At 64.2% G+C, this 57,086-nt stretch carries 51 protein-coding genes, 1 tRNA gene and 2 pseudogenes (1 of these 54 running past the window's edge); 41 read left to right on the plus strand and 13 right to left on the minus strand.

Annotated elements, in window-relative coordinates; genetic code table 11:
• Positions 1–220: 220 nt before the first annotated feature.
• The 15 genes from HZZ16_RS16385 (at position 221) to HZZ16_RS16455 (ending at position 16,706) form a co-directional block, all read left to right on the plus strand.
• Positions 221–1,039, plus strand: coding sequence for an ABC transporter ATP-binding protein (locus HZZ16_RS16385; protein ID WP_197949509.1), 819 nt, complete (start codon positions 221–223; stop codon positions 1,037–1,039).
• A complete protein-coding gene (locus HZZ16_RS16390) occupies positions 1,039–1,827 on the plus strand; it encodes an ABC transporter permease (RefSeq protein WP_197949511.1) in 789 nt (262 codons plus the stop codon). The genes HZZ16_RS16385 and HZZ16_RS16390 overlap by 1 nt, the downstream gene beginning before the upstream one ends.
• Positions 1,828–1,978: 151 nt before the next feature.
• Positions 1,979–3,004, plus strand: a complete 1,026-nt coding sequence (locus HZZ16_RS16395) for an ABC transporter substrate-binding protein (RefSeq protein ID WP_197949513.1) — start codon at positions 1,979–1,981, stop codon at positions 3,002–3,004.
• A gap of 30 nt (positions 3,005–3,034) precedes the next feature.
• Positions 3,035–3,739, plus strand: a complete 705-nt coding sequence (locus tag HZZ16_RS16400; protein WP_197949515.1) for an NUDIX hydrolase — start codon at positions 3,035–3,037, stop codon at positions 3,737–3,739.
• Positions 3,740–3,831: 92 nt separating this feature from the next.
• Positions 3,832–5,154: an ABC transporter substrate-binding protein gene (locus HZZ16_RS16405; RefSeq protein WP_197949517.1), complete on the plus strand. Its 1,323-nt coding sequence runs from the start codon at positions 3,832–3,834 to the stop codon at positions 5,152–5,154.
• Positions 5,155–5,166: 12 nt separating this feature from the next.
• On the plus strand, positions 5,167–5,934 hold the full coding sequence (locus tag HZZ16_RS16410; protein ID WP_197949519.1) for an ABC transporter ATP-binding protein: 768 nt from the start codon (positions 5,167–5,169) through the stop codon (positions 5,932–5,934).
• Between the two features lie 3 nt (positions 5,935–5,937).
• Positions 5,938–6,642 carry an ABC transporter ATP-binding protein gene (locus tag HZZ16_RS16415; protein ID WP_197949521.1) on the plus strand — a complete coding sequence of 235 codons (705 nt, stop codon included), beginning with the start codon at positions 5,938–5,940 and terminating at the stop codon, positions 6,640–6,642.
• Positions 6,643–6,647: 5 nt separating this feature from the next.
• Positions 6,648–7,529 carry a branched-chain amino acid ABC transporter permease gene (locus tag HZZ16_RS16420; protein WP_197949523.1) on the plus strand — a complete coding sequence of 294 codons (882 nt, stop codon included), beginning with the start codon at positions 6,648–6,650 and terminating at the stop codon, positions 7,527–7,529.
• Positions 7,526–8,545: a branched-chain amino acid ABC transporter permease gene (locus HZZ16_RS16425; protein WP_197949525.1), complete on the plus strand. Its 1,020-nt coding sequence runs from the start codon at positions 7,526–7,528 to the stop codon at positions 8,543–8,545. Before HZZ16_RS16420 ends, HZZ16_RS16425 begins: the two co-directional genes overlap by 4 nt.
• The gene (locus HZZ16_RS16430) at positions 8,505–9,434 is read left to right on the plus strand and encodes a polyphosphate kinase 2 family protein (RefSeq protein WP_197949527.1); all 930 of its coding nucleotides are present in this window, start codon (positions 8,505–8,507) and stop codon (positions 9,432–9,434) included. Before HZZ16_RS16425 ends, HZZ16_RS16430 begins: the two co-directional genes overlap by 41 nt.
• Complete coding sequence (locus tag HZZ16_RS16435; RefSeq protein WP_197949529.1) at positions 9,431–10,468, plus strand: patatin-like phospholipase family protein; 1,038 nt, start codon at positions 9,431–9,433, stop codon at positions 10,466–10,468. Before HZZ16_RS16430 ends, HZZ16_RS16435 begins: the two co-directional genes overlap by 4 nt.
• Positions 10,469–11,302: 834 nt before the next feature.
• The gene (locus tag HZZ16_RS16440) at positions 11,303–13,633 is read left to right on the plus strand and encodes a mechanosensitive ion channel domain-containing protein (protein WP_197949532.1); all 2,331 of its coding nucleotides are present in this window, start codon (positions 11,303–11,305) and stop codon (positions 13,631–13,633) included.
• 356 nt (positions 13,634–13,989) lie between these two features.
• The gene (locus tag HZZ16_RS16445) at positions 13,990–15,642 is read left to right on the plus strand and encodes an NAD-dependent malic enzyme (protein ID WP_197949535.1); all 1,653 of its coding nucleotides are present in this window, start codon (positions 13,990–13,992) and stop codon (positions 15,640–15,642) included.
• 286 nt (positions 15,643–15,928) lie between these two features.
• On the plus strand, positions 15,929–16,447 hold the full coding sequence (locus HZZ16_RS16450; protein ID WP_197949538.1) for a septal ring lytic transglycosylase RlpA family protein: 519 nt from the start codon (positions 15,929–15,931) through the stop codon (positions 16,445–16,447).
• A 103-nt stretch (positions 16,448–16,550) separates the two neighbouring features.
• Positions 16,551–16,706: a hypothetical protein gene (locus HZZ16_RS16455; RefSeq protein ID WP_197949540.1), complete on the plus strand. Its 156-nt coding sequence runs from the start codon at positions 16,551–16,553 to the stop codon at positions 16,704–16,706.
• 69 nt (positions 16,707–16,775) lie between these two features.
• Here the strand turns inward: HZZ16_RS16455 and HZZ16_RS16460 are convergent, their stop codons facing one another.
• The 3 genes from HZZ16_RS16460 to HZZ16_RS16470 form a co-directional block, all read right to left on the minus strand.
• Positions 16,776–17,081: a hypothetical protein gene (locus HZZ16_RS16460; protein ID WP_197949542.1), complete on the minus strand. Its 306-nt coding sequence runs from the start codon at positions 17,079–17,081 to the stop codon at positions 16,776–16,778.
• 84 nt (positions 17,082–17,165) lie between these two features.
• Positions 17,166–17,438 carry a hypothetical protein gene (locus HZZ16_RS16465; RefSeq protein ID WP_197949545.1) on the minus strand — a complete coding sequence of 91 codons (273 nt, stop codon included), beginning with the start codon at positions 17,436–17,438 and terminating at the stop codon, positions 17,166–17,168.
• A 142-nt stretch (positions 17,439–17,580) separates the two neighbouring features.
• The gene (locus HZZ16_RS16470; protein WP_246510168.1) at positions 17,581–18,546 is read right to left on the minus strand and encodes a LysR substrate-binding domain-containing protein; all 966 of its coding nucleotides are present in this window, start codon (positions 18,544–18,546) and stop codon (positions 17,581–17,583) included.
• A 60-nt stretch (positions 18,547–18,606) separates the two neighbouring features.
• Between HZZ16_RS16470 and HZZ16_RS16475 the strand changes: the two genes are divergently transcribed.
• Complete coding sequence (locus tag HZZ16_RS16475) at positions 18,607–19,995, plus strand: MFS transporter (RefSeq protein WP_197949547.1); 1,389 nt, start codon at positions 18,607–18,609, stop codon at positions 19,993–19,995.
• Positions 19,996–20,079: 84 nt separating this feature from the next.
• Here HZZ16_RS16475 and HZZ16_RS16480 read toward each other — a convergent pair whose 3' ends face one another.
• A complete protein-coding gene (locus tag HZZ16_RS16480; RefSeq protein WP_197949549.1) occupies positions 20,080–22,764 on the minus strand; it encodes a flavin-containing monooxygenase in 2,685 nt (894 codons plus the stop codon).
• Between the two features lie 265 nt (positions 22,765–23,029).
• Between HZZ16_RS16480 and HZZ16_RS16485 the strand changes: the two genes are divergently transcribed.
• Together HZZ16_RS16485 and HZZ16_RS16490 are read left to right on the plus strand one after the other, a co-directional pair.
• Entirely contained in the window at positions 23,030–23,206 is a 177-nt protein-coding gene (locus HZZ16_RS16485) for a hypothetical protein (protein ID WP_246510170.1), read from the plus strand.
• A 77-nt stretch (positions 23,207–23,283) separates the two neighbouring features.
• Positions 23,284–24,768: a carboxylesterase/lipase family protein gene (locus HZZ16_RS16490; protein ID WP_197949551.1), complete on the plus strand. Its 1,485-nt coding sequence runs from the start codon at positions 23,284–23,286 to the stop codon at positions 24,766–24,768.
• A gap of 6 nt (positions 24,769–24,774) precedes the next feature.
• Here the strand turns inward: HZZ16_RS16490 and HZZ16_RS16495 are convergent, their stop codons facing one another.
• Positions 24,775–24,954 (minus strand): hypothetical protein, encoded by a 180-nt coding sequence (locus HZZ16_RS16495; protein WP_124159907.1) that lies wholly within the window; start codon positions 24,952–24,954, stop codon positions 24,775–24,777.
• Positions 24,955–25,107: 153 nt separating this feature from the next.
• On the opposite strand from HZZ16_RS16495, the gene HZZ16_RS16500 reads away from it, so the two are divergent.
• Entirely contained in the window at positions 25,108–25,902 is a 795-nt protein-coding gene (locus HZZ16_RS16500) for a DODA-type extradiol aromatic ring-opening family dioxygenase (RefSeq protein ID WP_197949553.1), read from the plus strand.
• A 246-nt stretch (positions 25,903–26,148) separates the two neighbouring features.
• Here the strand turns inward: HZZ16_RS16500 and HZZ16_RS16505 are convergent, their stop codons facing one another.
• The 3 genes from HZZ16_RS16505 to glgC are packed head-to-tail and all read right to left on the minus strand — an operon-like array spanning position 26,149 to position 29,156.
• Entirely contained in the window at positions 26,149–26,409 is a 261-nt protein-coding gene (locus tag HZZ16_RS16505) for an SWEET family sugar transporter (RefSeq protein WP_197949555.1), read from the minus strand.
• Between the two features lie 33 nt (positions 26,410–26,442).
• On the minus strand, positions 26,443–27,897 hold the full coding sequence (glgA, locus tag HZZ16_RS16510; RefSeq protein WP_197949557.1) for a glycogen synthase GlgA: 1,455 nt from the start codon (positions 27,895–27,897) through the stop codon (positions 26,443–26,445).
• Positions 27,894–29,156, minus strand: a complete 1,263-nt coding sequence (gene glgC / locus HZZ16_RS16515; protein ID WP_197949559.1) for a glucose-1-phosphate adenylyltransferase — start codon at positions 29,154–29,156, stop codon at positions 27,894–27,896. Before glgC ends, glgA begins: the two co-directional genes overlap by 4 nt.
• Positions 29,157–29,495: 339 nt before the next feature.
• Here glgC and HZZ16_RS16520 point away from each other — a divergent pair, with 339 nt between their 5' ends.
• Entirely contained in the window at positions 29,496–29,933 is a 438-nt protein-coding gene (locus HZZ16_RS16520; protein ID WP_197949561.1) for a hypothetical protein, read from the plus strand.
• A gap of 124 nt (positions 29,934–30,057) precedes the next feature.
• On the opposite strand, the gene HZZ16_RS16525 is transcribed toward HZZ16_RS16520, so the two are convergent.
• Positions 30,058–31,038 (minus strand): ABC transporter substrate-binding protein, encoded by a 981-nt coding sequence (locus tag HZZ16_RS16525; protein ID WP_197949563.1) that lies wholly within the window; start codon positions 31,036–31,038, stop codon positions 30,058–30,060.
• Between the two features lie 477 nt (positions 31,039–31,515).
• Here HZZ16_RS16525 and HZZ16_RS16530 point away from each other — a divergent pair, with 477 nt between their 5' ends.
• The 8 genes from HZZ16_RS16530 (at position 31,516) to HZZ16_RS16565 (ending at position 39,532) form a co-directional block, all read left to right on the plus strand.
• A complete protein-coding gene (locus HZZ16_RS16530) occupies positions 31,516–32,616 on the plus strand; it encodes an ABC transporter substrate-binding protein (RefSeq protein ID WP_197949565.1) in 1,101 nt (366 codons plus the stop codon).
• Positions 32,594–33,616, plus strand: coding sequence for an ABC transporter permease (locus HZZ16_RS16535; protein ID WP_197949567.1), 1,023 nt, complete (start codon positions 32,594–32,596; stop codon positions 33,614–33,616). Before HZZ16_RS16530 ends, HZZ16_RS16535 begins: the two co-directional genes overlap by 23 nt.
• On the plus strand, positions 33,610–34,407 hold the full coding sequence (locus tag HZZ16_RS16540) for an ABC transporter ATP-binding protein (protein WP_197949569.1): 798 nt from the start codon (positions 33,610–33,612) through the stop codon (positions 34,405–34,407). Before HZZ16_RS16535 ends, HZZ16_RS16540 begins: the two co-directional genes overlap by 7 nt.
• Entirely contained in the window at positions 34,401–35,573 is a 1,173-nt protein-coding gene (locus HZZ16_RS16545) for an acyl-CoA dehydrogenase family protein (RefSeq protein ID WP_197949571.1), read from the plus strand. The genes HZZ16_RS16540 and HZZ16_RS16545 overlap by 7 nt, the downstream gene beginning before the upstream one ends.
• A 20-nt stretch (positions 35,574–35,593) precedes the next feature.
• Positions 35,594–36,694, plus strand: coding sequence for an LLM class flavin-dependent oxidoreductase (locus HZZ16_RS16550; protein WP_197949574.1), 1,101 nt, complete (start codon positions 35,594–35,596; stop codon positions 36,692–36,694).
• A gap of 361 nt (positions 36,695–37,055) precedes the next feature.
• Positions 37,056–37,901 (plus strand): CmcJ/NvfI family oxidoreductase, encoded by an 846-nt coding sequence (locus HZZ16_RS16555; RefSeq protein WP_197949577.1) that lies wholly within the window; start codon positions 37,056–37,058, stop codon positions 37,899–37,901.
• A gap of 103 nt (positions 37,902–38,004) precedes the next feature.
• Positions 38,005–38,319 (plus strand): septal ring lytic transglycosylase RlpA family protein, encoded by a 315-nt coding sequence (locus HZZ16_RS16560; protein WP_311974150.1) that lies wholly within the window; start codon positions 38,005–38,007, stop codon positions 38,317–38,319.
• Between the two features lie 43 nt (positions 38,320–38,362).
• Positions 38,363–39,532, plus strand: coding sequence for a Gfo/Idh/MocA family protein (locus HZZ16_RS16565; RefSeq protein ID WP_197949579.1), 1,170 nt, complete (start codon positions 38,363–38,365; stop codon positions 39,530–39,532).
• Positions 39,533–39,781: 249 nt separating this feature from the next.
• Here the strand turns inward: HZZ16_RS16565 and HZZ16_RS16570 are convergent, their stop codons facing one another.
• From HZZ16_RS16570 to HZZ16_RS16580, 4 genes are all read right to left on the minus strand, one after another.
• Positions 39,782–41,092, minus strand: coding sequence for an ABC transporter substrate-binding protein (locus tag HZZ16_RS16570; protein WP_197949581.1), 1,311 nt, complete (start codon positions 41,090–41,092; stop codon positions 39,782–39,784).
• Between the two features lie 178 nt (positions 41,093–41,270).
• Positions 41,271–41,600 carry a calcium-binding protein gene (locus HZZ16_RS37200; protein ID WP_311974178.1) on the minus strand — a complete coding sequence of 110 codons (330 nt, stop codon included), beginning with the start codon at positions 41,598–41,600 and terminating at the stop codon, positions 41,271–41,273.
• The gene (locus tag HZZ16_RS16575) at positions 41,492–42,343 is read right to left on the minus strand and encodes a hypothetical protein (protein ID WP_246510172.1); all 852 of its coding nucleotides are present in this window, start codon (positions 42,341–42,343) and stop codon (positions 41,492–41,494) included. The genes HZZ16_RS37200 and HZZ16_RS16575 overlap by 109 nt, the downstream gene beginning before the upstream one ends.
• Positions 42,344–42,673: 330 nt before the next feature.
• Positions 42,674–43,906: an SMP-30/gluconolactonase/LRE family protein gene (locus HZZ16_RS16580; protein ID WP_197949583.1), complete on the minus strand. Its 1,233-nt coding sequence runs from the start codon at positions 43,904–43,906 to the stop codon at positions 42,674–42,676.
• A 214-nt stretch (positions 43,907–44,120) separates the two neighbouring features.
• On the opposite strand from HZZ16_RS16580, the gene HZZ16_RS16585 reads away from it, so the two are divergent.
• The 13 genes and pseudogenes from HZZ16_RS16585 to HZZ16_RS16645 form a co-directional block, all read left to right on the plus strand.
• Positions 44,121–44,390 carry a hypothetical protein gene (locus tag HZZ16_RS16585; protein ID WP_210342493.1) on the plus strand — a complete coding sequence of 90 codons (270 nt, stop codon included), beginning with the start codon at positions 44,121–44,123 and terminating at the stop codon, positions 44,388–44,390.
• 441 nt (positions 44,391–44,831) lie between these two features.
• The gene (locus HZZ16_RS16590) at positions 44,832–46,394 is read left to right on the plus strand and encodes a 2-isopropylmalate synthase (protein ID WP_197949587.1); all 1,563 of its coding nucleotides are present in this window, start codon (positions 44,832–44,834) and stop codon (positions 46,392–46,394) included.
• Positions 46,395–46,594: 200 nt separating this feature from the next.
• On the plus strand, positions 46,595–47,599 hold the full coding sequence (locus HZZ16_RS16595; protein WP_197949589.1) for a TRAP transporter substrate-binding protein: 1,005 nt from the start codon (positions 46,595–46,597) through the stop codon (positions 47,597–47,599).
• Positions 47,600–47,795: 196 nt separating this feature from the next.
• A complete protein-coding gene (locus HZZ16_RS16600) occupies positions 47,796–48,395 on the plus strand; it encodes a Spy/CpxP family protein refolding chaperone (RefSeq protein ID WP_197949869.1) in 600 nt (199 codons plus the stop codon).
• A gap of 166 nt (positions 48,396–48,561) precedes the next feature.
• A tRNA-Lys gene (locus tag HZZ16_RS16605) sits at positions 48,562–48,637 on the plus strand.
• A gap of 278 nt (positions 48,638–48,915) precedes the next feature.
• On the plus strand, positions 48,916–49,854 hold the full coding sequence (locus HZZ16_RS16610; RefSeq protein WP_197949591.1) for a helix-turn-helix domain-containing protein: 939 nt from the start codon (positions 48,916–48,918) through the stop codon (positions 49,852–49,854).
• Positions 49,855–49,965: 111 nt separating this feature from the next.
• On the plus strand, positions 49,966–51,210 hold the full coding sequence (locus HZZ16_RS16615; RefSeq protein WP_210342494.1) for an acyl-CoA dehydrogenase family protein: 1,245 nt from the start codon (positions 49,966–49,968) through the stop codon (positions 51,208–51,210).
• An 11-nt stretch (positions 51,211–51,221) separates the two neighbouring features.
• Positions 51,222–51,941, plus strand: a complete 720-nt coding sequence (locus tag HZZ16_RS16620) for an SDR family NAD(P)-dependent oxidoreductase (protein ID WP_197949593.1) — start codon at positions 51,222–51,224, stop codon at positions 51,939–51,941.
• Positions 51,942–51,953: 12 nt separating this feature from the next.
• Positions 51,954–52,193, plus strand: a pseudogene (locus HZZ16_RS16625) (aminotransferase class III-fold pyridoxal phosphate-dependent enzyme); the annotation flags it as partial.
• A 1,135-nt stretch (positions 52,194–53,328) separates the two neighbouring features.
• A pseudogene (locus HZZ16_RS38615) lies at positions 53,329–53,400 on the plus strand (zinc-ribbon domain-containing protein); the annotation flags it as partial.
• 57 nt (positions 53,401–53,457) lie between these two features.
• On the plus strand, positions 53,458–54,774 hold the full coding sequence (locus tag HZZ16_RS16635) for a coiled-coil domain-containing protein (protein ID WP_197949595.1): 1,317 nt from the start codon (positions 53,458–53,460) through the stop codon (positions 54,772–54,774).
• Between the two features lie 197 nt (positions 54,775–54,971).
• Positions 54,972–56,564: a phage tail sheath family protein gene (locus HZZ16_RS16640; protein WP_197949598.1), complete on the plus strand. Its 1,593-nt coding sequence runs from the start codon at positions 54,972–54,974 to the stop codon at positions 56,562–56,564.
• An 18-nt stretch (positions 56,565–56,582) separates the two neighbouring features.
• A protein-coding gene (locus HZZ16_RS16645; protein WP_197949600.1) for a phage tail protein crosses the window boundary here: on the plus strand, positions 56,583–57,086 show its 5' portion. 24 nt of this gene lie beyond the right edge of the window; 504 of the gene's 528 nt are visible here — the first part of the coding sequence; its start codon is at positions 56,583–56,585; the stop codon falls past the right edge of the window.

The following is a 57,086-nucleotide window of genomic DNA, read 5'->3' on the forward strand; positions in this document are numbered from 1 at the left end:
ATGTGAGACGGGGTGGGGTGATCTATCCACGCGGGTCAGCATCTGCGGAAAGACCGTCACCCCACCCCGTCTCACATTTCGCTACGCTCATGTGAGCCGACCCTCCCCCTCCAGGGGAGGGTGAGAGCACGGCAAGTCCCCATGCCTAGCACGCCCGGCGCCTCGATTGAACTTGGCCGTGCGAGCGGCTAAGGCATCGGCCTGAGTTCGGAGGAAGCACATGACGACGCCCACGGCAGTGGCGCTGGAAGATACCAAGGTTGCGTTCCGGCTGGGGGACGGCCGCGTCTATACGGCGGTGGAGAAGGCCCATCTCGCGGTGGCACAGGGCGAGTTTGTCGCCATTGTCGGGCCCACAGGGTGCGGAAAATCGACGCTGCTCAACGTCGCGGCGGGTCTGCTGAAGCCCGCCGCCGGCAGCGTCAGGATTTTCGCCCAGCCATTGGCGGGGCTGAATCGGGATGCCGGCTATTTGTTCCAGGCTGACGCGCTGTTCCCCTGGAAGACCGCGCTGGACAATGTCGCGATCGGGCTCGAGATCAAGGGTACGCCGCGCACGGAAGCCTTGTCGCAGGCGCAGAAATGGCTGACCTCCGTCGGCCTCGGCGCCTTCGCGAACCGCTATCCGCACATGCTTTCCGGCGGCCAGCGCAAGCGCGTGGCGCTGGCGCAGGTGCTGATCCGCGATCCGAAGATCCTCTTGATGGACGAGCCGTTCGGGCCGCTCGATGCGCAGACGCGCCAAGTCATGGGCAATCTGCTGCTCGATTTGTGGAATGCCGACCGCAAGGCCGTGCTGTTCGTCACCCACGATCTCGAAGAGGCCATCGCGCTCGCCGACCGCGTGGTGATCATGTCGGCGGGGCCGTCCTCGCGCATCATCGGCGACTGGCGCGTCGGCCTGGCCCGCCCGCGCGACATCTTCGAGGTGCGCCTCGACAAGGAATTCCATGCGCTCCATCGCGAGATCTGGAGCGTGCTCAAGGACGAGGTGATGAAGGGCTACGCGCAGTCCACCCAGGCGGCGGAGGCGGTCTGATGTCGCGCCCCACGCTGTTTGCGCTGCAAGTCCTGGTCGCGGTCGTCGGCATCGTGCTGTGGCAGGTGCTGTCGACCGTCCCCGTGTTCGGCAAGATCCTGCTGCCGCCGTTCTTCTTCTCGAACCCGTTGGACGTGTTCAGCCAGATCGTGAAATGGTTCGCCTCCGGCGTGATCTGGAAGCACCTCGGCATCACGCTGGCGGAATCGATCCTCGCCTTCGTGATCGGATCGCTAGGCGGGGTCCTGGTCGGCTTCTGGTTCGCGCGCCAGCCGCTGGTCGCCGCCGTGTTCGACCCCTATGTGAAGATGGTCAACGCACTGCCGCGCGTCGTGCTGGCACCGATCTTCGCGCTGTGGCTCGGGCTCGGCATCTGGTCCAAGGTCGCGCTCGGCGTCACCTTGGTGTTCTTTATCGTGTTCTTCAACGTCTATCAGGGTGTCAAGGAGGTCAGCCGGACCGTGCTCGACAACGGCCGCATGCTCGGCATGAGCGAGCGGCAGTTGATGCAGCATGTCTATTGGCCGTCGGCGCTGTCGTGGATGTTCTCGTCGCTTCACACCTCCGTCGGCTTTGCCGTGGTCGGCGCGGTGGTCGGCGAATATCTGGGATCTGCGGCCGGGCTCGGCTACCTGATCCAGCAGGCGGAGGGCGTGTTCGACGTTGCCGGCGTGTTCGCCGGAATGTTCGTGCTGTCGGCCTTCGTCATCCTGATCGATTTCGGCGTCACGCTGGTGGAGCGGCGCCTCCTGGTGTGGCGGCCGGCCGCGTCGGACGGGCGGGGGTAGGAAGCAGGTCTATTTGATCGCGTCGATGCGATCCCGGACGTGTGTTGGGCACGCTATTGCGCCGAAGGGCTGATGGCCAGCCCGCTCAGGCGGTGCTTCTCAAGCCAGCCCCGCTGCTCTATGGTGCCGCCGGCCGAACGGAGGAAAACCAATGAAGAACACGATTGCTAGGCTCGCGGGCGCGCTGCTCGCGCTGACGCTCACCACCTCGCTTGCCGCGGCGCAAAGCAAAGTCACCATCGCGGTCGGCGGCGGCTCTTGCCTGTGCTATCTGCCGACGGTGCTGGCCAAGCAGCTTGGCGAATACGAGAAGGCCGGCGTCAGTGTCGAGCTCGTCGACCTCAAGGGCGGTTCGGACGCGCTCAAAGCCGTGCTCGGCGGCAGCGCCGACGTGGTCTCCGGCTATTTCGACCATTGCGTCAATCTAGCCGCCAAGAAGCAGGAGCTGCAATCCTTCGTGGTCTATGACCGCTATCCCGGCCTCGTTCTGGTGGTCGCGCCATCGCGGACCAACGACATCAAGTCGGTCAAGGATCTCGCCGGCAAGAAGGTTGGCGTCAGTGCGCCCGGCTCCTCCACTGACTTCTTCCTGAAGTACATGCTCAAGAAGAATGGCCTCGATCCCACCAGCGCCGCCGTGATCGGGGTGGGCCTCGGCGCTACTGCGGTGGCCGCGATGGAGCAGGGCCAGATCGATGCGGCGGTGATGCTCGACCCGTCCGTGACCGTGCTGCAGGGCAGCCACAAGGATCTGCGCATCCTGTCGGACACCCGCACCCAGAAGGACACGCTGGAGACGTTCGGCGGCGAATATCCGGGCGGCGCGCTGTATTCGACCGTGGCCTGGATTAACGGCCACGGGAAGGAGGCGCAGGCGCTCACCAATGCGATCCTCGCCACGCTCGCCTGGATCCATTCGCATACGCCGGAGGAAATCATGGCGAAGATGCCGGAGGAGACCGTCGGCAAGAACAAGGACCTCTATCTCGCCGCACTGAAGAACACGATCCCGATGTATTCCGAGACCGGCAAGATGGATCCGAAGGGCGCCGATGCCGTGCTTAACGTGTTCAGTGTCGGCTCGCCCGAGGTGGCGAACGCCAAGATCGACGTCAGCAAGACCTTCACCAACAAATTCGTCGAGCAGGCCAAGAAGACCACCGGGAGCGCTAAATAGCCGGCGCGAAGGCGTGGTAACCGACCCGTCATGACGTCACCGGTCATTCATCGCGTCGCGACGCTCGATCTTGCGGTGCAGCCGATCGTCTGGCCGTTCGCAGAGGAGCGCCGCGCCGAGATCGCGGCGCATTTCGCCGAGAAGCAGCGCGAGCGGCCGAAGATCTGGAATGGCCGCGTCCTGCTCGGGCGCGACGCCGCGTTCAGCGACGGCCACCTGACCGCGACCTATTTCGAGACCGATTTCGCAAGCTTCCTCGCCTGGCGCGACTGGGGCTTTCCCGACAAGGCCGTGTTCAACGGCTTTGGCATGGGCGCGTTGCGCGCCTCCGACGGCGCCTTCATCATGGGCGAGATGGCGTCCCACACCGCCAATGCTGGCCGCATTTATTTCCCCTCGGGAACGCCTGATCTCGACGACGTCAGGGACGGCGCGCTCGACATTCCCGGCAGCGTCGTCCGCGAGCTCGGCGAGGAGACCGGCCTGACCGCAGCCGAGTATCGGGTCGAGCCGGGTTGGCATTGCGTGGTCACCGGCCCCACGATCGCGATGTTGCAGGTCATCAACCTGGACATGCCGGGCGATGTGGCTCGCGCCAGGATCGAGGCCAACCTTGCGCGCGAGACCGAGCCGGAGCTGTCGGCCATTCATCTCGTGCGTGGGACCAGCGATCTCAGGCCGTCCATGCCGCGATTTGTCACGGCCTTCGTCGAGCAGCAGTTCGCAGCGCGCTGATGCGCGAGGCTTGACATCGCCCCGCGCAGCCCATGTGATGGGCAGACGAAATTGCACCAAGAATGCAATGCACAATCGTCAGGGAGGTTTTGATGCGCCTGCGCATGGCTGCCCGCTTGGTACGTGGGCTGTTGGTCGCAATGTCAGCGACGGGCTTGGCGGTGTCTGCTGAGGCCCAAGAGAAAGCTCAAGAGAAGAAGCTCAAGATCGGCGTCATCTACGATCTGACCGGCCCGCTCGCCGGCGGCGGTTCGGAGCTGCAATATACCGGCGCAAGGATCATGCTGGATCAGTACAGCGCGAAAGACGTCGAAGGCTACAAGATCGAGGCGATCTATGCCGATGCTCAGAGCAAGCCGGATGTCGCCATCAATGAAGCGATCCGTCTGATTGAGCAGGAAAAGGTCGACATGCTGCTCGGCTTCTTCTCCTCGGCGCAATGCGTGCCGGTGGCAGCGCGGGTCGAGCAGCTGAAGAAGTTCATGTGGATCACGACCTGCATTTCGTCGGCGGTGCTGGAGAACAAGAACTACAAATACGTGTTTCGCCCGCAGGCCTCCGGCGATCAGTTCGGCATGATGACGATGGACTTCATCGCGCAGAACGCGAAGGAAAAGTTGGGCAAGGACCCGAAGGACCTGCGGGTCGCCATCATCCACGAGGACGGCGCCTACGGCGTCGACGTTGCCAAAGGCAACGAGGCCGGTGCCAAGAAAGCCGGTTTCAACATCGTGCTCAGAGAGGGCTATTCGGCGACGGCCCCGGATTTGTCTGCGCTGGTCACCAAGCTGAAGCGGGCCAAGCCGGATGTGGTGTTCCATACCGGCTATAATCCCGACATCACCCTGTTGCTCCGGCAGGCCCGCGAACAGGGCCTGAAGTTCGGCGCACTGGTAGGACATGGCGCCGGCTACGGCGTCTATGAGAAGCTGAAGGAAGGCCTGGGCGCCGACGTAAACTACGTCTTCAACACCGATCCGATCTCGATCTGGCTCGCCAACCAGAAGAACATGGATCCGAAGCTGCCGCCGATCATCAAGGCGATCGGCGAGGAGTTCGACAAGCGCAAGCCGGGCCTCGCCATTCGTTCGGCCCATGTCGGCATGGCTGCGTCCAACACCTATTTGTTCCTGACTGACGTGCTGCCGCGAGCGATCAAGAAATATGGCGGCGTAGATCCCGACTCCCTGCGCAAGGCAGCACTGGACACCGACATACCCGAAGGCGGCACCATGCTCGGCTTCGGCGTCAAATTCCACGGCGAGGGCTCGCCAATGGCCGGCCAGAACGAGCGCTCGTTCCCCGTCGTGATCCAATACGTCGACGACAAGTCCTATGTGGTGTGGCCCAACAGCCAGGCGCAGCGCGAGGCCGTGCTGCCGCTGCCCAAGGGCACCACCTACAGCAACCAGTAGCGGGGTTCTGCGGTGTTGGAAGTTAGCGGATTGGTGAAGCGGTTTGGCGGCTTCACCGCCGTGAACAACGTGTCGTTCCGGGTCGATCAGGGCGAGATCCTCGGCCTGATCGGCCCCAACGGCTCGGGCAAGAGCACGATCTTCAACATGCTCTCCGGCACGCTGGCGCCGACCTCCGGATCGATCCTGTTCGCCGGGCACGAGATCGCGGGTCTTGCGCCGCACCGGATCATCAACAGCGGCATCGGCCGGACCTTCCAGATCCCGCGGCCGTTCCGCCGCCTCAGCATTTTCGAGAACGTCGCGCTTGCCGGCTTCTACGGCCAGGGCCGCCACAGCCGCACCAAGGCGGAGGAGGCGGCCGAGCGGTCGCTGGCGATGGTCGGCCTGCCGACCGACCGCCATGCCAGCGTCGATGGGCTGGGCGCAGCAGGGCTGAAGAAGCTCGAGCTGGCGAAGGCACTCGCCACCGCGCCAAAGCTGTTGCTCGCCGACGAGAGCCTCGGCGGCCTCGACGAGGCCGAGATGGATCAGGCCGCGGACATGCTGCGCAACATCCGCGACGAGCTCGGCATCACCATCATCTGGGTCGAGCACATCATGGGCGTCCTGATGCGCGTCGTCGACCGCGTCATGGTGCTCGATCACGGCGAGAAGATCTCGGAAGGCCTGCCGAGCGCGGTCGCGGGCGATCCGCGCGTCATCGAGGTCTATCTCGGCACCGATGCCGAGACCACGCAAGCCGCGGCCGCTGAAGCGCGCCGCCGCGCAGGAGGTTAGGCGATGCTGGAGCTTCGCGGCGTCAATGCCGGCTATGGCACTTTCCAGGCGCTGTTCGACGTCAATCTCGACGTGAAGGCCGGCGAAGCCGTCGGCGTGATCGGCCCCAACGGCGCCGGCAAGACCACCTTGATGCGCGTCATCTCCGGCCTGATCCGCCCCTCGCGCGGATTGATCAAGATGGAGGGCGTCGACCTCGTCGCGACCCCGGCGCACAAGATCGTCAGCCTCGGCATTGCGCATGTGCCGGAGAACCGGCGGCTGTTTCCGCAACTCACGGTCGACGACAATCTCAAGATGGGCGCCTTCATGAAGGAGGCGCGGGACCACTACGCCGAGCGGCTGGAGGTGGTGTTCGACCTGTTTCCGCGCCTGAAGGAGCGCCGTCACCAGATGGCCGGAACCATGTCCGGCGGCGAGCAGCAGATGTGCGCCATCGGCCGTGCGATGATGTCCAATCCGAAACTGTTGCTGCTCGACGAACCCTCGGCGGGGCTCGCGCCGGTCGTGGTGCAGCAGGTGTTCGAGCTGGTGAAGCGGATCCGCGCCAGCGGGCTGACCGTGCTGATCGTCGAGCAGAACGTGCAGCAGGTGCTCAAGGTGGTCGACCGCGCCTATCTGATCGAGGCGGGCACGATCCGCAGCTCAGGCACCTCGGCCGAGATGCTGGCGAGCGACACGGTCAAGGAAGCTTATCTCGGGGTGTGATGGGTATGCAGGCGTTCCTGGATGTATTCGACATCTACCTGCTGGAGGCCGTCATCAACGGCATCCTGCTCGGCGGCGTGCTGGCGCTGCTTGCGCTCGGGCTCAACCTGATCTTCGGCGTCATCGACGTGACCTGGATCTGCTACGCCGAGCTCGTCATGATCGGCATGTATGGCATGTATTTCATGGTGCAGTATTACGGCTTCAGCTATTTCGTTGCGGCCCCGCTCACCATCCTGCTCGTCGCCGTGCTCGGCGCGGCGCTGCACTACCTCGTCATCGCCCCGCTGCTGACCGCACCTCCAATCAACCAGCTGCTCGCGACCGGCGGGGTGCTGTTCGTGCTGCAAAGCTTTGCCACCGTCGCCTTCGGCATCGACTTCCGCAATCTCGGCATCCGCCTGCCGGTGCTCGCCCTCGGCGACATGAATTTCAGCTACGCACGACTGCTCTCGTTCGTCGCCGCGCTGGTCGGCATGGTCGCGGTCTATCTGTTCATGACGCGCACCTTCACCGGCACTGCGATCCGCGCCATCTCTCAGGACCGGCAGATCATGGCGCTGATGGGGGTCGACACCAAGCGGATCTATCTCATTACCTCCGCGCTCGGCGGCGCGCTCGCCGGCCTCGCTGCCTGCCTCCTCGTGCTGCAATATGACGTGCATCCCTTCGTCGGCCTGTCCTTCGGGCCGATCACGTTCCTGATTTGCGTGCTCGGCGGCCTCGGCAATTTCATCGGCGGTTTCATCGCCTCCTTCGTGTTCGCCGAGATCATCTCGCTCGGTGGCCTGTTCTCCGACCTCGAATGGGGCTATGTGCTCGCCTTCGCGTTCTTCATCGTCATGATGTTCATCCGGCCCGCGGGCCTGCTTACGAGGCGCCGATGATGGGGCAGGGGCGGCTTGCTGCATGGGGGGTGGGGCTGGCGGCGCTGGTCGCGCTGCCCTTCGTCTATCGCGATCCCTATCATCTGCACATCCTGGTGCTGATCCTGATCTGGTCGTTCGCCTATACGTCCTGGTCGATGATGGGGCGGTTCGGCCTCGTCTCGCTCGGCCATGGCGGTTTCATGGGGATCGGCGCTTACGTCACCGCGCTGTTGTGGAATCACGCAGGACTGTCGCCCTGGATCGGCATTCCCATCAGCATGGCGGCGGCCGGTGCGCTGGCGATGATCGTCGGCTATCCCTGCTTCCGCTTTCGCATCACCGGGCATTATTTCGTGCTGGTGACGCTGGCGCTGTCAGGCATCGTGCTCCAGGTCATTACCGCGACGCGCGACTATACCGGCGGCTCGCTCGGCTACACGCCGAACCGCGCATCCGGCAACAAGCTGCTGGCGCTGCAATTCGACGACAAGACCACCTGGTACCTGATCGCGCTGGCGGTCTGGCTGTTCGGCATCGTGGTCTGGCACTGGGTCGACCGCAGCATGGCCCGCTATGCGCTGGAGGCGATCTCGGAGGACGAGGACGCTGCGGCCGCGGCCGGCGTCGACGTCACCGCCGAGAAACTGAAGATCACGCTGCTCAGCGCGTTGATGACGGCTTTGGCGGGCGCGATTTACTGCCAGTACCAGATGTTCATCACGCCCGACACGGTCAGCGGCATCGCGGTCTCGCTGCAGATGGTGTTCGCCGCGATCGTCGGCGGGCTGTTCGTTTCGCTCGGTCCGACCGTCGGCGCCATCATCACCATCCTGCTGGCGGAGAGCTTGCGCATCGGTTTCGGCACCAAGGCGGTCGGCTGGGACAATCTCGTCTACGGCGTGCTGCTCGTGCTTTTCATCATATTCCTTCCCAAGGGCATCCTTGGTAGCTTGCTCGACCGATTGAAGTTGCAACGCAAGGTGCCCCGCGCTCATGAGCAAAAAGCCGTCCAAGTCGCTCGCCCCGGAACTTGACCGTTACATCACGCCGTTCCGCTACGATGGCTCGGGCAAGTTTCACCTCAAGGACCACAAGACCGACGAGAAGGACGATCTCGACAAGGAGAAGGCGCAGGCGATCCTCGACACCAACAAGAAGCGGCTGATCGCGTTTCAGGAGAAGCTCTACGCGCAGGACCGCTGGTCGCTCCTGATCGTGTTCCAAGCTATGGACGCCGCCGGCAAGGACTCCGCGATCAAGGCGATCTTCGAGGGCATCAATCCGCAGGGCTGCGAGGTCACGGCCTTCAAGGCGCCGAGCAGCAAGGAGCTCGACCACGACTTCCTCTGGCGTCATGCGGTCGCGCTGCCCGAGCGCGGCCATATCGGCATCTTCAACCGCTCGCATTACGAGGAATGCCTGGTGACGCGCGTACACCCGGAGATTCTCGCCAAGGAGAAGCTGCCGCCAAGACTCGTCACCAAGAACATCTGGAAGGAGCGGTTCGAGGACATCTCCGCCTTCGAGCGCTATCTCTGCCGCAACGGCACCGTGGTGCTGAAGTTCTTCCTCAACGTGTCCAAGGAAGAGCAGCGCGAGCGCTTCCTCGCGCGGCTGGACGATCCGGCCAAACAGTGGAAGTTCTCCATGGACGACATCAGGGAGCGTGCGCTGTGGCCGCGCTACCAAGCGGTCTACCAGGAAATCGTCCGGCACACGGCAACCGCGCACGCGCCCTGGTACGTCGTGCCCGCCGACCACAAATGGTTCGCCCGCGTCGTGATCGGCTCGGTGATCAATGCCGAGCTGGAAAAGCTCGACCTGCGCTTTCCCCGTGCCGACAAGGCCTCGCTGGAGGAATTCAAGCAGGTGCGCAAGGCGCTGGAGAAAGAAGTGACGGGAGGCAGGAAGCAAGCAAAGTGACAGCCGGCGGGACCACGAACTGCAAGAACGTCAACTTCGCGCTCCAGGGCGGCGGAGCGCACGGCGCCTTCGTCTGGGGCGTGCTCGACCAGGTGCTCGAGGACGGCAGACTCGCGATCGAGGCGATCAGTGCGACCAGTGCCGGCGCGATGAATGCGGTTGCGATGGCCTCCGGCATGGCGCATGGAGGCGCGGAGGCCGCGCGGGAGAGCCTGCACGCATTCTGGTACGAAGTGTCGCGCATGGACATGGCGTACGATCTGATGTCGCCGCTCAACCAGTGGATCCAGGCGCTGAAGCTGCCGCCGGAATATCATCCGGTCCACGCATTCATCCACACGCTGACGCACACGCTGCCGCCGAACCTGCTCAATCCGTTTCAGTTCAATCCGCTCCGCGCGCTGTTGCAGCGCGTGGTCGACTTCGACCGGCTCAATTCCTCGCCCGATGCGCCGCAGCTATTTCTCAATGCCACCAACGTCCGCACCGGCAAGATCAAGGTGTTCCAGAGCCCGCTGCTCACGGCGGACACCGTGCTCGCGTCAGCCTGCCTGCCGCCCTATTTCCAGGCCGTCGAGATCGATGGCGAGCATTACTGGGACGGCGGCTATCTCGGCAATCCCGCGATCTATCCCTTGATCTACCGCAAGGGCAGTCACGACGTCGTCATCGTGCAGGTGACGGCGATCCGGCGCAACGAGCTGCCGGCGAGTGCCGCCGATGTCCTGCACCGCATCAACGAGATCAGCTTCAATTCGTCCCTGATGCGCGAGATGCGCGCGATCGCTTTCGCCACCCGGCTGATCGACGACGGCGAGCTCGACAGCAACAAGCACAGCCGCATGTACATGCATTGGATCGGCAACGACGCGTTGATGTCGCAGCTCGGCACGGCCACGCAGTTCCACCCCGAATGGAGCCTGTTGTGCCGCCTGCGCGACGAGGGCCGCGCGGCGGCGCGAAGCTGGCTGGCGCGAAACTTCGACCAGATCGGAAAGGCCTCGACGGTCGACCTGGCGGAGATGTTTCTCTAGGCGGGCGAGCCGGCCATCGACAAAAAGTGCGAAAACAACCCCATGCACAGTAGCCGGGCATAGCAGAATCAATGGCTTGTCCGCTCATCATCCGTGATGCGGATTTCACGAAGTCCGATTGCCTTGTCGGGCAAAACAGGGGCATGATGTCACCATACCGGCTGTCGCGCTCGATGTCCTTGCCCAGCGCGAGAGTGCTCCTGATTGGCAGGTGCAGGAATTCACGATCGGGCGCGGCCATCTAGGGAACTTGCACGTTCAATTGTGATCCTTTGCGCCTTTGATCCCGCTTGACAGTTTTGTATCGCAGGAGGACCATGCCCGTGGTCGCAAACAAGCGACGCGCAACGTCCACCTCATGAGCAAGGGGAGGTCTATGACGCCACCTCCGCAAATCCAGCCGCGTTAATTGCGATGGAGCTCGTTCGGACTATCGCATAGCGGCAAAAACCGCGAACGGCACGCCGGGTCAAGGTTTAGCGGGCCGCATCAGTGAGGCAAGGCCCCTACCTTCCCGGCGCTGTAATTTGATCCCATCGATCGTGTGGCGGCGAGGGCGCCGCAACGGGGATCTTTGACATCCTTGTTTTCCATTTCCTCATCTTCATCGATCCGCAGTGACGAAGCGGGCTTTGGTGTGCACAGGCGCTGAAGGCGCTTCGCTGGGCGGCGGCTCCTGATCCTGCAATGCGGCAAATGCCAAGAGAATGTCGCCTCGAAGGCCAACTTCCGACACAGGCTGGGGGCGAATAGCGGCTATCCGACATGACGCATGTGCTTCGGCAGTGACGTTGCCGAGACCGTCGGCGCATTTCAGTCTTCCAGGGAATCCTCGTGTCGCACAAGCTGGCCGCGGTCGTCCTCGCCGCTCTCTTCCTCACGATTCCATCTCTTTCCGGCGCCCGTGCCGAGCCCCCTGCGCCCACGGCAAACAATGTTACTGCATTATCGCCTGACGAGGCGAAGCGCGCGCTGGAAACCCTTCAGGACGACAAGAAGCGCGCACATATGATCGATACGCTCCGTGCGATCGCCAACGCGTCGGGTCCGCAACAGCCGGCGCCGCAGCCGAATTCGCCAATCCCGCTTTCGGCCGACGGCCTCGGCGCGCAGCTCATGCTCACGGTCTCGGAGGAGATCGGCGAGATCTCGCGTGAGATCGCCGGCATGGCGCGGACGCTCACGCACTTTCCGGCGTTCTACTACTGGATCGTGCGCACCGCGAACGATCCCGCAGCTTACAATCTTCTGATCGAGATCGCCTGGAAGCTGGCGCTGGTGCTCGGCTGCGCCCTGTCGGCCGAATGGGTGATCTTCCGCCTGATCCGCCGGCCGGTCGCGTTCCTGGAGGGACGCGTGCCGCAAACCGCGCGCCTGCCGGCACCGGCGCTGCCGCTTGCCGATCCGCCATCGTCAGTCGCCGACGTGACGCCGGCACCTGAAATGCAACAGCGACGCCACAGCCTTGCGCGGGTCTGGCAGATCATGCTGCGCCTGCCCTTCGTGCTCGGGCGTTTCGTGCTCGAGCTGCTTCCCGTGCTCGTCTTCGTCGGCATCGCCACCGCGCTGCTCGGGACGGAGATCGGAGAACCGACAACCGTCCGCCTCGTGATCCTCGCCGTCGTCAATGCCTATGCGTTCTCGCGTGGGCTCATCTGCTTGGTCCGGGCGCTGGCGGGGCCGTTCGGCTTGTTTCCGGTGCGCGCGGAGACCGCCGCCTATATCGAGATCTGGGCGCGCCGCATCGTCGGCGTCGGCGTCTCCGGCATCGCCTTTGCCAATGTGGCGCTGCTGCTCGGCCTGCACCGCGCCGGCTACGCCGCGCTGCTGCGCATGGTGATGCTGGTCGTGCACCTCTTCATCGCCGTCATCATCCTGCAATGCCGCCGCCAGGTCGCCGATGCCATCCGCGCCCCGGCCGAGCGGCAGGGGATTGCGGCCCGTTTGCGCAACCGCATCGCCGGCGGCTGGCACTATCTTGCCATCGCGCTCGACCTCGCGCTATGGGCGGTGTGGGCGCTCAACATCCGCAACGGCTATTCGCTGCTGCTGCAATATTTCGTCGGCACGATCGTGGTGGCGCTGATCACGCGTGTCGTCATCATGCTGACGCTGAGCCTGATCGACCGCGGCTTCCGCATCAGGCCGGAGATCCTCCAGCGCTTTCCCGGCCTCGAGATCCGTGCCAACCGCTATCTGCCGCTGCTGCGCAGGATCGTATCCGGCGTGATCGCCTTCATCGGCTTCGTGGCGGTGCTCGAGGTCTGGGGCGTGGACGCGATCGTCTGGTTCTATGGCGGTCAGATCGGCAGCCGGCTGATCTCGGCCGTGGTGACCATTGGCCTCGCCGTATTCATCGCCGCCGCCATCTGGGAAGCCAGCAATGCGCTCCTTGACCGCCAGATCAATACGCTGTCGCGGGACGGGCACTATGCCCGCGCCGCGCGGTTGCGCACCTTCCAGCCGATGCTGCGCACCGCGCTGCTCTGCCTGATCGCGACAATCGTCGGCCTCACGGCCTTGAGCGAGATCGGCGTCAATGTCGCGCCGCTGCTGGCGGGCGCCGGCATCGTCGGCATTGCGATCGGCTTCGGCTCGCAGAAGCTGGTGCAGGATCTCATCACCGGCCTGTTCCTGCTGCTGGAGAACACGGTGCAGGTCGGCGACACCGTCAGCGTGTCGGGGCTGTCGGGCGTGGTCGAGAACGTCTCGATCCGCACCATCCGCCTGCGCGCGGGTGATGGCGCCGTGCACATCGTGCCGTTCAGCGCGGTCACGACCATCACCAATGCCAGCCGCGGCGCGGGCAATGCCTCGGTCAGCGTCAACGTCGCCTATAAGGAAGACACCGACCGCGCCGGCCAAATCCTCAAGGACATCGTCGACGAGATGCGCCGCGAGCCGGAATTCCGCGCGCTGATCCGCGGCGACCTCGAGCTGTGGGGCGTCGACAAGGTCGACGGCGCGATGGTGTCGATCGTCGGGCAGATCCGCTGCACCGAGGCCGGCCGCTGGCCGGTCCAGCGCGAATTCAACCGCCGCATGAAGCTGCGCTTCCAGCAGAGCGGCATCGAGGTCGCATCGTCCGTCCAGACCATCCTGATGCAGATCGCGCCGCCGGCGGACAGCGCTGCCAATCTGACACCCCGGCGGGCGGCTGGATAAGCAGCCGATCGCATATCAGTTCTTGGCGGCGGCCTGAGCGCGCGCCTCGTCCTTCGAGACGGCGCTACGCGCCTCCTCAGGACGAGGCTAATCGGCGTCGGTGCCCGTTGATCCTGATGTCTCGCACTCCGTCCTCATCCTGAGGGCCCGCCAACGGTGGGCGTCTCGAAGGATGGCCGCGGGCGAGAATAGGGGCCTCCATGGATCGAGACGGCGCCGACGCGCCTCCTCAGCACTTGCGCAAGTCTCGCTGCGGTGCGAGATCACAATTGGTGCTTCGGTCTCTCCGTTCTTGATCTGAATGGAGCGGTGGCTGACAATGGCCGCGGTTCAATAAGAAACTCCTTGGGGGAATCGTGAATAGACCTGCTCGGGTCAGCGCCCATTCGACATCATCCGAGACCGCGCATGGCATGACGCTGCTGCGCGACCCCCTGCTCAACAAGGGTACGGCTTTCACGGAAGCGGAGCGGGCCGCACTCGGCTTGCGCGGCCTGTTGCCGCCCTGCGTGCTGACGATGGAGACGCAGGCCCAGCGCGTGCTCACCAATCTGCGCACGCTGCCGACGGACCTGGAGAAATATGTTGCCCTGAACGCGCTGCATGACCGCAACGAGGCGCTGTTCTTCCGCCTCGTCGTCGACAATATCGACGAAATCCAGCCGATCATCTACACGCCTACGGTCGGGCTTGCCTGCCAGAAATACGGCCTGATCTTCCAGCGGCCGCGCGGCATGTTCATCTCCTCGCGCGATCGCGGCCAGATCGCGGAGATCCTGAAGAACTGGCCCTACCAGGCCAGGCTGATCGTCGTCACCGACGGCGAGCGCATTCTTGGCCTCGGCGATCTCGGCGCCAACGGCATGGGCATTCCAGTCGGAAAGCTCTCGCTCTATTCGGCCTGCGCCGGCGTGCATCCCGAACTGTGCCTGCCGATCGTGCTCGACGTCGGCACCAACAATGAAGAGTTGTTGAACGATCCCTATTATCTCGGCCTGCGCGAGCGGCGGCTGACGGGCGAGGCCTATGACAGCTTCGTCGACGAGTTCATGCAAGCCGCACGCAAGACGTTTCCGGACGTGCTGATCCAGTTCGAGGACTTCGCCAATCATTCGGCGTTCAAGCTGCTGCACAAATATCGCGACGAGGCCTGCGTCTTCAACGACGACATCCAGGGCACCGCGGCGGTGGCGCTCGCCGGCCTGTTCTCGGCTCTGCGCGTCTCCGGCGGCAAGCTGAAGGATCAGAGGATCCTGTTCCTCGGCGCGGGCGAGGCGGCGACCGGCATCGCCGATCTCGTGGTCTCCGCCATGATGGCGGAGGGCGCTTCCGAGGCGGACGCGCTTCGCCGCAACTGGCTGGTGGATTCCCGCGGTCTCGTTGTCAGCGGCCGCGAAGGCCTCTCGGGCCACAAGCTGCGCTATGCGCACACCGACCAGGCGCCGATCGCCGACTTCCTCACCGCGATCAAGACGCTGAAGCCGACGGCGATCATCGGCGTCGCCGCGGTCGGGGGTGCCTTCACACCCGATGTGCTCAAGGCGATGGCCGAACTCAACGAACAGCCGATCGTGTTCGCGCTCTCCAATCCGACCTCCAAAGCCGAGTGCTCGGCGGAGGATGCCTATCGCTACACGGAGGGGCGCGCGCTGTTCGCCTGCGGCAGCCCGTACGATCCGGTCAAGCTCAACGGCCGCAGCTTCGTGCCGCGCCAGGGCAACAATTCCTACATCTTCCCGGGGGTCGGCCTCGGCGTCATCGCCAGCCGCTCGCGCCTCGTGACCGACGAGATGTTCATGGCAGCGGCCCATGCGCTCGCCGATTGCGTCGGCAGGGAAGATCTCGCACAGGGCAGCCTCTATCCGGCACTGCCGCGCATTCGCGAGGTCTCCGTCCGCATCGCGGCGGCGGTGGCTGACGTGGCCTACCAACGCGGGCTCGCGGCTGGACCCGCGCCCAATGACGTGAAGGCCTTGGTCCAGTTGCAGATGTACGAGCCGAAGTACTGACGGATCAGGCTGATCGTTGATTGGTGCCGGAACGAACATCCGTTCAGGCGCTGGCTGGTTCTCCTCTCCCGCTCAAGCGGGAGAGGAGCGCACCTCCGTCGTTGCGCGATCAAGCCTCATTTTCATCGCGCCTAAAGCGGGTCGATCTGTCCCAATTCTGGACAGTTAACTGTGGTGGAATCGCCACAGCTGGCGCGAAACGGCCGCGGCCCCAGAGCCGCTTTTGTTCCGACAAGGTTCTGCCCTCATTGCCCACCGAAACTTGGGGTTGTTCGGAGGGCGCATCATGTCTCGCATTGCAAGTGCCGAAACTGCCCGGATGTCGCTGGCGAGCTCGAGCCGGTTATTGCTCGCGGTCCTGGGAGCCGCATCGCTCGCTGCCTGCTCGCAATCGCCGGTCGGCCGTCAGAAAGCCGATCTCGCTGGAACAACCCGGCAAGCCGCGGTGGAGCGCCCGCACAGGGTGGCGGCGCTGCATCCACGCCCGATCAGTCGGGCGCGCACCTCCGATGGTGGAGCAAGGCACACAGCTTCGCACGGCGTCGCCAGCTTCTATTCGGATACGGAGACCGCGAGCGGCGAGAAGTTCGACAGGAACGAATTGACCGCGGCGCATCCCACCCTGCCGTTCGGCACCAAGCTGCGCGTCACCGAGACCTCCTCCGGCCGTTTCGTGACGGTCAGGGTCAACGACCGCGGGCCCTTCGTGCGCGGACGCGTGGTTGACATCTCGCCGTCCGCCGCCGAGGCGCTCGGCATGGTCGACAAGGGCATCACCAATGTCAGGCTCGAGGTCGTGCGATAGGGCGCCTCGCGTCGCGACCGATGCGGCGCGCTTAACCGGCTGTTAGAGGCTTCTCAAGCACCATGGCTGCCCACGCAATTCGGGACTTTGGGGGAGGCGGCGCTTGAACACGATCCAGCATCTCGAAGATCAGGCTGCGCGCGCCGAGCGGCTCGCCAAACGGATCACGGATACGCTGACGATCGAAAAGCTGCTGACCTTCGCCGGCGAACGCCGCCGCGAGATCGAGGTCATCGCCGGCAAGGACCGCCGCAACTAGCTCTCGCGAACCATGCGGCAAGCGCGGCCGCTCTCGGTTTCCTGTCTGCGCAATGGATGCGACGCCCGCTCAGCTGTGGCTCTCGACGAAGTCGCTGAGGTAATCGGGGAGCTCTATCCCATCGATATCGCAGCGCGCCTTGATCTCGCCGGCGACGTCGGTCGAGATGTCTTTCATCCAGTGCTCGAGGGTGTTGAACGAAATCACCTGAATCGGATCGCTGAAGCAACCGGCGACGAGTTCGCCGATGGTGGCTTCGAGATCGCTTCGCTCGATGCGGATTTCGGTCGCCTCGTCGCGGCGATCGACCACGACGAACAGGGTCTGGTCTGCGCCATAAGGCACGACGGGAGATGTTACGCCAGCTTCAAACATGTGAGGCGCTCACCACTTGACTTCCGATCTCTGACAACGGGAAAACTCGGAAGAAGGTTCCTGCTCGCGCGCTTGTGAACGCCGTCAGAGAAATTCTCTCAAGCGCGACAGCTCGACGACGTGCTCGGGGGAGAGGATTTCGGTGACGAGCGGCGGCTGCGCCACGGTCCTGATCTCGTAGAGATGCCGGGTGGTCGCCGGCTTCTGCATGAAAGCCGAGATGCAATCGTCGAGCGTGCCTTCGACCACCTGGTAAGGCTCCCGGTCAGGCTGGCGCTGATTGGCAAGCGATGGCCATTTATGCAGCACCGCAAGCGCGGCGAAATCGACCTTTGAATCCCCGCCTACGTCCCCCATCGCCCTGCCTCACGCAAAAGACGACCCCAGCACACGCGTTCGCGTACCGGGGCCCATACACCTGTCGCTGCATCTCAACGCCACGAGCCCCAACGCGGCAGCCGGGAAAAGGTTCCCGGGCTCATCCGCGACAGCGTGGGGCTCAAGCACTGGGACTCTTCGGAATTTGCAATATCCAGCGGACAAACGCCTTCACGCGGGGATCTTTGGCCATTGCCGCGGGCCAGCGCACGATTTGAGCCTTGCTCGACGGCAAGTCCCACGATGGCGGAAGCACCCGTACCAGTCTGCCGTCCTTGAGGGCGTCCTGGACCAGCAGCGAACGCGCGAGCACGATCCCGTTGCCGGCCAGGGCCGCGGCTATGGCGGTGGCTATCGTTGCAAAACGTATCTCGGCGGGTGGCGGTCGGCCGAGGCCCAATCGCTCGAACCAGGAGGTCCATGACCATTCGACCCCGCGGTCATCGCCGGACCGGCCCTTGTGCAGGAGCGGCAAGGATTTGAGGCGCGTCACGTCGGTCAGTGGCTGCTGGCCAGGCAGCAGGCGTGGGTGGCAGACCGGGTAAACATGCTCGCGAACCAGCAAACGCTGCGTGGACGTTGGCCTCAAGCCGGCTGCTGGTTGCCACAGCACCGCGACGTCGAGATCGGTCGAGCTCGCATGTGCGTCGGCTTCACGTACGGCCAGTTCAACCGGTATGCCGGGATGCGTCTGCGCAAAATCGGGCAAGCGGCGCACGAGCCAATAGTCGGCAAGCGCTGCACCGACGCCGACTTTCAATGCCGGCGGCGGAGCGGCGGCGCGACAAAGCGCGCGAAAATCCGCCATCCTGTCGAGCAAACCGGCCAACTCGTTCGAGAGGGCAATACCGGCGGGCGTGGCACATAAGCCGCTCGGCTGCCGGATGAGGAGGGGCGTCCCGACGAAGTCCTCGAGCTTGCGGAGCCGATGACTGACCGCGCTCTGCGTGAGCCCGAGCTCCGCGGAGGCACGCGTGACGCTCGCATGTCTCAAGGCTGCCTCGAACGCAATCAGCCCGTCGAAGGGAGGAAATGAACGCATTGCATCATCATGAATCATTTTCATGCCGATGTGAATGCATTGCATTGGCGCAGGCCTCGCCCCGGCATGCATATCGGGACCAGACGCTTTCATGATGGGACAACGATGATCAGGCCTGAACCCGATATGCAGCCCTCAAGCCGTTGGCACGACCTGCTGCCAGCGCTGGTGCTCGGCATGGCGGCCTTTCTGACGCAGTTCGACGTGACCGCGGTTGTTGTCGCGATGCCGGCCATGGCCGCCGAACTCGGTTTCGGCGGCGCCGCCTATGCCTGGGTGATGGATGCCTATAGTCTGGCATTTACCGGTGGGCTGCTCGCTGCGGGCGCGCTGGCCGACAAGTATGGACGCCGACGCGCTTTGCTTGGCGGCAACGTCGTGTTCATGGTCGGATCGATCATTTGCGGCTTCGCGGCGGGCGGTCCAATGCTGTGGGCCGCGCGTGCAATTCAAGGCCTTGGCGCGGCGTTCGTTATCACGGGAGGCATTGCGCTGCTTGCGAGCGCCTATGCTCGGCCTGACGAGCGCGCCCGTGCCTTCGCGTTCATGGGCGTGCTCTCGGGCATCGCCATGGCGCTCGGACCAGCGCTCGGGGGACTTGTCGCGGCCTGGTTCGGATGGCGCTGGATCTTCCTGGCCAATATCCCGCTTTGTCTGCTCACCCTTCTGGCCGTTCCGCGGCTGGTCGCAGAGTCGCGTGATCCCGCCGGCCGCCCGCTGGACTGGAGCGGCGTCGTGCTTCTCACGTTTGCGCTTGGTATTGCGATCGAGAGCCTGTTGAGGGGAGGTGAAGTGCCGGCCCGGATTGCAGCGGGCCTTGGGCTGAGCGCGTGTCTGCTCGCCATTTTCGTGATGCAGCAGCGGCGGCGGCCCATTCCGATCTTCGACCCCGCTGTGTTCATGCGGCCGGTCATGGTCGGCATTTCCTCGCTGTTGATTGCTGTTTCTGTCGGGTACTGGGCGGTTCTCGTTTATCTGCCTCCGTTCCTGAGCGCAGCATTTGGCTGGGCAGGCCCGTCCGTTGGCTTCGCAATGCTCTTCGCGACGTTGCCGATGCTTCTGCTGCCGCCCTATGGTGCTCGCCTGGCAGCACGCTGGGGCTGGCGCCGGCTGTTCGCGACGGCGATGCTGGCGCTGCTGGCAGGCGATCTCATTCTGGTACTGGCGGCGAGCGGCTGGCTCGCGAATGCGCAAGTCGTTCTCGCTGCGGCGACAACCGGAATGCTGTTGACCGGGATCGGCGCGGTCCTCGCGCATCCGCAACTGTCGAGCGCCGTCGTTGCGCTGGTGCCTCCGGCCCAAACGGGCATGGCCTCGGCGGTCACCGTGGTCATGAGACAGGCCGGATTTGCACTCGGCATCGCAGCGCTCGGTGCGATTCTATCGGACGAAGGAACGGCTGCCGGTTACGCGTGGTCCTGGCTTGTTGCGGCTCTTGGATCAGCAGGCGGCCTCATCGCCGCATCGACGTTGCTGCCAGACCAGCAGCCTTAGCTGTATCTGGCGGATATAGCCGGCTGTCGTGGCCACACACATCGCGACGGCGGCCGAGAAACGGTTCCCGGCCGCTGTCGCCATTCAGCTCGCGGCGGCCGCGATCCTGTGCCAGGGGCTGTCATGCTCCTGGTTGCTGTCGCCGCGGCGGACCTCCGGCGGCAGGCCGGCAAAGCGCCGCAAGGCCTCCGCCATCTGCACCCGGCCCGAAACGCCTGTGATCACTACGTCCACCATCGCAAAGGACGAGTGGAAGTGGCCGCGCGCCTTGAGCTGCTCGACCGGGACGCCGGCGGCCGCCATCGCCTCGGCGTAGGCGATCCCCTCGTCGCGCAGCGGATCGAACTCGCAGGTGACCACGAGGGCCGGCGGCAGGCCGGCGACCTTGCCGCGCAGCGGCGAGACCCGGGGGTCGGTGCGGTCCGCCGGCGAGCAGTAGAGGTCCCAGAACCAGTACATCAGCGAACGCGTCAGGAAGTAGGCGGTCCCGTTTTCCTCGTAAGAGGGCCGATCGAAGCTGCAGTCGGTGACCGGGCAGACCAGAAGCTGGCCGGCGATGGCGGGCCCGCCGCGGTCGCGCGCGAGCTGGCAGGTGACGGCCGCAATGTTGCCGCCGGCGCTCCAGCCGGCGACCAGCACCGGGCCCGGCCTGCCACCGAGCTCGGCGGCGTGCTCGGCGATCCAACGCGTGGCCGCATAGCCGTCCTCGGCCGCGGTGGGGAAGCGATGCTCCGGTGCGTGGCGATAGCCGACGCTGACGAACATCATGCCGGTCCGCCGCACCATGTCGCGGCAGAACGGCTCGTCCGATTGCTCGTCGCCGAGCACCCAGCCGCCGCCGTGGAAATAGACCACGACCGGATGCGGTCCCGGCGTTGCCGGCTTGTAGACGCGGTAAGGCAGCGCGCCGTCGGCAACGGGCAGGGTGCCGTCGACGATCTCGCCGATTGGCCGCCCCGCAGGCCTGCCCTTGTTGAACTCGTTGACGAAAGCACGGGCGCCGAGCGCGCCCATCGATTCGATCGGCGGCAGGTTGAGCGAGGCGAGCAGGTTCAGCACCAGCCGCACGTCGGGCTGCAGGCGCACCACCTCGCCGTCATTGCATTGCACGGCGCCGTTGGGACCGGTGAGCTTGAAGCCGAGCATGCCGCGGCTGACCACCTCGTCGCAGATGCTGCGATAAGGGCCGACGCCGCCAGTATAGGGCATCAGGCCCTGCACCTTGCCGGGCACGTTGGCGCCCGTGTACCAGGTGTTGGCGAGCCGGTGCAGCGTCAGCATCGAGCAGTCCGCCATGTGCCTGTTCCAGCCGGCCTGCGCCGTCTCGGTCGGCTCGATCGTGGTGAAGCCGGCATCGCGCAGCGCGGCAAGGCGATCGACCACCCAGTCGACATGCTGCTCGATCGACACCGCCATGTTCGACAGCACCGACGGGCTGCCGGGTCCCGTGATCATGAAGAAATTCGGGAAGCCCTCGACCGTGAGGCCGAGATAGGTCTGCGGCCCCTGCGCCCAGACATCCGACAGCGACTTGCCGCCGCGCCCGGTGATCGGATGCACGGCACGGATCGCACCGGTCATGGCATCGAAGCCCGTTGCGAAGACGATGACGTCGAGGTCGAAGCTGCGGCTGCTCGTGGAGATGCCGCTCGCGGTGATCGCCTTGATCGGCTCCTTGCGCAGATTGACCAGCGTGACGTTCGGCCGGTTGTAGGTTGCGTAATAATTGGTGTCGAGGCAGGGGCGTTTCGCGCCGAAAGGATGGTCGTCCGGCATCAGTGCCGCGGCGGTCTCGGGGTCCTTGACGGCGGCGCGGATCTTCTCGCGGATCAGGTCCTGAACGATCTTGTTGCCGTCGAGGTCGACGGCCTGGTCGGCCCAGAGCTGCGTCAGGATGTGAACGAGGTCGCCGGCGGCCCAGGCGCGTTCGAACCGCTCGCGACGCTCGGCATCGCTCAATTGCCAGCTCACGACCGTCTGCTGCGGGTAGGGCACGCCGGCCATCGACTGCCGCGCCTGCTCGCGATAGGCCGCGCGGTCACTTTGCAGCAGGCTCATGCGGTCCGCGGGCGCCGGGCCGTTATGCGCCGGCAACGCGAAATTCGGTGTGCGCTGGAACACCGTCAGATGCGCGGCCTGCTCGGCGATCAGCGGGATCGACTGGATCGCCGAGGAGCCCGTGCCGATCACGGCGACGCGCTTCCCTGTGAGATTGACGCCGTCATGCGGCCAGCGCCCGGTGAAATAGACCTCGCCCTTGAAGTCCTTGACGCCGTCGATCTCCGGCGGCTTTGGCGCGGAGAGGCAACCGGTCGCCATGATGTAATGGCGGCAGGAGACGGGCGGCCCATTGTCAGTGGAGATGAGCCAGCGCTCGGACGCTTCGTCCCATCTGGCTTCGGTGACCTTGGTCTTGAAACGGATGTCGCGGCGCAGATCGTAGCGGTCGGCGACGAAGCCGAGATAGCGCAGGATCTCGGGCTGGGTCGCGTATTTCTCCGACCAGGTCCAGGCGGTCTCGAGCTCCGGATCGAACGTATAGCTGTAGTCAATGGTCTGGATGTCGCAGCGCGCGCCCGGATAGCGGTTCCAATACCAGGTGCCGCCGACATCGCCGGCCTCGTCGAGCCCGACCGCCGAGAATCCCGCCTTGCGCAGGCGATGGAGCAGGTAGAGGCCGGAAAATCCGACGCCGACCACGGCGACATCGACCTGCTGAGCGGTTCCGCGCTCCTCGGAGGCACGTGTGGCAACCATCGCGTCAGGCATGGTGTTCCTCCCGTATGTTCTGTTTGGCCGGTAGGCTATCGCCGCAGGCTCAGCTTGTCATTATGGCAAGTGCTACCCTAGGGTTGTCGTTTGCGGCGGCTTCGTGACCGCGCGAAATGTTGCCGCACCACACGCACCGCGACGCACAATGGCCGTGATAGCCCGGGGTAATCAGACCTCATCCTTCTGTGTATGCTTGCGCCTACAAGCCACGCGTACCAGTCCGGCCGTCATGATAGAGTTGAGTGAGCGAACCAGAGCGAACATGGACGTCGTTCTCGAGGAGACGTGCCGGCAACTGCCGCATGGTGGTGATCACGACAGCCGCAGGTTCATCGCCGAGCGCCTGATCGAGGCGGCGCAGTCCGGTCACTCCACCCTGGGCGAGCTTGGCATCGTCGCGCGCCGCGCGCTCGCGGAGCTGATTGGCAAAGGCGGGTAGGCTCGAGGCGCGAGGCTTGCCTCTGCGACGGCTCTGGACATAACCTGCCGGAATCCTTCATCGAGATCGTTGCGAAGATGCGGGCCTTGCTTGCATTCGTTGCGGCTATTGCAGTCCTGTGTGGCGTCGGCCCGGCCGCCGCCCAGCCGGTCGGGCAGTTTCCATTCGCGCTGACCCGCGAAGGGCAGATGCTCGGCGCCGTGAAAGGCGAGGTGGCCTCGTTCAAGGGGCTGGCTTACGCGGCGCCGCCGCTCGGCGCGCTGCGCTGGCAACCGCCGCAGCCCACGACCGAAAGCTCGGAGATGCGCACCGCCTACGATTACGGCGCGCCGTGCCCTCAGCCGGCGCTGCCGGCGGCGAGCGAGGATTGCCTGACGCTGAACGTGTTTCGTCCTTTCGGGGTCGACGGCCCATTGCCGGTGATGGTGTTCATCCATGGCGGCGGTTTCGTCTCGGGCACCGCCAACGATCCGCTGTTCGATGGCGCCAAGCTGGCGCAGGCGGGGCTCATCGTGGTCACCGTGAATTATCGCCTCGGCGCGCTCGGCTGGCTCTCGCATCCCGCGCTGTCGGACGCCGGCTCCGGCAATTTCGGCCTGATGGACCAGCTCGCCGCGCTGCATTGGGTGCACGACAACATCGCAGCCTTCGGCGGCGATCCCGGCAACGTCACGCTGTTCGGCAGCGATGCAGGCGCGACATCGATCGCGCTGCTGATGCTGTCCGCGCCAGCGCGCGATCTCTTCCACAAGGCCATTCTGCAATCGGTGCCCGGCCGCGCGCGCCTGCGCTCGGCAGAAGAGGCTGAGGCCATCGGCCGGCAGTTCGTGGCTGCGCTTTCGCCGAAGACGGATCTGCGCGCAGTCGAGCCGCGGCGCCTGCTCGCTGCCGAAAAACAATTGCTGGAGCAATCGCCGCGCAGCTTTGCACCGATGATGGATGGACGTCTCGCGACCGAGGACCTCGCCGCGGGTTTTGCGGCCGGACGCCAAATCCGCATTCCCCTGATCATCGGCTCGAACGAGGACGAGACCGGCTTTGAGCACGAGTCCGCGATGAAGGAGGAGCTCGTGCCGCCGGGTACTAGCAGCGACGAATTGCGCAAGCTCTATCCCGATCTCGCCAGACCTTCGGATCTCGCGGCAAGACTCTACACCGACAAGGTCTTCTCCGAGCCGGTGCGGCTGCTGGCACGGCTGCATGCGGCAAGCGGCGGGCCGACCTTTCGCTACCGCTTCGCCTATGTGCCGGAAGCGCGCCGCGCTAATCCGGACGTCGGCCACGGCCGCGAGCTGCAGTTCATCTTCGGTGCGGAAGGCGTACCCGGTGCGGGCATCCTGTCGCGACGCGACCGCGAGGTCGCGAGCCGCATGCGCGCCTACTGGATCAACTTCGCCAGAAGCGGTGATCCCAATGGTCCCGACCTCAATGGTCCCGACCTGCCACGCTGGGACGCGGCGGGCGGCGATCGCCTGCTGCTGATCACGAACGACGGCATCGCGAGCGGCGAGGATCCGTTAGCGGATCGTCTCGACCGGCTGACAAATGAGGGCAGGAGATGAGTTGGATTAAGCCGCGAGCTCGACGCGCGGCGCCAGGCTGAGCCGGTCTTCCTCCAGGTAATCCATCGCGCCGTCCTTCTCGACGGCATAGAACTGCTGGCCATCCCGCGACTTGAAGGCGGCGCGGACGACACCACGGCGGCCCTTATCACTGTTGACGACGTCCCCCAGCGCAAACTTCCTCATCGCACGTCCCACTTGTCTTCAGGCCGACTGCTTCGGCCCGGCGGGATTCTGGGCGGCAAATCGTTAACGACTTGCTAACCATGCTGCTTTGCCTATGCTCACCGCCGATCGTGCGGACCGCTCGCACGCGCCTGTTGTCAACGAGACGAGCCGATGACGCGATTTCCGACCTTGTTCCTGTCGCATGGCGGCGGCCCCTGGCCCTTCATGGAGGACAGGCGGGTGCAATATGCCAAGACCGCCGAGGCGTTCGCGAACTTGCCGCAGCTTCTGCCGGAGAGGCCGAAGGCCGTGCTTGTCATCACCGGACATTGGGAAGCCGACGCCTTCACGGTGTCGACCTCGCCGCATCCGCCGATGGTCTACGACTATTACGGTTTCCCCGAGCATACCTACCACATCAAATATCCGGCGCCAGGCAAGCCCGAGCTTGCCGCGCAAGTGAAGGCGCTGCTCACGCATGCCGGCCTCGATTGCCGCGAAGATCCCGATCAGGGTTTCGATCACGGCACGTTCGTTCCGCTCGGGCTGATGTATCCGAATGCCGATATGCCGATCGTGCTGCTGTCGCTGAAGTCCAGCTATGACGCGGCCGAGCACGTCAAGGTGGGGCAGGCGATCGCATCCTTGCGCGATGAAGGCATCCTGATCGTCGGCAGTGGCCTGACCTATCACAACATGCGCGGCTTCAATCGTCCGGAGTCCAAGCCCGTCTCGTATGATTTCGAGGCCTATCTGAACGAGGCGATCAGCAACCCCGATGCGGCGCGCCGCAATGCCATGCTGGTCGATTGGGAGAATGCGCCGAGCGCACGCCTTGCGCATCCGCGCGAGGACCATCTGCTGCCGCTGATGGTGGCGGCCGGTGCCGCGGGCAGCGACGTCGGACGGCGTGTCTTCGTCGACGAGGTCGCGCATGTGGCGATGGCCTCGTATGTGTTTGGATGAATTCGTAGAGCGGCTCTGTGCTTTCACCCTCTCCCCTTGTGGGAGAGGGTGGATCGCCGCGAAGCGGCGAGACGGGTGAGGGGTCTCTCTCTGCTCGGGAATCTCGCGCAGTGAATTTGTTGAGCGAACCCCTCATCCGGCGCCATAGCCGAAGCTACGCTTCGGCGTCCTCGAGAACGGCGGCCCGGAGGCCGCCTATGCCACCTTCTCCCACAGGGGGAGAAGGAAGAGGGGAGCGTCGCAGCCTCACCCGTATTTCAGCTTCATGAACAAAATGCCGCCGGCGAGCAGCATTGTGACGGCGTTCGAGGCGATCAGGGGGCCATCGCCCGAGAGCAGGCCGTAGATGAGCCACAGCGCCAGGCCCAGCACCATCACCAGGAACATGCCGAGCGAGATGTCGCCGGTGGAGCGGGTCTTCCATACCTTGATAGCTTGCGGCGCGTAGGCGACGGTGGTGCAGGTGGCGGCGGCAAAGCCGATCAGCTTGATCATGAGGGGTTCCATGCCGGCTCTATAGCATGGATTCGACGATGGTCATCACGAACGGCTCGCCATGAGATCGCGGTACAGCACAGCATAGTCGCCGGCGCGGTTGCGCCAGGAAACGTCGGTCGCAAGGCCGCTGCGTTGCAGGCGGCGCCAGGTCAGCTTGTCGTGGAAGACGGTGTTGGCCTTGCGCAGCGTGCCGGCGAGGGCATCCGCCGTCACGGGGGCGAACTTGAAGCCGGTGGCATCGTGGCCGGACGCGTCGGCCTCGCCGATATCGACGATGGTGTCTTCGAGGCCGCCGACGCGGGAGACGATCGGCACCGCGCCATAGCGCAGCGCGCAGAGCTGGGTCAGGCCGCACGGCTCGAAGCGGGACGGCACGATCAGCGCGTCCGAGCCGGCCTGGATCAGATGCGCCAGAATCTCGTCATAGCCGATCACGACGCCGATCCGGCCGGGATTGGCGCGGGCCGCGGCCTGATAGCGATCCTGCAGATCGCGGTCGCCGCTGCCGAGCAGGGCGAGCTGCATGCCTTCGCGCAGGATGGTCGGGATGGCCTCGAGCAGGAGATCGAGCCCCTTCTGCCACGACAGCCGGCTGATGACGCCGAGCAGCGGCGGTTCGTCCGAGGAATCGAGGTTGAACTGCTGCTGCAGCACGGCCTTGTTCGCGGCCCGGAATGTCAGGTCCTCCGCGCCGAAGCGATAGGCGATGTGCGGATCGGTTTGCGGATTCCAGACCTCGGTGTCGATGCCGTTGAGGATGCCGCTCAGCACGTTGGATCGTTCACGAAGCAGGCCGCCGAGCCCCATGCCGCCTTCGTCGCTCTGGATTTCCTTCGCGTAGGTCGGCGATACCGTGGTGATGCGATCGGCAAGGCGCAAGCCGGCCTTCAAGAAGCTGATGCCGCCGAAATATTCCAGTTCGTTGACGTTGAAGGCGTGCCAGGGCAGGCCGATCGATCCGATCAGCTCAGGGGCGAACTTGCCCTGGTAGGCCATGTTGTGAATGGTCATCACGGTGCCGGGTCGCGGGCGGTTGTCGTAGTGCAGATAGGCCGGCGCAAGCCCCGCCTGCCAATCGTGGGCGTGCAAGACATCGGGCACGAAGGCCGGCACGAGGCCGTGGCCGATATCGGCCGCCACGCGCGACAGCGCGGCGAAGCGCACGCCGTTGTCCGCCCAGTCGACGCCATCGGTGGTGACATAGGGGTTGCCCGGCCGCGCATAGAGATGCGGCACCTCCAGCACGAACAGATCGAGCCCGGCATGCGAGCCCGCCAGCAGCCGGCCGGGGCCGCCGAAATAATCCGGCCAGCGCCGCAGCTCTTCTGCGCCGGACAAAAGGCGCATCACGTCGGGATAGCCCGGCAGCAAAGTGCGCATCTCGACGCCATGCGCCTTCAGCGCAACCGGCAGCGCGCCCGTGACATCTGCGAGGCCGCCGGTCTTGACGAGGGGATAGACTTCAGAGGCGACCGCGAGGACGCGAACAGGCGTCATGTATTGAGCCTGTCGATCATCGGCTGGGTGATCAGCGAGATGCCTTGCTCGGTGGTGCGGAAGCGCTTTCCGTCGAACTCGGGATCCTCGCCGACGACGAGCCCTTCCGGGATCTCGACGCCGCGGTCGATCACGACGTTCCTCAAGCGGGCGCCGCGGCCGACATTTACGTAAGGCATGATCACGGCGTTCTCGACATTGGCGTAGGAGTTGACGCGCACGCCGGTGAACAGCAGCGAGCGGCGCAGCGAGGCGCCGGAGATGATGCAGCCGCCGGACACCAGCGAGCTCACCGCCTGGCCGCGCCGGCTCTCCTCATCATGGACGAATTTCGCCGGCGGCGTGATCTCGGCATAGGACCAGATCGGCCAGGCGTGGTCGAACAAATCGAGCTCGGGCACCACGTCGGTGAGGTCGATATTGGCGGCCCAATAGGCGTCGACCGTGCCGACGTCGCGCCAATACGCGCGGGTGTCGCTGCCGGAGCGGACGCAGGAGGTCGAGTATTGGTGCGCCATCGCGCGGCCGTTCTTGACGAGGTAGGGAATGATGTCCTTACCGAAATCGTGGTTCGAGTTCGGGTCCTCGGCATCGCGCTTGAGCTGATCGAACAGGAATTTCGCGTCGAACACGTAGATGCCCATGCTGGCGAGCGAGATGTCCGGCTTGCCGGGCATCGGCGGCGGATCTTTCGGCTTCTCCAGGAACTCCTGAATCCAGCCGTTCTCGTCGATATGCATGATACCGAAACCGGAGGATTCCGACCGCGGCATTTCGAGACAGCCGACGGTGACGTCTGCGCCGCTCTCGACGTGCTGGCGCAGCATCACCTCATAGTCCATTTTGTAGATGTGGTCTCCAGCCAGCACCACGATGAAGCGGCAGGCGTGGGATTCAATGATGTCGATGTTCTGGTACACCGCGTCCGCCGTGCCGACATACCACATGGTCTCGGAGACGCGCTGGCTGGCGGGGAGGATGTCAAAACTTTCGTTGCGTTCGGGGCGAAAGAAGTTCCAGCCCATCTGAAGATGCCGGATCAGGCTGTGCGCCTTGTATTGGGTCGCCACCGCGATACGGCGGATGCCGGAGTTCACCGCGTTCGACAGCGCGAAATCGATGATGCGGGACTTGCCGCCGAAATAGACCGCCGGCTTGGCGCGGCGGTCGGTCAGCTCCAGCAGGCGGCTGCCGCGTCCTCCGGCCAAGACAAAGGCCAGCGCCTGACGGGCAAGCGGCTCGGGTCTCGCGGCACTCATGTGATCCTCCCACAACTCTGGCGCTCGCGAGAAGCCTCCCGGCCGCGCACATTGGAACCGATAGTAATGGCACGAATAGTAAATCGTGAAGGTGGTTGTTGGTTGCGAATGCACGGGAAGCTTAATGCTTTGCCGGGTGACCGGGCCTCAGCCACCGTCGTGCGGCTGTCACAGGCGACGATATCGCCGGGCACCAATTGATCAGAACGGAGGCAAGCGTCTTGTGCGGTGCACGCAAACTCCAGGCTTTGAAATTCAACGCTTTGACTTGGCGCAAGGATGCCCGATCATGGCGCTGCGATCCTTTTCCAAGCGAAAGCTCAGACAGGGAGTAAGACGATGAGGATCTGGAAGACGGCAATTGCCTGTTCGCTGGCCGGCGCGGTCATGGCGGCCCAGATCGGGCAGGCCACGGCGGCGCCGATGCCGACCAACGTCGCGGCGATGAAGGCTGCGGCCGGTGACAACGTCGCGCAGGTGCATTGGCGTGGCGGCGGATGGGGATGGGGTCTCGGCGGTCTTGCGGCCGGCGCGATCATCGGCAGCGCCATCGCCGCGGGGTCTCCTTACGGCTATTACGGCTACGGCGGCCCCTTTTACGGCGGCTACGGCTATGGATATCCGGGCTACGGCTATGGTTACGCCCCCGCCTATTACGGCAGCTACGGCTATGCACCGGTCTATCCGCGATATTATCGGCCGTACCGTCCGTACTACAGCTATGGCTACTACCGGCCGTACCGGGTGTATCGCCGTCACTATTACAGCTATTGGTGAGCACCGTGCCGCTAGAACGAGAGCCACACGATCAGGCTCATGCATGCAACATGCATGAGCAGGATCGCGGCGAGATGCAATGGGCCGGGCTTGAGGCGAAGCTGGTGCATCCCGCCGCCTCCGCCTAGTTCGACCCGGCGGACGCAGCCGTGAAGCTGCGGTCGACGGCTTTGCTGACGTCGAGCTTCTTCGGCAGGATGCCGTAACGCGTCGCGCGGTCGGAGGCTTCCTGCACCTCCTTGACCACGTTCTCGTCGATCACGATCGGGCTGGTGCGTTGCGCGGTGTAGGCCGACAGCAGCACGTCCTCCGGCAGCTTGGTTAATTCGGCCGTGTTCTTGGCGTATTCGGCAACATGGTCCAGCGACCACAGCCGCGCCTTGTTCAAGCGCTGCACCAGGTCCTGCACCGCCGCGCGCTTGGTGGCGATGGCGTTGTCGGAGGCGACGATGAAGGTGATGGTCGGCGTCAGCCCTTCGCCATTGGCGATGACGCGGGCCTTGTCCTTCAAGGTGGCGAACGAGACGTAGGGCTCCCACACCGCCCAGGCGTCGATCGAGCCGGCGAGCAGAGCGATCTTGGCATCGACCGGGCCGAGCGGCGCGAAGGTCGCATCTTCCAGCTTGATCGCTGCCTTCTCCAGCGTCGCATCGATCAGGAACTGGCCCCAGCCGCCGCGCGTGCCGGCGAGGCGCTTGCCCTTGAGGTCGGCCGCCGATTTGATCGGCGAATCCTGGCGCACCAGGATGGCCTGCGTCTTCGCATCCGAGCGCGTGCCGCCGATCGCCTTGATCGGCGCGCCCGCGGCATAGACCGAGAGGAACGAGAGATCGCCGGTGTAACCAACGTCGAGCGCGCCGGCATTGAGCGCTTCGAGGATCGGCGCGGCCGCGGGGAATTCCGACCATTCGATTCTGTACGGCAAGTCCTTCGCATAGCCGGAGATTTCGAGCAGCGAGCGATTGCCGCCCTTCTGGTCGCCGACGCGTAGCACGACAATGTCGGCGGCGAGCGATGCGGTAGCGGTCGATAGCATGATGGCGGCGGCGAGCAGCGATGTGGCGAGCTGGCGCGTGATGGAATGGTCGTGAGAGTTGATGCTCATTGGATCCGTCTTGTTGCGTCGCTCACGAGGTGTGAGCAAACGATGCAGCGAGACGCTCAAGTCTATGAGCGCGCGGTGCGCCGTCAATGAAATGGCCAACCGTATTGTGCGTGCTTCAGGCAATGACGTTTCAGCGGAGCGCTGCTTTCGAGAATGCGCAGCGTGCGCGGCGGGAGCCGCGCGGGAATGCGGCAGTCAATGGCGTCGCGGTCTTCCTTGCGTACCCATACATCTGCGAAAATCCTTTCATCGCTCCCGCACGCGCGGATGGAGAGAATGACTTCCCTTCGCGCAACATTCGAAAATCCATTTCATTGACGATGCCGCGGACGCGCCGCATGATTTGCGCATCGCATCAACGCGGCGCGACAAGCGCCGACGAAACAGTTTTCTCTCAACGCAGCTCCGCACGGAACATGCGCAACGCGACTCGTTGCGCACGAGGCGGAGCTGTGCCAGCGCAGGAGCCAGGGGCCGATGAACAAAGACAACCAGCGCAGCGGATCAAAACTCGACCGGCGCCACCTGCTTCAGGCAGGGCTTGCCGCCGCTTTCGCGGCGCCGCTCGGCGCATTGGGCGCGCAAGCCTTCGCACCGCGCGCAATCGCGCCGGGCATCGACCTCTCCGAATTTCCGCTGTGCCGTACCGCCTCCGACGCGCCCGCGCTCACCGGCGCCCCGCGCAAGCTGAAACTGTCGTGGAATGCCGGCGCCGTCTGTCTCGCGCCGGTGCCGGTCGCCATCGAGCACGGCTTCTTCCAGAAGCACAATATCGACGTCGATCTCGTCAACTATTCCGGCTCGACCGACCAGCTGCTCGAGGCGATCGCGACGGGCAAGAGCGACGCCGGTCTCGGCATGGCGCTGCGCTGGCTGAAGCCGCTGGAGCAGGGTTTCGACGTCAAGATCGCCGCGGGCACCCATGGCGGCTGCATGCGCGTGCTGTCGCGCACCGATTCCGGCGTCTCCAAGCTCGCCGACCTCAAGGGCAAGATCGTTGCGGTCGGTGATCTCGCCGGTCCCGACAAGAACTTCTTCTCAATTCAGCTGGCCAAGCTCGGCATCGATCCGGTCAAGGACGTCGACTGGCGCGCCTATCCCGGCAACCTGCTCAACGTTGCCGTGGAGAAGGGCGAGGTGCAGGCGTTCCTGTCGTCCGATCCGCTCGCCTATCTCTGGCTGAAGGACACGCAATACAAGGAGGTCGCCTCCAATCTCGACGGCGAGTACCGCGAGAAGAGCTGCTGCATCCTCGGCCTGCGCGGCTCGCTTGTGCGCGAAGAACCTCAAGTCGCGCGCGCCATCACCCAGGCGCTGCTCGATGCCGCGATGTTCACCGCGCAGAATGCGACGGTCGCCGCGAAATCGTTCCAGCCCTATGCGCCGAAGGCAGCGACGCTCGCCGATATCGAGGGCATGGTGCGCTATCACACCCACCATCATCATCCCGTCGGCGAGATATTGAAGCGCGAGCTCAAGGCCTATGCCGACGATCTCAAGAGCGTGCAGGTCTTCAAGCAGAGCACCGACACCGCCAAATTCGCGGAGCGCATCTATGTCGACGTATTCGCTGTCTGACGGCCTTGCCTCAGGCGCGCCGCGCACCTCGCGCGTGGCGCTGCTGGCGAGTTGGATCCGGGAATCCGGCGTCGGCGTTCTCGCCAGCATCGCGTGGATCGCCTTCGGCCTGTCCTGCCTGTGGTGGCAGGACGTCGGCGATTGGTCGCGCACGCATTCGCTTGGCATTGCCGCCTTCATCATCGCGGCGATCGCGCTGTTCGGCACCGTCGGAGCCGACTATCTGGGCTCGGCGGGACAGGCGCTGCACAAGCGCGCGCCGTGGCTGGTCGCGCTCGGGGCGTTCCTGACGGTGTGGGAGGTCGCGACGGCAAAATTCGCCTGGCTGCCGCTGCCGTTCTTTCCGCCGCCGCAGGCGATCATCGAGGTCTATACCGACGATCTGCCGAAGTTGCTCGACAGCGTCTTTGCCTCGATCAAGCTCCAGCTCGGCGGTTATGTGATCGGCGCGACGATCGGCTTCCTGACCGGTGTCTCGATCGGCTGGTCGCGCGCGGTCGGCTATTGGGTGCATCCGGTGCTGCGCTTCATCGGCCCGCTGCCGGCGACCGCGTGGCTGCCGATCGCATTCTTCACCTTTCCGTCGAGCTGGAGCGCGTCGACCTTCCTGATCGCGCTGGCGACGGGTTTCCCGGTCACCGTGCTGACCTGGTCGGGTGTCGCGAGCGTCAGCAACGCCTATTACGACGTTGCGCGCACGCTGGGGGCAAAGCCTTCCTTCCTCGTGCTGAAGGTCGCGATCCCCGCGGCACTGCCGCACGTCTTCGTCGGCCTGTTCATGGGGCTCGGCGCGTCCTTTGCCGTGCTCGTCGTCGCCGAGATGATCGGCGTGAAGGCCGGGCTCGGCTGGTACCTGCAATGGGCGCAGGGCTGGGCCGCCTACGCCAACATGTATGCGGCTCTGATCGTGATGTCGCTGCTCTGCTCCGGCGCGATCACGCTGCTGTTTGCGATCCGCGATCGCCTCCTGATCTGGCAGAAGGGGACCGTCAAATGGTAGCCACAGCTCTCGCCGAAGCGGTGACGTATCCCGCCGCCGGCGCCGCGCTCGACATCGAGCAGGTCAGCCACGCCTTCGACATCGACGGGACCGAGCTGCCGGTACTGAGCGACGTCAGCATCTCGGTCGAGCCCGGCGAGTTCGTCGCGCTGCTCGGCCCGTCCGGCTGCGGCAAGTCGACCTTGCTCCGGCTCGTGGCCGGGCTCGACAAGCCGAGGGCAGGAAGGCTGCGGGAGGACGAGGAGCGCATCAGGCGCCCACATCCGTCGCGCGTCGTCGTGTTCCAGGATCCGACTCTGTTTCCCTGGCGGTCGGTCTGGGACAACGTCGCCCTGGGTCTCGAGGCCCAGGGCATTCTGAGGAGCCAGGGCCAGCGCGTCGATGCCGCGCTCGATCTCGTTGGCCTTGCCTCGTTCCGCAATGCCTATCCGCACCAGCTCTCGGGCGGCATGGCGCAGCGCGTCGCGCTGGCGCGGGCGCTGGTCAACGATCCCAAGATCCTGATCCTGGACGAGCCCCTGGGAAAACTGGACTCGCTGACCCGCATCACCATGCAGGCCGAGATCGTCGCGCTCTGGCAGCGCAAGGGGTTTACCACGCTGCTGGTGACGCATGATGCGGAAGAAGCGCTGGTGCTCGCCAACCGCGTCATCGTGTTCAGCGAGCGTCCCGCGCGCGTGAAGGCCGACATCCGGGTCGACCGTCCGTATCCGCGTCATCGCGGCGATCCGTATCTGGCTGACCTGCGTCGTCAGATCCTTGGCCTGTTGGGGCTGGACGCCACATGGTGACCTCCATAGCCAAGGGCCGCACGGCTCATAGCGAGCCCGACTACGTCGCCCGCGCAGCGACGCTTGCCACAAGTTTTGCGGCGCGCGCGGCCGAGCACGACCGCACCGGCAGCTTTCCCTTCGAGAATTTTCGCGGGCTGTCGGAGGCAGGCTTATTGTCGCTGACGGTGCCGGGGGCCCATGGCGGCGCCGGTGCCGGCGCGCGATATGCAGCTCGCGTGCTCGGCATTCTCGGCAAGGCGGATCCGTCGACTGCGCTGGTGCTGTCGATGCATTACATCAATCATCTCGTGATGGCGCGCAGCCCGACCTGGCCGGCGCGGCTGTCGCGCAAGCTCGCGCGCGAGAGTGTCGAAGGCATCGCGCTTATCAATGCCCTGCGCGTGGAGCCGGAGCTCGGCTCGCCGGCGCGTGGCGGTCTGCCGGCGACGATCGCGCGGCGCACCGAAACTGGCTGGCGCCTTTCCGGCCACAAGATCTACTCGACGGGATCGCCGATCCTGAAATGGTACCTGGTCTGGGCGCGCACCGACGAGGCCGAGCCGCGGGTCGGCCAGTTCCTGGTGCCGGCCGGCCTGCCGGGCACGCGCATCGTCGAGACCTGGGACCATCACGGCCTGCGCGCCAGCGGCAGCCACGACGTCATCTTCGACGACGTCGTGATCCCGCTCGATGCCGAGGTCGACGTGCGCAAGCCGGCGGACTGGCGCACGCTCGACGTCACGCAGGCGACCGTGCACACCGTCTTCGTCGCGGCGATCTATGACGGCGTTGCCCGTGCCGCGCGCGACTGGCTGATCACGTTCCTGAAGCAGCGCGTGCCCGCCAGCCTCGGCGCCCCGCTGGCGACCTTAGCCCGCGCGCAGGAGATCCTCGGCGCGATCGAAGCGCGGCTTGCGGTCAACGCGCGGCTGATCGACACATTTGCCCGCGACTTCGACGATGGCTTCGAGCTCTCCGCCGGGGAATCCAATGTCATCAAGCTGACGGTCACCAACAACGCCGCTGCCGTCGTCGAGGATGCCCTCTCGCTGACCGGCAACCACGGGCTCAGCCGCGCCAATCCGCTGGAGCGGCATTATCGCGACGTGCTGTGCGGCCGCGTGCACACGCCGCAGGACGATTCCACGCGCATCGGCCTCGGCCGCCTCGCACTCGGGCTCTAGTGATCAACAGGGAGACGATCATGTCGATCGAGTTCATCGGCTTCATCAGCAACAACAATTCGTCCGAGACCATCGTCCGGGAAGGACCGGTGCTCAATCCGACCCATATCGAGACGGTGGCGAAGGCGCACGAAAACGCCGGCTTCGACCGGGCGCTGCTGGCGTTTCATTCGACCTCGCCTGACGCGCTTCAGGTTGCCCAGCACGTGCTGAGCCACACCGAGCGCCTCAACGTGCTGATCGCGCAGCGGCCCGGCTTTACCGCCCCGACCTTGCTGGCGCGGCAGTTTGCCGTGCTCGACCAGTTTTCCCGCGGCAGGGTTGCGCTGCATGTCATCACGGGCGGCAACGCGACCGAGCTCCGGCAGGACGGCAACACGCTCGACGACAAGGACGAGCGCTATGCCCGCACCTCCGAGTTCCTGGACGTGCTCAAGCTGGAATGGAGCAGCGACAAGCCGTTCAGCTACAAGGGCAGGTACTATCAGGTCGAGAACGCCTTCTCGCAGGTAAAGCCCTATCGGCCCGAAGGCATCCGCGTCTATTTCGGCGGCGCTTCGGATGCGGCGATCGACGTCGCCGGCAAGCACGCCGACACCTTTGCGCTATGGGGCGAATCCTATGCCCAGGTGCGCGACGTGACCTCGCGCGTCCACAACGCGGCGGTACGGCAGGGGCGGCCGACGCCGCGCTTCAGCCTGTCGGTGCGGCCGATCATTGCGCCGACCGAGAAGCAGGCCTGGGAGAAGGCCGAGGAGATCCTGGCGCGAGCCACTGCATTGCAGGACAAGACTGGCTATCGCAAGCCGGCCGATGGCCATGCCACCGCCGGCGCGCGGCGCCTGCTCGCGCTCGCCGATCAGGGCAGCCGCATCGACAAGCGGCTCTGGACCGAGATCGCCCAGCTCACCGGCGCCAATAGTAACACCACCGCGCTCGTCGGCACGCCTGAGCAGGTCGCGGAGGTCTTCGGCGACTATTACGATCTCGGCATCAGCCATTTCCTGATCCGCGGCTTCGATCCGCTGATCGACGCCATCGAATACGGCCGCGAGCTGATCCCGCTGACGCGCGAGCTGGTCGCCAAGCGCCAGGCCGTTCGCGGCGAGGCCGCAGCATGAGCCGCCTGAAGTGGGGTTTTAGTCTCCTGGAGCACGCTCGTGTCCCGGACCAAGGTGCTGCGTGGAACGCTGCGCCGCCGAGCCGGGACCCAGGCCGCACGGATTCTCTCCGCGAGATGGGCCCCGGCTCAGCACCGCACCGGTGAAGAAGCGCTGCGCTGCGTCCGGGGCACGAGACCTCACGAGCTGCTCAAGCATCCGTGAGATGAGAACTGCGCTTTCATCGCGTGCGCATTTCGCGACGATTTCCTTCTGCGTTTCTCATTGCCGGCAACAGCCGTATTGCTATTTGCACCGCAGCTCTTGCGTCACTTTGCTCGCCCGCAAAAATCAATCCAACGACCACATCGGGAGACTGGCCATGGGCCTGCAAGAAACAAAAATCGAATCGCTTCCCTTCGTCACCGCCGAACTCAACTATCTCGCGCCAATTGACGGCAAGCCGCGCACCTACGCGTTCGATCCGCCGCCGGGTGAGCCCAAGAGCACCTCGCTGCCGGAGCCGCATCAGGTCCCGATCTTCGATGCGCGGCTGATCGCGAGCAGTTTCTCGCTCGATCGCGAGGGCTTTGCGTTGGTGCGGCATCCGACGCAGGTGAAGGATTTCTACAACGAGGACGAGGTGAGGGCAGTGTACTATCCCGCCGTGGAGGCCTTTCTGCGCGCGACGCTGAAGGCCGATCGCGTCGTCATCTTCGACCATACCGTGCGCAAGCGTGTCGAAGGCGCGCCTGACATCCGCGACGGCGGCCCGCGTCAGCCGGCCACGCGCGTCCATGTCGACCAGACCATCACGTCCGGTGCCAATCGCGTCCGCGAGCATCTGCCTGATGAAGCCGAGGAGCTGCTGAAGGGGCGTGTGCAGGTGATCAACCTGTGGCGGCCGATCCGCGGCCCTTTGCGGGATTCACCGCTCGCCATGGCCGACGGCACGACGGTGGCGCCCGACGATCTCGTCGCTTCGGATCTGATCTATCCTAACCGTCGCGGCGAGACCTATTCGGTGAAATACAATCCGAACCACCGCTGGTTCTATTTCCCGGAGATGACGTCGGACGAGGCGCTGCTGCTGAAGTGCTACGATTCCGCAACCGACGGCCGCACCCGCTTCGGGCCGCATACCGCGTTCGTCGATCCGACCACGCCGGCCGATGCCGCGCCCCGCGAAAGCATCGAGGTCCGCACGCTGGTGTTCCACCGGCAGTAACAAAGTGTGATGGCCCTGTCGGGCATTCCCCGGCAGGGTTCCCGGAACCCGAGGGAACAAGGCGACGTTTGCAGTGCCGGGCAGGGCAACCGGGAGCGGTGCCGTGCGCGCGCAGCCGATGCTGTTGCTTTGCCTTGCGACTTCAAGCTTCGCTTTCACGTCCATTGCAGCTGCCGAAAGCGGGCTTGCCTCCTATTATGGATACGCAAAAGCCGGCAAGGGCGGCGAGCTGACCTGTGCCCACCGCACCCGCCCGTTCGGGAGCGTGCTCAGGGTGTCCTATAGCGGACGCACGATCCAGTGCCGCGTCAATGATCGCGGCCCCTTCATTCGCGGCCGCATCGTCGATCTCTCGGTGCCGGCCGCCCGGGCGCTCGGCATGATGAGCGCCGGCGTGGTGCGGGTCTCGGTGGATTAGGCATCCGAGCGCGCTATAGTGCCGCCCAAAGCAAGGGGGCGCTATGGCCAGGATCAGGGTGGGACTCGTCGGCTGCGGCTTCGTGTCGGAGCTGCACATGTATGCGTTCCGGCGCGTCTATGGCGTTGACGTCGAGGTCGCGGCGGTCGCCGCCCGCGGCGACAAGGTTGTCGCGTTTGCCCGGCATCACAATATCCCGCGTGTTTACCGGAGCTTCGCCGAGCTGATCGCAGATCGCGATCTCGACGTCATCGACATCTGCACCCCGCCCAATCTTCACGCCGAGATGATCGTGGGCGCCATGCAGGCCGGCAAGCATGTCATCTGCGAAAAGCCGTTCGCCGGCTATTTCGGCCGCGAGGGCGATCAGCAGCCGATCGGCAAGCACGTGCCGAAGGCGCTGATGTATGAGCGCGTGATCGAAGAGATGGACAGAACGCGCGCCGCGATCGAGCGCACGGACAAGCTCTTCATGTATGCCGAGGACTGGATCTATGCGCCGGCGGTGACCAAGACCGCCGAGATCATCAAGGCGACCAAGGACAAGATCCTGTTCATGAAGGGCGAGGAGAGCCATTCCGGCTCGCACGCCGCGCATGCCGCGCAATGGGCGATGACGGGCGGCGGCTCGCTGATCCGCATGGGCTGCCATCCGCTTTCGGCCGTGCTGTATCTGAAGCAGGTCGAGGCCAAGGCGCGCGGCGAGCGCATCTGCGTCGCCAGCGTCATCGGCGATGTCGGCAACGTCACTGCCGGGCTCAAGCCTGAGGAGCGTAGCTACATCAAGGCCAATCCCGTCGACGTCGAGGACTGGGGTACGCTCACCGCCACCTTCTCCGACGGCACCAAGGCGACGGTGTTCTCCGGCGACATGATCATGGGCGGCGTGCGCAACCTGATCGAGACCTATACGACCGGCGGCTCCCTGTTCGCCAACATCACGCCGAACGATCATCTGATGAGCTATCAGACCAGCGAGGAGAAGCTCGCGAGCGTCTACATCACCGAGAAGGTCGACCGCAAAACCGGCTGGCAATATGTCTGCCTCGAGGAGGAATGGACGCGCGGCTATTTGCAGGAGATCCAGGACTTCATGGAATGCGTCGCGACCGGCCGCCAGCCGCTGTCGGACCTCACGCTGGCCTATGAGACGATCAAGGTGAACTACGCGGGGTATTGGGCCGCGGAGGAGGGGCGGCGGGTGGCGTTGTAGGGGGAGGTAGCGTAAGGCTCGCTGCTCATCCTTCTCCCCTTGTGGGAGAAGGTGGCACAGGCGACCTTCGGCCGCCGTCCACTTGGGACGCCGAAGCGAGCTTCGGCTATAGCGCCGGATGAGGGGGTGCTTCAGCGAGTTCGAAAGCGAGAGGTTCACGCGCGGAGACAACCCCTCACCCGTCTCGCCGCTACGCGGCGAGCCACCCTCTCCCACAAGGGGAGAGGGTGCACCATTTTCGCGGCCCGCTCACGCCCCGTAGGTCGAGCCCTTCGGCAGCGGGAAGACGGGGTCCTGCGTGCGGATGTTGGTCGGCCACACCACGGAGATGTGCTCGCCGGCGTTCTGCATCACGACCGGAGTCGAGCGTTCGTTCTGGCCGGAGAGCGGCGTGCCCGGCGGGAAGAATTTCACGCCATAACCCTGGATCGTGCCACCGGCGGGGATGTCGACGTCGAGCGCCGCTTTCCGGATCGCCTCGGGCTCGAAGCTGCCGTACTTCTCCTTGGCGATCGGCAGCACGTTGTTGAGCAGCACCCAGGTCTGGTTGAAGCCCATCGAGCAATGCGGCGGCACGTCGGTGGCGCCGGTCTTGGCCTTGTAGCGCGTGACCATCGCGTTGATGAGGTCGCCCATGCTGGGCGCGAGCTTGGCGGGATCGAGCAGCTGGGCCGGCACGGGGTCGATGTTGCAGAAATTGTCGATGTCGGCACCGAAAGTGGCGCGCAGCTTGTCGAGCTGGCTGTACCCGGCGCCGGCGCCGAACAGCATCTTGAAGCGCAACCCGCTCTCGCGGGCCTGGCGCAGGAACAGGGTGATATCCGGGTTGTAGCCCGCATGCGAGATCACGTCGGCCTTTGCGCGCTTGATCTTGGTCACCAGCACCGACAGGTCGGGCGCCGAGGCCGAATAGCCTTCGCGCAGCACGACCTGGATGCCGGCCTCCTTGGCATAAGTCTCGTCGGCAGAGGCAACGCCGACGCCATAGGGGCCGTCCTCGTGGATCAACGCGACCTTGACTTCCTTCGGGTCCATGCCGAGCTTGGCCTTGGCATGCTCGGTGAGGAAGCTTGCAAAGGCCTGGCCATACTGGTCTGAATGGATTTGCGCGCGAAACACGTATTGCAGGTTCTTGTCCTTGAACACGGCGGTCGAGACCGCGGTCGTGATCCAGAGGATCTTCTTCTGCTGCTCGACCTTGGCCGCGAGCGGCACCGCATGCGAGCTTGCATAGACGCCGTTGAGGATGTCGATCTTCTCCTGGCTGATCAGGCGTTCGGCCTCGTTGATCGCAACGTCGGGCTTGCTCTGCGAATCCGCGGCGACCGGAGCAACCCTGTATTTGCCGCCGACACCGCCTTTCTCGTTGACGAGATCGATGGCAATCTGCGCGCCGATCGACGAGGCGACCGAGCCGCCGGCAGCAAAGGGGCCGGTGAGGTCGTAGATCAGGCCGATACGTATATTCTCGGCTTGTGCCTGGGCGCGTGTCCAATCGAGGCTGAGTGCGGCGGCGGCAGCCGCCGAGGTCTTCAGCAGCTGCCTGCGTGAAGTCGGCATCCTATCCTCCCTCAAAACCATCGTTTGATCTTGTTGTTGTTCGCGAAGTATGGGGAGCGGGACGGCGGAAAGTCAACATCGCGAAAGTCGAGGTCCGCCGTTCGCGGCATAGAACGCAATTGCGAAATGAGCGGTCGTGCTCCGGGAGCACTGGGCGACCGAGCCGACCGCACTGCGTTCAGATGACGAAATCCGTGGCCTTCAGATCGGCCGCGTGGATCCCGTTCAACGTGATCGTATCATCAATCGTCAGATGGATCACGGCGTTGCCGGAGCCGTCGTCGCCGATCAGGCTCTGCAACGCGCTCCATCCTGACAGGTCGTAATCTTGCAGGTCGATGACATCGTGCTCCGCTGCGGTGCTGCCCGCAGCCGCGTTGCCCTGATCGAAGTCGTTGATCACGTCCTGGCCCGAAACCACGTTGAAGACGAACAGATCGTTGTTCGGTCCGCCCCAGATCTGATCGTTGCCGCCGCCGCCGTTGAGGACGTCTCGGCCGCCCGCGATCGAGCCCCCCACGGCGGGGGCGTAGGTGCGCGCATCGCCATAGAGCCAATCTCCGTAGTTGCTCCGGAGAGGATATCGTTGCCACCCTGTGCGTTGCCGGACATCAGCGAGGCATCGCCGACGAGCGCGATGGAGATCGAATCGGGATTGCCGTCGACGGTTGCGATCAGGACGTCGTCTCCGCCGCGGGCATTGTCGCTCATGTAACCGCCATCGCCGAGAAGCGATGCGCCGCCGGACCGCGCGTCGACACCGACCGTATAGATGAGCATGTCGCTGCCGCCGCGTGCATCGCCGATCATGGATATCAAGGCATCACCAGACATCGACACGTTTCCGGAGAGGCCGACCTGGACCACGCTGATGACGTCGTTGCCGCCTTGGGCGTTGCCGCTCATGAGCGATCCGGAATCGCCGCTGAACGCACCATACGATCTGTCGCCCATCTCTGCCGTGATGAGGTCATTGCCGCCCCTGGCTTCGCCGGTCATGGCGATTTCGGCCTCACCCGAGAGATAGACGTTCGCATAGATCGCGCGCGAGGTGTCGACATGCAGCACGTCGTTGCCGCCGTGGGCTTGGTCGGACATGATCTGCGCGTCTCCGTCGAGATACGTATAGGTCAGAAGGCCCTGGACGGTCGCGACGAGAAGGTCGTTGCCGCCATGCGATCGGCCTTGCAGGGTCGCCTCGTCACCGACGAACAACAGGCTGCTGGGCCCGCCATCGACCGTTGCGACCATGATGTCGTTTCCGCCATGGCGGTCGACCGGCAGACCGGGATCTCCGAACTCGATCACGAGTTCCTGGCTTCCAACGCTGACGATGATGGTGTCGTTTGGCATGCGGCGCATCGCGCAACTCCCACTTCATGTCGAGGCCGGCTGGAGATTGCGTCATGCTTTCACGCCGCGCCACGGTTCTGCTGCGCGATCTATCTTCGTCGATATGATGGCGGAGATTTGCTCGACGATCGGAAAACGACGGCCAGCGTGTCGTGGTATCGTCACAAAATGCTAGATCACTCCGCGCCGGCGCTTCACGCCGGCGCGCTTGCTCGTGGATGGAGCCGCTCAGCCCGGCCCGGCGCCTTGCGTCGCTGTGTACACGGCGTAGAGCGATTGGCTCGCGGCCATGAACAGGCGGTTGCGCTTGGGGCCGCCGAAGCAGACGTTGCCGCACACTTCCGGCAGGCGGATGCGGCCGAGCAGCTTGCCCTCCGGCGACCATACCGTGACGCCGCTGTAGCCGACGGCGCGTCCGGCATTGCTGGAGGCCCAAAGATTGCCGTTGACGTCGCAGCGCAGACCATCCGGTCCGCATTTCACGCCGTCGATCACGCAATCGGTGAACTTCTTCAGGTTCGAGAGCTTGTTGTCGCTGCCGACGTCGAACACGAAGATCTCGCCCTTGCCACCGGGGCCGGTGTCACCCGGTCCCTTGCCGGTCGAGGCGATGTAGAGCTTCTTGTAGTCGGGCGAAAAGCAGAGCCCGTTCGGGTCGGGCACCTGGTCTTCGGTGACGACGAGGTCGATGCGGCCGGAGGGATCGATGCGATAGCAATTGGTCGGCAGCTCTCGCTTGCCCGGCACGAAGCCGGCCGGCTGTCCGATTCTCGGGTTGAGCTTGCCGCCTGCATTGCTCGGGCCGCCCGCGACGTCGGGCTCGCCTTCGTAGAGCTGGCCGCCATAGGGCGGATCGGTGAACCAATAGCTGCCGTCGGGATGCGCGGCGACGTCGTTCGGCGAGTTCAGCTTCTTGCCCTGGTAGGACTCGGCGAGCACGGTGGCGGTGCCGTCATGCTCGTAGCGCGTCACCCGCCGCGTCAGGTGCTCGCAGGAGAGCTGGCGGCCCTGGAAGTCGAACGAGTTGCCGTTGGAATTGTTGGAGGGCGAGCGGAACACGCTGACGCGGCCGTCGTCCTCGGTCCAGCGCATCTGCCGGTTGTTGGGAATGTCGCTCCACAAGAGATAGCGGCCCTGCGCACTCCACGCCGGGCCTTCGGCCCAGAGCAGCCCAGTGTAGAGACGCTTGATCGCGGTGTTGGGTTGCGCGAGATCGTTGAAGGACGGATCGACCGCGATGATGTCGGGATCCCAGAAATAGGTCGTCGGCGCGCCGCCCGGGCCGAAATCGCGCGGCGGCGTCGTGATCGTCGTCGGCGGTGCGGCGGGCCCGGTCTGGGCCAGCGCGGGGCCCGCCAGCGTGGCCGCGGCGCCGAGCGCCAGCCCCCCGACAAGCGTTCGTCGTGAAAGCGCAGCATCCTGCGCACGCTGCTCCTGCTCAGGAGCCTCCTGGCGTGTCATCGTATCCTCCCGGTTATGTTCGGCCGGCCGGTTGATCCGGCCGAGCAACTGGAGGTTAATGCGGTCCGAGGCCGGTTGCGAGGGCGGAATAGAACTCTCCGCGCGATCGCAGGCCGCAATGTCGTCATATTCGAATGCGCCACGAACATGCGATGTCGAAGCCATGATTTCGCGCCGATTGCCACGCAGAACCGTTCGGGGGCGGTGAACGGAGTTGAACGTGGCTGGCGTCATCATCTTGATCGTATTGCTCGGGATCGCATTCGCGGCCGGCTATTTCACGCGTGACTACATTTCCAGCAAACGACGTGCACAAGCCCGCCGCTGGCGCGAATATGCCGAGCCGGAATGGCTGACGGCCAACGCGCCGGCCAACACCAATGAGATTTCGAGCGCCATTACGGCCATCCCCGCGGTCACCGGCGAGCTCGGCCAGATGCTGGATCGCTGGGAGAGCAGGGCCCGCGCTCGCCGTGCGGGGTAGGGTGCGCTCGTGGTGTGGATGAAGAGGCGACATCCGGGCCTCGGCATGCTGCACGAGCTGTAACCAGGTCAGTTCCACTGACCATCTTTTGGCGTTGCAGTTGCGCCCGTTTCTCGTCTAGAAACGGCCGCATCGGGCCTCTTCCGGAAACCAACCGTCAACGGTTTTGACCGAGGATTTGAGGCTCAACAGGGTCCGGCAATGCTGATTCGCGGCCAAATCGAGGGGATTTCGGAGGAGGTGGCTCTGGCCGCCGCCGCGATCCCGGCTGCACTGCTGCCCACCCTCCTTATTGGCGGCCTTCTTCTTACTTGCCCCTGAGGGCCGGCTGGGCGCCATGCGCCTGGGCGCTCAGGGGTTGGTCGAGATCACCGGACACCGCAAGCGCCAAGGGACTGAAACGGCTCTGAACGGCGCAAACGCTCAAAAGGAAATCTAGGAATGGCCACCGTGAACAAGTCCGAGAAGGACCGCGTCATCATTTTCGACACCACGCTGCGCGACGGCGAGCAGTGCCCCGGCGCCACCATGACCTTCGAGGAGAAGCTCGAGGTCGCCGAACTCTTGGATGATATGGGCGTCGACGTCATCGAGGCCGGTTTCCCGATCACCTCCGAAGGCGACTTCCAGGCGGTCAGCGAGATCGCCCGTCGCTCCAAGAATTCGGTCATCGCCGGCCTGTCGCGCGCCCATCCCGCCGACATCGACCGCTGCGCCGAGGCCGTGAAGTTCGCCAAGCGCGGCCGCGTCCACACCGTGATCGCGACCTCGCCGCTGCACATGCGCGTGAAGCTGAACAAGACCCCGGAGCAGGTGATCGAGACCTCGGTGGCCATGGTCGCGCGCGCCCGCAACCAGATCGACGACGTCGAATGGTCGGCCGAGGACGGCACCCGCAGCGAGATGGATTTTTTGTGCCGCATCGTCGAGGCCGTGATCAAGGCCGGCGCCACCACGGTGAACATCCCCGACACCGTCGGCTATACGGTGCCGGAGGAATACACCCACTTCATGAGGACGCTGATCGAGCGCGTGCCGAACTCGGACAAGGCGGTGTTCTCCGTGCACTGCCATAACGATCTCGGCATGGCGGTCGCCAATTCGCTGGCCGGCATCACCGGCGGCGCGCGCCAAGTCGAATGCACCATCAACGGCATCGGCGAGCGCGCCGGCAACGCCGCGCTCGAAGAGATCGTGATGGCGATCAACGTGCGCAACGACAAATTCCCCTACTGGAACAAGATCGACACGACGCAGCTGACCCGCGCCTCGAAGCTGGTGTCGGCGGCGACCTCGTTCCCGGTTCAGTACAACAAGGCCATCGTCGGCCGGAACGCCTTCGCGCATGAGAGCGGCATCCATCAGGACGGCGTGCTGAAGGACGCTTCGACCTACGAGATCATGCGCCCCGAGATGGTCGGCCTGAAGCAGTCCTCGCTGGTGCTCGGCAAGCATTCGGGACGCCACGCCTTCGTGCACAAGCTGGAGGAGATGGGCTACAAGCTCGGTCCGAACCAGCTGGAAGATGCGTTCACGCGGATGAAGGCGCTAGCCGACCGCAAGAAGGACATCTACGACGAAGACATCGAGGCGCTGGTCGACGAGGAGATGTCGGCCTCGCACGACCGCATCAAGCTGACCTCGCTGACCGTGATCGCCGGCACCCATGGCCCGCAGCGCGCGACCATGAAGCTCGACGTCGACGGCCAGATTAGAATCGAGGAAGCCGAGGGCAACGGCCCGGTCGACGCCGTGTTCAACTGCATCAAGCGCCTGGTGCCGCACGAGGCCAAGCTGGAGCTGTACCAGGTCCACGCCGTCACCGAAGGCACCGACGCGCAGGCGGAAGTGTCGGTGCGGCTGGCGCAGGACGGCCGCTCGATGACGGCGCGCGCGGCGGATCCGGATACGCTGGTGGCTTCGGCCAAGGCCTATCTTGGCGCGCTCAACAAGATCGTCATGAAGCGCCAGCGCGACACGGTGACGACCGCCGCGGCGAGCTGACGCTTGCGCTGATGCACGTTGACTTCGCCTCTCCCGCAAGCGGGAGAGGGGAGCGCGGCGGTGTGTGCGGCGTGCATCATGAATGCTGCCCTGCTAAGGGCCAATGGCGGCTGTGCAGGCGAACCGCTATGGATGCTGTCGGCATGAGGATCGGCCACCCGGTGCCGCCGGGCGGCCCTAACAAACAACAGGGAGAGACTATGCGCACCTTGGCGATCGCTGCATCCATCGCGGCTCTGGCACTTGGCTTGACCGGGCCGGCACTGGCCCAATCACCGATCATCATCAAGTTCAGCCACGTCGTCGCCACCGACACGCCGAAGGGCAAGGGCGCGGAGAAATTCAAGGAGCTCGCCGAGAAGTATACCGGCGGCAAGGTCAAGGTCGAAGTCTATCCGAACTCGACGCTTTACAAGGACAAGGAAGAGCTCGAGGCGCTCCAGCTCGGAAGCGTGCAGATGCTGGCGCCGTCCAACTCCAAGTTCGGCCCGCTCGGCATCCGCGAGTTCGAGGTGTTCGATCTGCCGTACATTCTCCCTGACATCAAGACGCTGCGGAAGGTGACGGAAGGGCCGCTCGGCACGAAGCTGCTCAAGCTGCTGGATGCCAAGGGCATCGCCGGCCTTGCCTATTGGGACAACGGCTTCAAGCAGATGAGCGCGAACAAGAAGCTGATCACGCCCGCGGACTACCAGGGCGTCAAATTCCGCATCCAGTCCTCGCGCGTGCTGCAGGCCCAGTTCAAGGCGCTGGGCTCGCTGCCGCAGGTGATGGCGTTCTCGGAAGTGTACCAGGCGTTGCAGACCGGCGTCGTGGACGGCCAGGAGAACACCTGGTCGAACATCTATACTCAGAAGATGCACGAGGTGCAGAAGTACATCACCGAGACCAATCACGGCTACATCGGCTACGTCGTGATCGTGAACAAGAAGTTCTGGGACGATCTGCCGGCCGACATCCGCGACCAATTGTCGAAGGCGATGAAGGAAGCGACCGACTTCAGCAACGCGCAATCGCAGAAGGAGAACGACGACGCGCTCGCCGAGATCAAGAAGAGCGGCAAGAGCGAGATCATCAAGCTCACGGCCGAACAGGATGAGGCGATGCGCAAGGCGATGGAGCCGGTCTACAAGGATGCCGCCGGCCGCGTCGGCCAGGCGCTGATCGACGAGTTCCTGAAGGAAGCCAAGAGCACGACGAACTGACCGCCACGGGCGGCCAAGGAGGGGCTTCCGCGCACCGCACGGAAGCCCTTTTGTTGCAAATCGTTTGGGTTTGCATCTGAACGGGCATTCACGGCGGTTACATCCCTGAAAAGAGCGCGCTTCCTGTCCAAGTTGTAAGTTGCGCGTCGGCCTGCTCGCGCTCATCCTCGCGGGTATCCTTCCGGAGGAGGCCAAGATGAAGAAATTCACCATCGCCGCCATTGCCGTGCTCAGCATCGCCGGCTCGGGTGCGGTCTATGCCCAATTTCATCGTCCGTGGATGGAGCACGTCCGCCACATGCGCATGAACCCCGAGGACCGTGCCGCTTTCGTCGATGCGCGGATCGCCGCCGTCCACGCCGGCTTGAGGCTCAACGCCGAACAGGAGAAGCTGTGGCCGCCGGTCGAGGCGGCCGTGCGGGAGTTCGCCAAGCTGCGCATCGACCGTGCCAATGCGCGGATGAATGCCGGGCCGGGAGACGCTTCGCGGGATTCCGACAGGCCGGACGATCCGATCGCCCGCCTGCGCCAGCGCGCCGAGGACATGGGCGCCAGCTCCGCCGCCTTGAAGAAGATCGCCGACGCCGCCGATCCGCTCTACAAGACCCTCGATGAGGGCCAGAAACGGCGCCTCGCCGTGCTGACCCGGCACCGCGGTCCGTTCGGCGGCGGCGAGGACGGCCCGCGCCACCACCACTTCATGGACCGCATGATGGAACGGGGCATGGACCACTTCCACCATGACCGCTCCGACCGTGACCGCGGTCCCGACCGGGACCGGGAGGGCCGGCTCTGAGCGGATCGGTTCTCGCGCCGAGAACCCTGGCGAAGCCGCTGGAATCCAGCGGCTTTTCGCATTTCCGGAGCCGTGGACGAGACCTTGGAAAACTTGCGTCCGATCGCTTGCCAGACCCGGATCGCTTTGCTAAACGACCGGCCTCGCAAGGCCTTGACCGCCTTTCGGGCGCATAGCTCAGTTGGTAGAGCAGCTGACTCTTAATCAGCGGGTCCCAGGTTCGAGCCCTGGTGCGCCCACCATCGCGAAAGCAGTCTTCTTCAATAAGTTGCGGGAAGAACTGCCGCGCACGAAACGGCTCTCGTGCGACCTTTCTCGCGGCCGGATTGCTGTGCGAATTTTCCTTCATTTCACTATCTTCGCCCTTTCGATTGAGCAGATCGATCGTAGACTAGGAGATTTGGAGGCTTGCCCCGCTTCGGTGTGAACCCGAACTTGCCCTTTGCAGAGAATTTGACCGCATATTGCGTGGGCGATATCCTATGTCGACCGGGACCCTTGCAATTCGTATGGGGCGCTCATGGAATGGTCGACCAGACCGGGGCGCGCAGACCAACCCTTTGGAAGCTGGGCGGACGACCTTGCCGCGGCATTTGTTCGTCTTGAGCCGCGCAGGATTGCGGACGAGCCGTTCGAAGGCGCCATTTCCAGAGCTGAGGCTGCGCCGATCCAGGTCTCTCTGGTGACCGCGACGCGGCATACGGTGGTTCGTCTTGCTTCACATATTTCCGGGAGCACCGACGATCTTTGTTTCATCAACCTCCAGATCGAAGGGCTCGGGCGCACTAGGCAACGCGACCACGAGCAGACCTGCGCGCCCGGTGACCTCGCGGTTGCGGATACGACGGAGCCGTTCGAGATCGCCAACTGCCACAACTTCAAGCTCTTCTGCTTTGCCGTACCGCGACGGCTGCTGCCGAGTGGGCTGCTCGATCGTCCGCGGCTCAATTTGTCTCGGACCGAAACCGGCCGTGCTCTGTCGAAGACGCTCGCCGGCTATGCCGAAATCTGTCTTGCGGACCATCGGCGTTCGATGGCCTCGGCCACGTTCGGCGCGCATGTCATCGAGCTGATCGCACATGCGCCCGAGGTGCTAAGCGATCTGTCCGCCGAGCGCGTGCACATCCCCGTCCTGCTGTCGATGATGATCGACCATATCGAGCGTCACAGTGGGGATTCCGAACTCGGCGCGGCGGCGCTTGCCGCGAAGTTCCGTTGCTCCGAGCGTTACGTGCATCGTCTCTTTGCCATGACGGATCGCTCCGTCAGCGAACACGTCAATGACCGGCGGATTGCTGCCTGCGCGCGCGTGCTGGTTGATCCCAAGTCAGCTCACAAGACCATAGCCGAAATCGCTTTTGCTGCCGGCTTTCGCGACATCTCGCATTTCAACCGTCTGTTCAAGCGCAACCACGGTTTGGCTCCGCGCGAGTTCCGGCGTGCGAGCAGCGCACGCTGACTGATCCGGTTCACTCCACGCCAAGAAATCGGACGCTGCCGTCCAAGATTTCCTTCCAAGGCAGGGATAGCCATGCCCGACGGTTGGCATCTGGGATCAGAGGACATCGCCATGGCGATCGATTTCACGCTCACGCCACAACAGCGGGATCTTCAGCGCGCGTCGCGCAAATTCGCCAAGGAGGTGCTCAGCGAGGCCCGGCGCGCTGAGCTGCTGGCAACACCGGAAGAACGCTTTCTCGCGACCCGGCCCACCTATGAAGCGATGGTCGCGGCCGGCTATTTGCGCAAATGCATTCCGTCGCCGGCGGGTGGCGAGAATGCCGGCTTGATCGACATGGCGATTCTGGCCGAGGAATTCTACAGCGTGAACGCCAGCGTGACACTGACGATGCTCGGCACCGTGCTCGGATTGCTCCCGATTCTGCTCGGCGGCACGCCGGACCAGTGCCAGCGCCTGCTCGTGCCGTTCCTGAGGACGAGTGGCGCGCCGCTCGCCGGATTCTGCTCCAGCGAGCCCGGCGGCAGCGCCAATTCCGGCTCGCCCCCGCCGGGCGAAGGGGTTCGCACCACCGCGAGACGCGAGGGCGACAATTGGGTCATCAACGGCCGCAAGAAATGGGTCTCCTCAGCCACGGGTTGGAATCGCGAGGGCGCCGACGTCCTGTGCGTCGTGTGCCGAACCGACTCCGCAGCGCCCCCTGGTGAAGCGATCTCGATCATTGCTGTCGAGGCACCGGTCCAGGGGCTTGTGTTCGAGCGCGCCATCGACGCGATCGGCCATCGCGGGCATCTCGTGCCGCAGTTCGGCTTGCAGAATGTCGCGGCACCGCACCACAATCTGCTCGGCCAGGAAGGGGCGGGGCTCGCCCTGACAGCGGCCGCCTTCACCGGAACCGCGGCGCTCGTCGGCATCTTCGGCGTGGCGTTGATGCGCGCGGCCTTCGAGTTCGCGCTGCATTTTGCCCAGACCGAAAAACGCGGCGGCGTTCACCCGATCATCGAGCATCAGGCGGTCGGATACGCCCTGGCCGATGCCAAGACCACGATCGAAGCCGCACGCTATCTCAGCTGGCGGGCGTGTCACGCGGTCGATACGCAGTCGCCAGGTGCGGATGAGCTCGCAATCGAGGCAAAAATCTTTGGCTCGGAAGCGGCGGTGCGCGTGATCACCGATCTCATGCGGGTGGTGGGCGTCGACAGCTACGATCACGAAGCGCCGTTCGCCCGTCTGCTCCAGGACGCGCTGGCACTGCCAATCTTCGACGGCGGCAATATGGGCGTGAGGCGACGGCAACTCCATATGATGTTTCGGCAGGGCAGCTACGATCCGCTTGCGGCAAGCGGCGCAGCTTGAGGGAGATGGTCATGGGCACCGAACGGAAAGTCGCCATCATCACCGGAGCATCTCAGGGGATCGGCGCGGGGATTGCGGAGGCTTTTCGACAACGAAACTACCGGGTCGTCGCGACCTCGCGATCAGTCAAGTCAGGCGCTGATGCCGACATGCTGGTCGTGCCGGGCGACGTCGGCGATCCGCAAACGGCGCAGCGGGCGTTTAGCGCGGCGCTCGAGCGTTTCGGCCGAGTCGACACGCTGGTCAACAACGCCGGCATCTTCATGGCGAAGCCGTTCACTGCTTACACGCAGGCCGATTATCGGGCCTACGTCTCGACGAACGTTGACGGGTTCTTTCACATGACCCAGCGTGCGCTTGACATCATGGGCAAGCAGGGGCACGGCCATGTCGTCACGATCACGACGAGTCTCGTCGACCAGCCGATGAGCAGCGTCCCGGCCGCCTTGGCGTCGCTTACCAAAGGCGCCTTGAATGCGGCCACCAGGGCGCTCGCGATCGAGTACGCGAGCACTGGTGTCCGCGTCAACGCTGTCTCGCCCGGCATCATCAAAACGCCGATGCACCCACCAGAGGCGCATCAAGCGTTGGCCGCGCTCCACCCCATGGGCCGGATGGGAGACATATCCGACATTGTCGATGCGGTACTGTACCTCGATGGCGCGGGGTTTGTGACAGGCGAGATTCTCCACGTTGATGGCGGACAGTCCGCTGGCCACCACTGCACCTAGGCCAGCGCTGCATCTGTCGTAGGTGTGACCGCGGAGGATCGCGCCCATTTCGCATGTTTCACATTCAACGACGTCGAGAGTCTCGAGGCGGCGGCCAAGGCGGGTGATGATCTTGCCGGGATTCCGATTTTAGCATTTCGCCACGATCTCGGGATCGACCAGGAACTTCCAACCGTAGAGTTCGCCCGTGCGGCGCGTCGCATCCGTGACAGCAAGGGGGCCGCGCTGCTCATCGACGAAGTTCGCGCCGGGCGGCTGCCGCCTGACGCACCCGGTCCAATCAGCACCTCGGCCATTCTGACATCCTTTGACTCAACATGCCGGGAGCGGGTCCGCTGTAGGGTCGACTACGTGCCCAAGAACGAAGGTCAATCCGTCAAAATGAATGTGCGCTGCGCGAGCGACGTGTACAAGATGGATCTGGGCGCCACGATCGAACAAAGCGGCTCGGAACTTTCAGGAAACTGGTTTGAAAGCTAGTACCGCGTCGGGGGCAAGGTCTGGGAAAAATCAGAATGGCGTGATCGATGCCCGCATCGAGGGCGACAAGATCACGGCGTTGCTCGTCGTTCGTACGAAAGGAAGCCGCCAGTCCTTCGTCATGGAGTCGCCAGGAGCTTCGGTGTCCGAGGTCTCCATCGATCTTACGCGTGATGCGCGATGAAGCGAACAAAGTGCCGACGGCCGCATCCTGAGCCCGCCGGTCCGAGGGCGCGGACTCATTGAGACGCAACCACAACCGAAATCGACGAGAGTCGAACAAATGCAAGGCAGTTGGCATCGAGCCTATCATGGCGCATCGCCACGCGACGACATTGCTTGATCCCTTTGAACAGGCGTTCGATCTGGTTGCGAGCGCGATAGAGGCTAGACCCAATGATCTCGGGCCGGTTTCAGTCGGACGCTTCGCGGTAGCCGGCTCCAAGCATAGTGGCTGGGGTCCGCCGCTACCCTCAAGGGCCGTCCTTTTGGGCTGCGCGATGTTTTGCCGCGAGTGAACAACTTCACACTTGTTTCGCTGAAGTAGCGATATGTTGTCTGTGCAATCGGCGGAGAGCCTGATGCACCGGCACCTGAATTGCTTTGCTGCGAAATCGATCTGCTCAAACTTGCTCGCTGCGCTGGAGCGCGATGCGTCTCGAATTAGACGCATTTCGGTCATCGATATTGTGCAATTTGTGATTGTGGTCAACCCAATGTCCGCGGAAGGTGGGGAGGCGGCCATGAGTTCAGGGTAAAGCGACTGCATCGCCACGTTTCGGCCCATCCGGTTGAACGTGCCTATCCATCCTATCCTTCGTACAATTTTTCTGATTACGGCCCGGCCAGACGGCGCAAGTGGCGATGGTGCCGGAATTTTCTCCAATGTTCGTTGGCTCGGCATCACATGGCGATAGTCTGTCCCAACTGTCATTACGACAATCCTGCCGGCAAGGGATTCTGCAGGTATTGCGGGAGCCGTCTCACACCGCCGCCACCAGAGCCAGATGCCGTCGATAACGATGAAGTGCAGCGGTTGCTCGAGGCACTGCGCGAAAGCAAGCAAGCGATCGGCTCGCTGCAACAGGACCTTGAGAGCGCGACGCGTGAACTGGACGAAGCAAGGGATGAGCTGAACGTCCTGCGGCAAAAGGCAATTACCGATACGGTGAACGATACCGAGGAGCGCATGGCCGAGCACAACCGCCTGCGCGGCAGCCTTGCCGAGAGTCAGAAGAGCGTCGAGGCCCTGCGGTCGGAGCTTGAGGCCACAAAAGTGCAGTCCGGCGCCATTCAGGACAAACTCAAGGAGGAGATCGCAGCCGGCCAGGCGAAGATCGTGGCACTTGCGCGAGAACTTGACACGACGAAGCAAAAGGTTGCGGCCGAGTTCCATGGCAAGGTTGCGGCAAGCGAGCAGCTCGTGGACGCGATGAAGCAACAGCACGCCGATGAGCTCAAGAAAGTCACGGACGGTCACCATGAGAAGATCGCAGCGCTCACGCGCGATCTTGCGACGGTCAAGGAAAGGGTGGTGGCCGAATTCCAGGGCAGGCTGACAGCAAGCGAGAAACTGATCGAAACGCTGAGGCAGCGCCATGCCAACGAGATCGGGAAGGCCGCGGACGATAACCAGGACAAGGTCGCGCAAAAGGACGCATTGATCGAGGAATTGCAGAAGAAACTGCATGGCCTGGTCGAAGACGGCAAGGTGCCAGCCACGACCAGGCGGTCCTTCGGCACGATGGCGATGGCGGCGCTGGCTGCGGTTTCGGGCGGCGCCGGTGGCGTTGGCGGATACTTTCTCCAACCAGACTCGGCCTCCGGAGCGACGCAGGCCAAGCTGGACGAGGCCAAGGCGCTCAATGAAAAGTTGCAGACGGCCTTGCAGTCCCAGAACGAGGTTTATGAGAGGACCCTCAGCGACTTGAAGCGGGCCGAGGCTCGGCTCAGGGATCAATCAGCGTCGAACGCCAATGTTGGCGCGAACGAGGAACTACATCGGCAACTGAACGAGGCGCGCGCGGCGAGCCAGCAGCAGCTGTCGGAGGCGCGCGCCAAGGAGCAACAGCAGGAGGGCAGGCTGGCGACGCTTCAGGCCGAGCTCGACCGAAGCAGGCAGGACATTGCGGCGCGAGATCAGACCATCGCCGCGCGGAATCAGACCATCGAGCAGCTGAACAAACAGCTGCAGGTCGCCAATTCCTCGGATGCGCGAGCGCAAGAACCGAAGACACAGGAAGCGAAGCCGCACGAAAGGGAAGTGAAGCCAAGGCCGCGCAAGGCGATCGATCTCGAACAAACGATCAGAGACCTCGAACGGGAATACGGCATTCCCAGATTTGGCAGGTGAATCGAGACATCTCGTCTCCCGAAGCAGGCTCGGCCTCATCTGCCCGGATCACCACCCAAAAAAAGACTGCGACGATCCCTTCGGAACGTCGTGACCATAGATGATCGTGTCGCTGCGCCCAACAGGGCGCGGCAAGGGAATCTATTGCTCATTCGGCTGTTCGCTCCAGATGTCCATCGCTCAAGGAGAAGATCTCGATGCCCGTCGCTCTTTCATATCCCGGCGTCTACGTAGAAGAAGTGCCAAGCGGCGTCCGGACGATCACCGGTGTCGCGACGTCGATCACTGCGTTCGTCGGCCGCGCGATTTTGGGGCCCGTCGACAAGCCGATCACGGTATTCGGATTCGGTGATTTCGAACGCCGATTCGGCGGCCTCGCAGTCGATCATCCCATGAGCTACGCCGTCGCCGATTTTTTTCGCAATGGTGGCGGGCAGGCGATCATCGTCCGCATCTTCAAGTCAAAGAAGGATCCCGACGGGAAGGACCTCAAGGCGAGTGTGAAGGTCGGAGGTCTGGTACTAGAGCCGGCTTATCCGGGTGCATGGGCGAGCGGACTCGAGGTCACGCTCGAGAAGAACGTCTCCGTCGATGCGGCGCGACGGTTCGGCCTGGAAAAGGAAGATCTCTTCAACCTGAAGGCCGAGCTGACGGTGAACGGGCAGGTCGTCGCGCGCGAACAGTTTCTCAATCTGACGCTCAAGAACGAGCCGGCCGCCCGTGCGCAGCGGATCGATCGCGTCCTTCAGCAATCGTCGGAGCTGCTTCGTGTTTCTTCTCCGAGCCTGCCGGAAAGGATCACCTTTCCCGCCGATCAGAGCGCCATTTCCGCCCCAGCCGAGATGCCCCACGACGGCGTCGAAGATGCGATCGATGACGATGACAAAGTCTATATCGGCGACAAGAACAACAAGAAGGGACTGTACGCGCTCGAAAATGCCGACCTCTTCAACTTGCTTTGCATCCCGCCGGACCAGCCAGGTGGCGACACCTCTCCGGCAGTTTACAAGGAGGCGATGCGCTACTGCACCGAGCGGCGTGCGATGCTGATCGTGGATCCGCCATCGGGCTGGGGCGACAACCTTGCGGGCGACAATCCCGCCGGCAAGCTTGACGCTCTCGGCTTCAGCGCTAACGATACACGAAACGCCGCGCTGTTCTTTCCACGGGTCAAGGCGCCCGATCCGCTCAGCAAGGGGCAGCAGGCGACGTTCGTGCCATGCGGTCTCGTCGCCGGCGCGATGGCTGCAACCGACGCGCGGCGCGGCGTATGGAAGGCGCCGGCCGGTCTGGACGCGGGATTGAGCGGCATTGATGGACTCGCGACCAAACTCACCAATGGCGAGAACGGCATCCTCAACCAGATCGGCATCAACTGCCTCCGCAACTTCCCGATCTACGGCAACGTGATCTGGGGTTCCCGTACGTTGCGCGGCGCCGATCAGCTGGCGGACGAGTACAAATACATTCCGGTGCGCCGGCTCGCCCTCTTCATCGAGGAGAGTCTGTTCAGAGGGACCCAGTGGGTCGTATTCGAGCCAAATGACGAGCCGCTCTGGGCTCAGATCAGACTGAACCTCGGCGCCTTCATGCACAACCTGTTTGTGCAGGGCGCCTTCCAGGGGTCGACGCCGGCCGCGGCCTACTTTGTGAAGTGCGACAAGGAAACCACGACGCAAAACGACATCAATCTCGGCATCGTCAACATCCATGTCGGATTTGCACCGCTGAAGCCCGCCGAATTCGTCGTGCTTCGGATTCAGCAGATCGCCGGCAATATCCAGACCTGAAAATAGGGGGAGACCATCATGGCTCAGTTCAGCGTGAATACGACCCGGTTCGATCCCTACAAGAACTTCAAGTTCAGGATGAAATGGGACGGCAAGTATGTCGCCGGCATCAGCAAGGTCAGCGGCCTGAAGCGGACCACCGAGGTGGTCAAGCATCGCGAAGGGGGCGATCCCAGCAGCAGCCGGAAGTCACCGGGCCGCAGCGAGTACGAGGCGATTACGCTCGAGCGCGGCGTCACCCACGATACCGAGTTCGAGAAATGGGCGAACAAGATCTGGCATTTCGGTGCCGGGCTCGGAAGCGAGGTTTCGCTGAAGGATTTCCGCAAGGATCTGCTGCTGGAGGTCTATAACGAGGCCGGGCAGGTCGCGATCACCTACAAGATCTATCGTTGCTGGGTCTCGGAATACCAGGCCTTGCCGGACCTTGACGCCAATGCCAACGCGGTGGCGATCCAGCATATCAAGCTGGAAAACGAGGGTTGGGAACGCGACGAGAGCGTGGTCGAGCCGTCCGAGCCG

This window comes from Bradyrhizobium glycinis (assembly GCF_016031655.1).
In the GTDB taxonomy this organism is placed as follows: Bacteria; Pseudomonadota; Alphaproteobacteria; order Rhizobiales; family Xanthobacteraceae; genus Bradyrhizobium; species Bradyrhizobium glycinis.

Bases quoted from the DNA above. Each gene is read 5' to 3' on its own strand.
- HZZ16_RS16385 (WP_197949509.1), top strand. From the start codon at position 221: ATGACGACGCCCACGGCAGTGGCGCTGGAAGATACCAAGGTTGCGTTC.
- HZZ16_RS16390 (WP_197949511.1), top strand. From the start codon at position 1,039: ATGTCGCGCCCCACGCTGTTTGCGCTGCAAGTCCTGGTCGCGGTCGTC.
- HZZ16_RS16395 (WP_197949513.1), top strand. From the start codon at position 1,979: ATGAAGAACACGATTGCTAGGCTCGCGGGCGCGCTGCTCGCGCTGACG.
- HZZ16_RS16400 (WP_197949515.1), top strand. From the start codon at position 3,035: ATGACGTCACCGGTCATTCATCGCGTCGCGACGCTCGATCTTGCGGTG.
- HZZ16_RS16405 (WP_197949517.1), top strand. From the start codon at position 3,832: ATGCGCCTGCGCATGGCTGCCCGCTTGGTACGTGGGCTGTTGGTCGCA.
- HZZ16_RS16415 (WP_197949521.1), top strand. From the start codon at position 5,938: ATGCTGGAGCTTCGCGGCGTCAATGCCGGCTATGGCACTTTCCAGGCG.
- HZZ16_RS16420 (WP_197949523.1), top strand. From the start codon at position 6,648: ATGCAGGCGTTCCTGGATGTATTCGACATCTACCTGCTGGAGGCCGTC.
- HZZ16_RS16425 (WP_197949525.1), top strand. From the start codon at position 7,526: ATGATGGGGCAGGGGCGGCTTGCTGCATGGGGGGTGGGGCTGGCGGCG.
- HZZ16_RS16430 (WP_197949527.1), top strand. From the start codon at position 8,505: ATGAGCAAAAAGCCGTCCAAGTCGCTCGCCCCGGAACTTGACCGTTAC.
- HZZ16_RS16450 (WP_197949538.1), top strand. From the start codon at position 15,929: ATGTCTCGCATTGCAAGTGCCGAAACTGCCCGGATGTCGCTGGCGAGC.
- HZZ16_RS16460 (WP_197949542.1), bottom strand. From the start codon at position 17,081: ATGTTTGAAGCTGGCGTAACATCTCCCGTCGTGCCTTATGGCGCAGAC.
- HZZ16_RS16465 (WP_197949545.1), bottom strand. From the start codon at position 17,438: ATGGGGGACGTAGGCGGGGATTCAAAGGTCGATTTCGCCGCGCTTGCG.
- HZZ16_RS16470 (WP_246510168.1), bottom strand. From the start codon at position 18,546: ATGCAATGCATTCACATCGGCATGAAAATGATTCATGATGATGCAATG.
- HZZ16_RS16475 (WP_197949547.1), top strand. From the start codon at position 18,607: ATGATCAGGCCTGAACCCGATATGCAGCCCTCAAGCCGTTGGCACGAC.
- HZZ16_RS16480 (WP_197949549.1), bottom strand. From the start codon at position 22,764: ATGCCTGACGCGATGGTTGCCACACGTGCCTCCGAGGAGCGCGGAACC.
- HZZ16_RS16485 (WP_246510170.1), top strand. From the start codon at position 23,030: ATGGACGTCGTTCTCGAGGAGACGTGCCGGCAACTGCCGCATGGTGGT.
- HZZ16_RS16490 (WP_197949551.1), top strand. From the start codon at position 23,284: ATGCGGGCCTTGCTTGCATTCGTTGCGGCTATTGCAGTCCTGTGTGGC.
- HZZ16_RS16495 (WP_124159907.1), bottom strand. From the start codon at position 24,954: ATGAGGAAGTTTGCGCTGGGGGACGTCGTCAACAGTGATAAGGGCCGC.
- HZZ16_RS16500 (WP_197949553.1), top strand. From the start codon at position 25,108: ATGACGCGATTTCCGACCTTGTTCCTGTCGCATGGCGGCGGCCCCTGG.
- HZZ16_RS16505 (WP_197949555.1), bottom strand. From the start codon at position 26,409: ATGGAACCCCTCATGATCAAGCTGATCGGCTTTGCCGCCGCCACCTGC.
- glgA (WP_197949557.1), bottom strand. From the start codon at position 27,897: ATGACGCCTGTTCGCGTCCTCGCGGTCGCCTCTGAAGTCTATCCCCTC.
- glgC (WP_197949559.1), bottom strand. From the start codon at position 29,156: ATGAGTGCCGCGAGACCCGAGCCGCTTGCCCGTCAGGCGCTGGCCTTT.
- HZZ16_RS16520 (WP_197949561.1), top strand. From the start codon at position 29,496: ATGAGGATCTGGAAGACGGCAATTGCCTGTTCGCTGGCCGGCGCGGTC.
- HZZ16_RS16525 (WP_197949563.1), bottom strand. From the start codon at position 31,038: ATGAGCATCAACTCTCACGACCATTCCATCACGCGCCAGCTCGCCACA.
- HZZ16_RS16530 (WP_197949565.1), top strand. From the start codon at position 31,516: ATGAACAAAGACAACCAGCGCAGCGGATCAAAACTCGACCGGCGCCAC.
- HZZ16_RS16535 (WP_197949567.1), top strand. From the start codon at position 32,594: ATGTCGACGTATTCGCTGTCTGACGGCCTTGCCTCAGGCGCGCCGCGC.
- HZZ16_RS16540 (WP_197949569.1), top strand. From the start codon at position 33,610: ATGGTAGCCACAGCTCTCGCCGAAGCGGTGACGTATCCCGCCGCCGGC.
- HZZ16_RS16545 (WP_197949571.1), top strand. From the start codon at position 34,401: ATGGTGACCTCCATAGCCAAGGGCCGCACGGCTCATAGCGAGCCCGAC.
- HZZ16_RS16550 (WP_197949574.1), top strand. From the start codon at position 35,594: ATGTCGATCGAGTTCATCGGCTTCATCAGCAACAACAATTCGTCCGAG.
- HZZ16_RS16555 (WP_197949577.1), top strand. From the start codon at position 37,056: ATGGGCCTGCAAGAAACAAAAATCGAATCGCTTCCCTTCGTCACCGCC.
- HZZ16_RS16565 (WP_197949579.1), top strand. From the start codon at position 38,363: ATGGCCAGGATCAGGGTGGGACTCGTCGGCTGCGGCTTCGTGTCGGAG.
- HZZ16_RS16570 (WP_197949581.1), bottom strand. From the start codon at position 41,092: ATGCCGACTTCACGCAGGCAGCTGCTGAAGACCTCGGCGGCTGCCGCC.
- HZZ16_RS16575 (WP_246510172.1), bottom strand. From the start codon at position 42,343: ATGGTCGCAACGGTCGATGGCGGGCCCAGCAGCCTGTTGTTCGTCGGT.
- HZZ16_RS16580 (WP_197949583.1), bottom strand. From the start codon at position 43,906: ATGACACGCCAGGAGGCTCCTGAGCAGGAGCAGCGTGCGCAGGATGCT.
- HZZ16_RS16590 (WP_197949587.1), top strand. From the start codon at position 44,832: ATGGCCACCGTGAACAAGTCCGAGAAGGACCGCGTCATCATTTTCGAC.
- HZZ16_RS16595 (WP_197949589.1), top strand. From the start codon at position 46,595: ATGCGCACCTTGGCGATCGCTGCATCCATCGCGGCTCTGGCACTTGGC.
- HZZ16_RS16600 (WP_197949869.1), top strand. From the start codon at position 47,796: ATGAAGAAATTCACCATCGCCGCCATTGCCGTGCTCAGCATCGCCGGC.
- HZZ16_RS16610 (WP_197949591.1), top strand. From the start codon at position 48,916: ATGGAATGGTCGACCAGACCGGGGCGCGCAGACCAACCCTTTGGAAGC.
- HZZ16_RS16615 (WP_210342494.1), top strand. From the start codon at position 49,966: ATGGCGATCGATTTCACGCTCACGCCACAACAGCGGGATCTTCAGCGC.
- HZZ16_RS16620 (WP_197949593.1), top strand. From the start codon at position 51,222: ATGGGCACCGAACGGAAAGTCGCCATCATCACCGGAGCATCTCAGGGG.
- HZZ16_RS16640 (WP_197949598.1), top strand. From the start codon at position 54,972: ATGCCCGTCGCTCTTTCATATCCCGGCGTCTACGTAGAAGAAGTGCCA.